The following is a 57,671-nucleotide window of genomic DNA, read 5'->3' on the forward strand; positions in this document are numbered from 1 at the left end:
AATGCAGAGGGTACCGGTCTTGGCTATGAAGACGATAAAATGTTTACGGATTTCTTCGGAATGCTGGCTAAACTGGTTATTGACGGCGCAGTACCTTCACCGGATGTGCTTGCTCAAATCAAAGGAGCGGAAGACAGCCATCTCGTACTCAATCAAGGAATTGGCGTATGGCAATGGTCCAATCAATATGTCGGCCTGCAGCAGGTTGCTAACCGTCCGCTAGCGATCGCTCCAATGGTTGGCCCTAATATGGAAAAAGGTTTGTTCTTGAAGCCAAGTATGTTCTTCTCCGTTTCTGAAAATTCGAAAGCAAAAGAAGAAGCAACTAAATTTATCAGCTTCTTCGTAAATGATATCGAAGCTAATAAGTTGATTTTGGGCGATCGGGGCGTTCCGGTTTCGGCTAAAGTAAAAGAAGCGCTAAAAGCGGTTTCCACTGAAGCTCAAATTCAAGTGTATGACTATGTTGCCTGGGCTGAAGCAAACAGCTCCCCAATGGATCCTGCTGATCCGATCGGCTCTGCTGAAGTGTTCAAATCGTTGACTAGCCTTGCAGAGCAAATGAACTACAACAAAATCAAGCCAGAAGAAGCTGCTAAGAAATTTAGAGACGAAGCTACCTCCATTCTTAAGAAAAACAAGTAATAGAACTTGATCAGATGCGATGGTTGGTCGGCAGATCGGCCGTCGCTCTTTCATAACTGGCATGGAAGTCTTCGTATAGGAGTTGGAAAAGATGAAATCGCTATCACTCAAAAACAACTTGATCGGTTACACGTTTATTAGCCCATTCGTTATCGGGTTTCTAATCTTCACATTGATTCCAGCAGCGGCATCATTATATTTTTCGGTTACGGATTATGATCTTATGTCGACACCATCCTTTATCGGATTAGAAAATTATTCGGCCATGTTTACCGATGACTCCAAGTTCTGGGCATCGCTTAAAGTAACCTTTCTGTACGTATTTATCGGCGTTCCGCTTCGACTAGCCTTTGCATTATTTATCGCAATGATATTAAATACAGCCTCGAAAGCAATCGGGTTCTATCGGACCGTTTACTATCTTCCTTCCATTATTGGCGGAAGCGTTGCAGTATCGATTATGTGGCGCAATCTATATGGTGACGAAGGAGTCATAAACATTTTTCTGAATGCACTCGGTTTAGATAGCGTGAGATGGTTTGCCGAACCGGCAGCTGCGCTCTGGATGCTCATTACGTTGTCGGTATGGCAATTTGGTTCTTCGATGCTAATTTTTCTTGCAGGCCTTAAAAACATTCCGCCAGAATTGTATGAAGCATCGAACGTGGACGGAGCCGGTTCTATTATTCGCTTCTTTAAAATCACATTGCCTATGCTCAGCCCGATCATACTGTTTAATACGATCATGCAGACAATCGGAGCGTTTATGACATTCGTTCCGGCTTACATTATTTCCAAAGGGGAAGGCGGTCCGCTGGACGGCACGCTGCTCTATTCACTTTACTTATTCCGCCAAGCATTCGTCTATTTTGATATGGGTTATGCTTCAGCAATGGCTTGGATCATGCTCATTATTATTGCGATTTTAACGGGAATTTTGTTCGCTACATCCAAAAAATGGGTGCATTACGAGTCGAAAGGCGGCCATTAATGATGACATTAAAAAAACTGAAATGGCCTATCTACCATATCTTTGTCGCCGCACTCGCATTAGTGATGGTTTATCCGGTATTGTGGCTGCTGATGAGCTCGTTCAAGCAAAGCAATCTGATCTTCGCAACGGCGGATTCGCTTATACCTCAGCCGTGGATTTGGGAAAATTACAAAATCGGTTGGATCGGCATTGCAGGTCAATCATTCGGCAATTTTATGATGAACTCGCTCGAAATCGTTATTTTGTCAACGATCGGCGCTGTATTATCATCGGCTTTTATCGCGTTCGGCTTTGCAAGGCTTAACTTCACGGGTAAAACGTTCTGGTTTGGCATTATGATGGTGACGCTCATGCTTCCGCATGACGTCGTGCTGGTACCGCAATATATTTTATTCGCCAAGATCCACTGGCTCAATTCCATCAAGCCAATCGTTATTCCGCAATATTTCGGCATTCCGTTTTTCATCTTTTTGCTCATCCAGTTCATTCGGACGATTCCAAATGAGCTGGACGAAGCAGCGACGATCGACGGCTGCGGAAAGTTCCGTTTGTTTTTCCGGATTATTTTGCCGCTGGTTGTACCGGCGCTAGCCACCGCTTCTATTTTCTCCTTCTACTGGCGCTGGGAGGATTTGCTCGGTCCGGTCCTTTACTTGAACCGTCCCAGCTTGTACCCCGTATCGATGGGACTCAAGATGTTCCTCGACAGCGATACGGTCTCAAACTGGGGAGCGATGTTCGCGATGTCGATCGTCAGCTTGGTACCGGTGCTCGCTATATTTTTCGCCTTTCAGAAGTACATCGTTGAAGGGATTAGTACAAGCGGATTAAAGTAGAAAATGAATGAATCAGGGGAGAGGAAGATGGAAATGCCGCAGCTTCAATTTGACGAGAATCATATTCGTGACGTTATCGATCGTGTAGTAGACCGTACATTTAGAATGGACTTTAGTTGGGATTGGCCGGGAGGAGTCGCTTTTTACGGAGTGGCGGAAGCCTATGAAGCAACGGGAAACGAACGCTACATCAGGCTGCTGCAGGGATGGGTTGACGAGAAGCTGGAAGACGGACTGCCTAAGCTATCCGTTAACGGCGTGTCGATCGGACATGCGCTGATCTCCCTTTATAAGGCAACCGACGATCAAAAGTATTTGGATGTCGCCATTCAAATGGCTGAGTACTTAAAACATGACGCGGTTCGCTTCGCTGACGGAATTTTTCAGCATACCGTAAATTCGGAAACGTATAATTTCCCTGAGCAGGCATGGGTAGATACGATGATGATGGCCGGTTATTTCCTCGTGCGGATGGGACATTTGCAAGGCCGCGCCGATTATTTGGAGGATGGCTTAAAGCAGTATCACGGCCACGAGCATTTTCTGCAGGATCCTGTTACGAATTTGTATTACCATGGCTGGGATCATATCGCGCAAAACCATATGTCCTCCATCTTCTGGGCACGCGGCAACTCATGGGCTGCGCTTACGATGGCTAAAGCTTTGCCTCATATTGCCGTTCAGCATCCGTCGTTTATGATCATTGAAGGCTCAATGCGGGATCAGCTAAGCACGCTCGTTCGCTTGCAAGCCGACAATGGATTATGGCACACCGTATTAAACGACAATACGTCCTACCACGAAACTTCGGGATCGGCGGGGATAGCGACGGGCTTGTTCGCTTTTGGTTCGTTGTACAACAAATATATTCAACGGTCGATCGAAGGCATTTTAAGTCAAATTACCGAGGATGGCTCAGTGCTGAACGTATCCGCCGGAACGGCTGTCATGAATGACTTGGAAGGCTATCGCGACGTGGCGCATAAACGCGTGCAGGGATGGGGGCAAGGCCTTGCTCTAGCGTTTCTGGCAGAGCTGCTCCATTCCAAAAAACGTGTATTTTAATAAATCGGCAGATTGTTAAAATGCCCGAAAATATGGTAAAGTAGCACTAATAAATATGAAATCAGGAAAGCATCCTGATGCCGTTTGCAACGATACAAACGGCGTCGGGATGCTTTTTTTGTTTAAGTTTAGGAGGGGAAAGCATGGAAAGCTCAGATAGGCCGTTCGCGTATTACCCGAATGGAACGGTGCTCGGCGGACGTTACCGTATCGTTGGCATATTAGGGCGAGGCGGTATGGGGGTTGTGTATGCCGCCGATGATTTGAAGCTTGCGGGCAAGCTCAGAGCGGTTAAGGTGATTGCGCCAATGCCGGGAGGAGGCGGCGGCAGGTATGCTGGTGAAGCGAATATGATGATGAAGATCAGCCATCAGCATTTGCCTGTCATCGTCGATTATTTTCCTCCGCATGAGCAGGGCTGTGAAGTGCTCGTCATGGAATATATAGACGGCCACACCATTGCTGAGCTATTTCGCTCAAGCTGCGCGGGGCTGACGTTTATGCAAATCGTCCATATCGGTTTACAGCTTTGCTCCGCGCTCAGCCATTTGCATAGTCATTTGCCGCCCATTATCCATCGTGACCTGAAGCCGACGAATGTCATGATCGACAGCAAATGGCATGTCAAGCTGATCGATTTCAGTATTTCGCGGCAATTTAAAGCAGGACAGCAGCAGGATACCGCTCAGCTGGGAACGGTTGGCTTTGCAGCGCCGGAGCAGGAGGGGACAGGGCAAAGCGATGAAAGGACTGATATTTATGGGCTTGGTGCTCTCCTCTATTATATGGCTAGCGGCGGGATCATTTATAAGCGGACAGGCGGAAGCAGAGGCGGGCATGAGCCGTTCACACATTTGCAGAACGATATTTCAAATGGCTTCAAAGTTGTTCTGAGCCGATTGCTGCAGTCAGATCCGCAATTGCGATATCGGTCCATGCTTGAGGTAGAGGAGGCCATTAAGCCATTTTTAACGCCTCTATTACCCGATGATCCTTTGTTTGCGAATACCATAATAAATATGCGGCGTCCGGAGACCCGTCGAATACTGATTTGCGTTCTGTCTTTAGCTCCGGGAGCAGGAGCAACCTTTCTATCGCTTACGCTTGCAGCTATGCTAGGGCAGCAGGGCATTTCCGTTACGGCAGCCGAATATGAACATGCCAGACCGGAATGGCATGTTTGGTTATCGGGACGTAAGTGTTTAAGGAAGGACGGATGGGAGGAAAGGATAGCGCTGGACAGACGTTACGCTCATTATAAACAAGAAGAGCGGTCTGTGAATTGGTTTTCGCTTCTATCCGGTACAAATTCCGAGTCAACGCATGATGAGCAGCGATTTGAACAAATGCTTCGGCATGCAGGAGGCTTGGTCAACCTGATCGATTTATCCGCGAACTGGCATGAGCCGGATGCTCACCAGCTTCTGAAGCAAGCACGACTCGTATTTGTTGTTGGTGATCCCTCCGTCGCCAAATGGCAAGCGGATGAATTAAGACAGCTTAACTCCCTAAGGCAAGAGCTGCAAGCGTCGGGCGGGAAATTGAAATTTATCGCGAATAAGGATCTTTCTTTTCGAGGCAGAAACGAATGGTTATCCCTTTTCCCGGAGCGGCCGCATGCTATTGTGCCAAGACTGCCGGAGGAGACCATGCTGACGCTGCAATGGAATGGCCGATGGGCTGCGGATGACGCCCGTCTAAGAAAGCGGCTGGATCAGGCGCTGCTGCCTATTTTTAAGCTCCTTTACAAGGAAATAAACACAGATTGACCGTTTTTGTGGTACAATGATACGGGCAAATCGAGTAATTTGCAGTCTTTGATTAAGTTGTATACATGAATGGAGATAAAAACAAATGAGTTTGTTAACAGTTGAGCAATTATCACATACGTTTGGCGATCGCGTACTGTTTAGAAATGTATCTTTCCGTTTGCTGGAGGGGGAGCATGTCGGGCTGGTTGGCGCGAACGGTACAGGGAAATCCACGCTTATGAATATTTTGACAGGAAAACTGTTGAAGGATGACGGCAAGGTGGAATGGACGCCCCGCGTTCGTTATGGTTACTTGGACCAGCATACGAAGCTAGAACCAGGCAAAACAATCCGAGACGTTTTGAAGGATGCGTTTTTGCCATTGCTTGAATTAGAAGAGGAGCTTAACCTTATAGCTGCGCAAATGGGTGATGCCGATGCGGATACACTGGATCAGCTCTTAGTCCGTATGGGCGAAATTCAAGAGGAGCTTGAGATCGGCGATTTTTATTTAATCGATGTGAAGGTCGATGAGATGGCAAATGGTTTAGGACTTAATGCAATCGGTCTTGACCGCGACGTAACGGCGCTTAGCGGAGGACAACGGACGAAGGTTCTGCTCGCCAAGCTGCTGCTTGAGAAGCCGGGCGTCCTATTGCTCGATGAGCCTACGAACTATTTGGATGAAGAGCATATTAACTGGCTGACTAACTATTTGAAAAATTACCCGCATTCCTTTGTTCTTATTTCACATGAAACGGGCTTTATGAACCAGGTCGTCAACGTTATTTATCATCTTGAATTTACGAAGATGACACGTTACTCGGCTAATTATGAGAAGTTTCTTGAGATGTCTGAGCTGAACAAAGCGCAGCATATCGACGCCTACGAGAAGCAAAAGGATTACATTAAAAAACAAGAGGATTTCATCCAGCGCAATAAAGCGCGTGCTTCGACTTCCGGCCGTGCAAAGAGCCGCGAGAAGCAGCTTGACCGCATCGACCGCATCGACAAGCCAGAGGAGGCAGCAAAGCCGACCTTTAATTTTAAAGAATCCAGAACGAGCGGCAAGACCGTATTTGAAGCAGACGGCATGGTTATCGGATACAATAAGCCGCTTCTGCCTAAGATGGATATGGTGATCGAGCGCGGCGATAAGATTGCTATCGTTGGCTGCAACGGCGTTGGTAAATCAACGCTCCTCAAGTCGATTCTTGGTGTTATTCCTCCGCTTGCAGGCAAGACCTATCTTGGTGATTATTTATCTTCTGCTTATTTCGAGCAGGAAGCTAAGGCTCCAACGATGACTCCGCTGGAGGACGTATGGAATGAGTTTTCCTTTATGAACCAGCATGAGGTTCGGGCTGCGCTTGCCCGCTGCGGCTTGAAGAACGAGCATATTACACGTGCGCTGAATCAGCTTAGCGGTGGAGAGCAGGCGAAGGTTCGTCTCTGCAAGCTGATGATGCGCGAGAGCAACTGGATTTTGTTCGATGAACCGACGAACCACTTAGACATCGTCGCCAAAGCGGAATTGAAACGAGCGCTTCAAGCCTACAAGGGTACAGTCGTTCTCGTCTCTCACGAACCTGATTTTTATGAGGATTGGGTAACAAAAACGTGGGATGTAGAAGCTTGGTCGATGCAAACCCAGAGGTGATGGATAAATGAATCGGCGAGGCTTTAGCTTTGCAGCATTGTGGGAAGTGTTCTGGACCGCATGCAAGCTTGGACTGACCTCATTCGGAGGACCTATCGCTCATATCGGCTATTTTCGTGATGAATATGTCGTACGGAGACAGTGGCTTAATGAGCGGGCATTTGCTGATTTGGTAGCGTTATGCCAATTTCTTCCAGGACCTGCCAGCAGCCAGCTTGGTATGGCGATCGGGGCGGGCCGTGCAGGAATAATCGGCGCGATTGCGGCGTGGATTGGTTTCACGCTGCCGTCTGCCATTCTCATGATCGCTTTTGCCTATGGCGCGGACGTCATATTACTGGGCGATGCTGGTTGGCTTCAAGGCTTAAAGCTTGCTGCCGTAGCGATTGTAGCTCAAGCGGTATGGAGCATGTCGAGAACATTAGCGCCGGACCGCTTGAGAGGAACGCTAGCGCTTGGTGCAGCGGGGATGGCCATTTTGCTGCCCGGCATGTGGGGGCAGCTATTGCCTCTTTTGTTATGCGCAGGGATCGGATTCGTACTGCTTAAGCCGCAAGAGGAAACAGCTGTCAACGGGAAGGATCAGAATGCGCCGCGGACGACAGGCCGCGTAGCCGCTGTATGCATGCTTGTCCTATTTTTTCTGCTCCTGTTCCTGCTGCCGCTCTTAAGCCGCTGGACCGGATCAGCTTTATTATCCTTTATCGATGGTTTTTTCCGCGCCGGCTCACTCGTATTCGGAGGAGGGCATGTCGTACTTCCGATGCTGGAAGATGCATTTCTTGGAACTGGAGTAAACCAGCTAACGAATGATCAATTTATGTCGGGCTATGGTGCGGTACAAGCGGTGCCGGGCCCATTGTTTACATTCGCAGCCTATATCGGCGCCGCGATTCAGGATGGGCGCATGCGTATTGTCTATGCGGGCATAGCACTGGCCGCTATTTTTCTGCCATCGTTTCTATTATTAATTGGCGCATTGCCGTATTGGGAATCCCTGAAGAAAAATAGAGCTGCGCAGGCTGCTCTTAAAGGAGTGAATGCCGGCATCGTCGGTATCCTTCTAGCGGCCTTATATGATCCTATATTTGTAGATACGGTTAAGACATCCATTCAATTTGTGTTTGTAATAGTGCTATTTATTTTTTTGCAACTATGGAAACGTCCACCCTGGCAAGCTGTCTTACTCGCGGCAATCGCCGGTCTACTTTTTTTGTAGATCGGCTTGCTTGCATTTGTGAAACGTCTTCATTATGATAAATTTATTCGTTCTCGCGTAAAGAACGTCGCTATTCCCTTAAGGTAAGGGAATATTTACAACTGGAAGCAGGTGAACCTCTAAGATGAAAGAACGTATCCTTGTCGTAGAAGATGAAGCGGGCATTTCCCGAATTTTGCAGCTTGAGCTGGAGCATGAGGGCTATACGGTAGGAACGGCCGCCAACGGCCGCACCGGTTATGAAATGGCTTCGACAGGAGATTGGGAGCTAGTCCTGCTCGACGTCATGCTGCCTGAGATGAGCGGCATTGAAGTGCTGAGATTGCTGCGCCAAGCGGGCAATCCGGTGCCGATTATATTATTGACTGCCCGCGATACCGTGCCGGATAAGGTTAGCGGCTTCGAGCATGGCGCCAATGATTATATTACGAAGCCTTTTGCGATGGAAGAGCTGCTTGCCCGCGTGCGAAACATATTGCGCATATTCCAGCAGTATCCGCGTGAAGCGGAAGGCTCTGACATGATAAAAGTAGGCGATCTGACGATTGAGCTGCGCACGCGCAAAGTCTACCGGAAAGATATTTTAATCGAGCTGACGCCGCGTGAATTTGAGCTGCTTGTTTATCTCGTAGAAAACAAAAATGATGAAAAATCGCGCGAAGATATATTATCAGAAGTTTGGGGCTATGATTTTATCGGCGAAACGAACCTGGTTGATGTTTATATCCGCTATTTGCGCCAGAAGCTCGACAAGGGCTACCGCCACAAGCTCATTCATACCGTACGCGGAGTAGGCTATATGATAAAGGAGCCGGATGCATGACACTGCGCAAACGGTTTACACTTTTTACTATTTTTTGGTTAATTTTTATTTTGATCCTGTTCAATATATTCGTTTACTTTTATGTGATCAAAATTACAACGGAAAGCGAAGAAGAGGTTATTGCGAATAAGGTGAATCTCATGCTGGAGAATCCCCGAATTCAGAGCGGGCGAGGGTTGAATTATCCGGAGCTGCTCAATGAGTATGACAACTTAAACGAAATGATTCGCATTATAGCGCCTAATAACAGAGTCGTTAATATTTCGGGCTCGAACGAGCTGCTTCAGGAGCTGCCGGCTACCTTCGAGGCACATCATCACACCGGGATGATTACGAAGGGCGGAGAGCGTATTATATTTATGCGCGTGCCGCTTTATGACGGGAATCGCGTCATCGCGATGCTTGAGGTTAACCGGATATTGGACGAGCTGGACGACTACTTGAAAGTGCTGGTCGCCGCGCTTAGCGTGACGAGCGGAGGCGCCATTTTGTTCGCTATATTCGGTACGTATTGGTTTACTTCCAGACTTACGGCCCCTATTCAGCAGATGGTTAATACGATGCGGGAAATCGATCGGAGCGGCAAGCTCAGACAAATCGAGCTGAACAGCCGCGAAGAATCCGCAGAGCTGTTACAGCTCGTTCGTGCTTTTAATCAAATGATTGAGCGGCTTGACCGCACGTTTGCCAAGCAGAAGCAGTTCGTAGCGGATGCTTCGCATGAGCTAAAAACGCCGCTTACGGTCATCAGCAGCTATGCCGGGATGCTGAAACGATGGGGACGCGATGACGAGAGCTTGCGCAATGAAGCAATCGAGGCTATCGATAAGGAAGCCAACCGTTTGCAAAATTTAACGAAATCGATGCTCATGCTTGCCGAGGCCGAGCAAGAGGATTGGCTGCGTCAGGAGCTGTTCGATGTCGTCCAAGTCGTCGATGAGCTTGCAACGATGCTTCAAACAACCTTCGGGCGTCCGATTCGAGTGAAAGCGATGTCCAAGGTCGTTCGCATGGTCGGCGACAAAGATAAAATCAGGCAGCTTTTGGTCATTTTGCTGGACAATGCGATTAAATATTCGAAAGAGCCGATTGATGTGACGATTTCTCTCGCAAGACATATCGTCAAAATCGATGTCAAAGATAAAGGCATGGGCATACCGGAAAATGAAATTCCGCATCTGTTCGAGCGCTTCTACCGTGTAGATGGCGCTAGAAGCCGTACAACCGGCGGCGTAGGCCTCGGCTTGTCTATAGCCAAACGAATCGTTGATTTGCATGAGGGAAAGGTCGATGTATTTAGCTTGCCTGATTTAGGCACGACGATCACCCTGCAGTTCAAGCAGCGGAAATAATAACGGTTAGTATTGGAGGCTTTGGCAAATGAAGTTTCGTACGGCAGCAGTACAATATAAGCTTGCTGATATTAGCTCGTTTGAGCAATTCGCCGAGCAAGTGACGCATTATGTGCGAAATGCACAAGAATACGGGGTGCAATTTATTTTGTTTCCCGAATTCATGACAACGCAATTAATGTCGATTGGCGACGGGCAGGGCGAAGCGCTTCCTATTGAGCGGCTGCCCGATTTTACAGAGGACTACTTGCAATTATTCCGCTCGCTGGCAGAAGAGTATGCTGTATACATTGTCGGAGGAACCCATGTCATTAAGGATACGGATGGCAAACTTCGCAATGCCGCGCATCTCTTTCACCCTGATGGCAAAATTGACGTTCAGCACAAAATCCATCTTACGCCTTCCGAGGCAGAGGGCTGGAACATGTCGCCAGGTGAGTCTATTGAGGTGTTCGATACCGCATTCGGAACGATTGCGATGCTGACCTGCTACGATATCGAATTTCCGGAGATCGTACGGATGGCCCGCGCGAAAGGGGCAGACGTTATTTTCTGCCCTTCCTGCACGGATGACCGGCACGGCTTCTATCGCGTTAGATATTGCTGTCATGCCAGAGCCGTTGAAAATCAAGTGTACGTCGTGACAACAGGAACGGTAGGCTCGCTGCGTAAAGTGGATCTTATGCGCTCGAACTTTGGTCAGGCAGCCATCATTGCTCCGAATGATATTCCTTTTCCGCCGGCAGGCATTTTGAGCGAGGGGATCATTAACGATGATATGCTCGTAGTTGCCGATCTTGATTTGGCGCTGCTGGAGGATGTGAGAGTGAAGGGCTCGGTAACGACCTGGCGCGATCGCCGCACTGATTTGTATCCGGATTGGAAATAAACTTTGATTTCGAGGCTTTGATTGATGTACAGCGGGTAAGCTTTCACCCGCCGTTCCCAGAGGAGCTTTGGTGGAATACGGATCAGCTGACCGAGCATGTTTCACGTTTTCCGGAAGGAGCCCTGTGCGCGGAAGCGGACGGCCGCATCATTGGCTCGATGACCGGACTTCTAGTCGATATGAATGATTACGGTCATTCGCATAACTGGGAAACCATTACCGGCGGCGGTTATATTCGCAATCATAATGTTAATGGAGATACACTTTACGTTGTAGATATTTGCGTTATTCCGGAATATCGCAAGTCCGGCATTGGCAAGTTGCTTATGCAGACGATGTATGAAACGGTTGTGCAGCTGGGCCTCCGTAATTTGCTTGGCGGAGGGCGAATGCCTGGCTATGGCGCGCATGCGCATGAGATTACGCCGGAGGCTTATTTGGATAAGGTGCTGCAAGGGGAATGGAAAGATCCCGTCATTACATTTTTGCTTAGGTGCGGCCGAATGCCCATAGGTGTTGCCCATCATTATTTAGAAGACGAGCAGTCGAATAACTGCGCAGCTATCATGGAGTGGCATCCGTTCAAATAAAGGAGACAAGCACTTATGCTCATTTATCATCGTATTACTTCGATTGATGACCGTTATTTTGGTCCGTTACATAAGCTTCTTCAAACGATATTCCCGCCGGAAGAAGTGCTTGCTGCCGAATTTTTAGAGGGCTATTATTTAGCGCTGCCGAATAAGCCGGCGGAATGGATCCGCATGATGGAGAAGATTCGCGCATCGGAGACATTGGAGCTGCTGCCGCTATGACAAGACTTACCTTTAGAGGAACCGGCGATTCCATGAGCGTGCCTCGCATATATTGCGACTGCGGCGTATGCACGGAAGCGAGGGATACGGGCGTCAATCGGCGTTTAAGATCATCCGTGCAAATCGAGGATCAGGATGCAGGAATGATTTGGATCGATTGCGGGACGGATTTCGCAAAGCAATTAGAAGCCGCATCTCTGCGAACAGTAGATACGCTGCTGATTACTCACGCGCATTTCGATCATATCGGCGGATTGGTAGAATGGGCGGATGCTTGCCGTTGGCTGAATACGAAAGGCCAAGCTTTTGCTCCGTCGGAAGTGATTCAAGCGATTTTAGACCGTTTTCCATGGCTTAGCCATCATATTCATTTTCAATCATTCGATCAGCCAATTACGCTCGGCAAATGGCTTGCTTCCAGCTGGCGCGTCAATCATGGTAAAAACGGCTATGCATACGCATTTCGCTTCGAGCATATAGAAACGGGCTATAAATGGGTATATTGCTCGGATTCCATTAATTTGACGGAGCAGCAGCAGCAGCCGCTGGCAAACCTTGACCTGCTTGTGCTCGGAACCAGCTTTTATCATGAACCGTTTCCATATGAAACACGTTCCGTCTATGATGTGCTTGAAGCGATCGAGCTGGTTAAGAAATGGGGACCAAAGCAGACCATTCTCACGCATATGTCGCATGATATTGATCTTAGAAAAGATTATAAGCTGCCGGAGCAGCTTGCATTTGCCTATACTGGCATGTCGGTAAGTATTTAAGCAAAATCGGTATTTTGAATAATGCTTGACAATTCGCTTGTCTTTTTTGTACATTATTGAGGTAACCTTTAAATTATCCAAAACAAGGCTAAAAGGGGAAATTTTAATGTTTGCTGGTGTCCTTAACTCATAAATTGGATATGGTCAGATAAACGATGGTCTTGCGGCCATGCCCGGTGCCAATGCGCCGCGCAGCAAGGCTTTATTTCGTGATCTGACGCCAAGAGTTCTGGACATGAGGATTTCCGCCTGAAGCTATTCGACAGCGGCCCAATCACCGTGCTCTCGCAGCACGGTTTTTTTATATCCGTTTTCATGTTAACGATTGTCGTTAATGATGGAACCGGTATTGGAGCATGCGTCGATCAAGACAGGAATGGAACGCGCCCGCGTTCTGTTCCTGTCTTTTTTATACCCAAAATCGGAGGAGGCTATAAAGATGAATGAAGCATCGTGGAGAAGATTGGAGTTTGACAAAGTAAAGGCTGGTGTTGTGAGCTTTACCGTATCGCCTGCCGGCCGGTTACTAGCCGAACGGCTCGAGCCCAGCACGAAGTATCGTCAAGTTGAAGCATGGCTGCAGGAAACGGCGGAGGCTGCGGAACTTCTGGGGAGCGGAGCAAGCATCCCGTTATCCGCAATGGAGGGAATCGATCCGTTTCTGGCGCTGCTCGGTAAAGGGAGAATTTATAACGAGCAGGAGCTTGAACAATTGTCTGTATGGCTAATGTCTGTCATCCAAATGAAAAAGTATATGAACGGCAAGCGCCATATTGCGCCGACGATCGCGGCTTATGCTGACTCGATGTACGATTGTCCTGCGCTTAGGGAAGAGCTGAACCGCTGTATCAGGTATGGGCTGATTACGGATCAGGCAAGCGCCGATCTTGCCTATATTCGCAGACATATTTACGCATGTGAAGATAAAATACAAAAAAAAATGGAGCAAGCGCTGAACAAATACCGATCGTCTCTGCAGGAGCCGGTTATCAGCAAGCGGCGTGACCGATTTGTTATCGCCGTGAAACGGGAGCTGCGCAAGCAGGTGCCTGGTACCGTATGGGATGAATCCGCAAGCGGGCAGACCCTGTTCGTTGAGCCCGCCGATGCAGCCGAACTTCAGGTAGAGCTGCAGCAATGGAAGGGCGCGGAGGAGCGGGAGCGCACCGTTATATTGGCCCGATTGTCCGAGCTTGCGGAATCGTTTTCCACTCCGCTGAATCGAAACGTAGAGGCGATGGCCTCGTTCGATTTCATTACCGCACGCGCGAAGCTGTCTCGTTCTTATAACGGTAACAGAATCAAGTTGTCGGAGCAGCCGGTCATTCGTCTTGAAGGCGCTCGTCATCCTTTATTGGGGCAAAACAGCGTACCGCTGCATGTTGAGCTTGGCTATGGCTGGAAACAGCTTATCATTACGGGTCCGAATACCGGGGGCAAAACAGTGACTTTGAAAATCATTGGCTTATTTGTTCTCATGGTGCAATCGGGACTTCTCGTGCCAGCCGAGAAGGGCAGCGAGATCGGCGTGTTCCAGCATGTAATCGCGGATGTTGGGGACGGCCAGAGTCTGGAACAGTCGCTCAGTACTTTCTCCTCTCATATAACGGTGCTCAAGCAAATGCTTCAATCAGCTGGCCCTAGAGCACTGCTTCTGCTTGATGAGCTGGCAGCAGGCACCGATCCTACAGAAGGCATCGCGCTTTCAATCGCGTTATTAGAGCAGCTGCTAAAGCGAGGGGCATTGGCGGCGGCTACGACACACTATAATGAGATCAAAGCTTTCGCCGCCCGCACAGCAGGCTGCCAAAACGGAAGAATGGCGTTTGACGCGGTAACTTTAAAGCCTCTATATCGTCTAGAGATGGGGGAAGCGGGAGATAGTCATGCATTTGCAATCGCAAGGCGCTTTGGCTTGCCGGAAGAGGTCATGCAGCGTGCGGAGCAGCTGTTAGAGCGGAAGAAAGATTATACTTCAAAGGAATTCGTAATGGAGCTTCAAGCCAATCGAATTAATGGCCAGGAGCTGTCATTAACATTGAATTCAGATCAAGGGCCAGGTACTGTCGAAGCCTCTAAAACTGAGGAAGTAGTGAAAGCGGTCAAAACAGCAGCTAAGCCGTTTGAAAAAGGCGATGCCGTATGGATTTATCCGCTCGAGAGAATGGGTGTCGTGTACCGCCCTGCGGATGAACGAGGAAACGTTATTGTCCAGGTGCAGGGCCGGAAGCTTACCTTCAACCACAAGCGGATCAAGCTATATATTGCCAAAACGAAGCTATATCCGGATGAGCAGTATGATTTGGATATCGTATTTGAATCGAAGGAAAACAGAAAAGCCCGCAAGCTGATGAATCGCAAGCATGTGGAAGGTTTGACGATCGTTACGCCGGAGAAAGATATTTATTAGCTAATGCATGTATAGCTCCTTATAAAAACGCTAGAAACAGCTGAGGTTCGATTTCCCCGGCTGTTTCTGCTGTCAATGCGTGGCGGACTAATCGCGGCTTTGAATGACCAGCAATAAGCCCTCACGTATTTCAATCTTTCCGGTAGGGGAGAGCAACACATTGCTAATTCCGAGCGACTGGCCAATCGTTAAGTCCCCATCGTTAAGCGGATATTGGAACCCGGTCAGCGTAATGCCTTCAACTCGCATCGAGAGCGGAAGCAATGAAACATTGGGGTAGCCTTGCTGTTCAATGATTAATTGGTCTGCCACAAGCGAAATTTTGTTATGAGCATCAACGATCGTCGCGCTTACCTGCTGCTTGGCCGCAAGCGCGAGCAGGTGAACATTCGCGAGCGAATGGTCAAACCTGGTTCCTAGAGCGCCGAGAATCACTAATTCACGAGGCTGCATATCAAGTGCAAGCCGCACGGCCATTTCAGTATCTGTGTAGTTTTTGTCGATAGGGTCGCAGGAGATCGTTTGACCGCTGCTTTTACGAATGACAAGCAGCTCATCCTCGGTCACCGAGTCGAAGTCGCCGATTGCAATATCCGGATGCAGTCCCTGCGAGATAAGAAATATGGCGCCGCTATCTGCTCCAATGAGCAAATCATCGGCATTAATATGTGCTAAAGCCCAAGCGCCAAGCTGGCCGCCCGTGCAAATAACGATGCGAGGCTGCATAACGTACTATCCTTTCTCATTAAGGGGAGTCTGTTTCAAACATTTCAAGTATAAAGCTTAGTGTTCTATAAAAACTAGAGGTATCCGAATAACATTCTTTACCGTTTAAAAAAACCGCGAAATTTGTCGTTGCGAAACGACATGCTCCCAGCTAAAATGGTGAAGGAAGCACCGGCGAAAAGTGTCGGCTCATGGACGGGAAGCGAGGAGTTATAGCAGTGAGTATGGATATTTTTGGGATTTTCAGTATTATCGGCACGATAGCCTTCGCAGTCAGCGGAGCGATTGTTGCCATGGAAGAAGAGTACGATATATTAGGCGTATTCGTGCTTGGCTTGGTTACGGCCTTCGGCGGGGGGGTCGTGCGCAATCTCTTGATCGGCATGCCGGTAACGTCGCTCTGGAACCAGGGCTACCTGCTGAAAATTGCGCTGATCGCGATGACGATCGCCTTTTTGCTGCCGGTCGTCTGGATTCAGCGCTGGCGGCGGAGCGAAGCTTTTTTTGATGCGATCGGCTTATCCGCCTTTGCCATTCAGGGGGCGCTTTATGCGACGCAAATGAAGCATCCGCTCAGTGCTGTCCTCGTTGCAGCCATGCTGACGGGAATTGGCGGCGGAATTATCCGCGACGTGCTGGCTGGACGCAAGCCTCTTGTGCTCAAGGATGAAATTTATGCGGTATGGGCGATGCTTGCGGGACTTGTTATCGGGCTCGGCTGGATTAAATCGACCTTGGAGCTGTTGTTTTTATTCATCGTCATCATCAGCTTCCGGATGCTGTCTGTTTATTTCAAATGGAAGCTGCCGCGCCGCTCTCTACAAATCGATACGGCTCATGAACAGCAGAAAAGAGGTAACTAATGAAAGCTCGTATTTTGTTCGTTTGTCTTGGTAACATCTGCCGGTCCCCGATGGCAGAAGCGGTTATGCGCCATCAAGTTGAGCTAGTGCATTTGTCAGAGAGCATCGAGGTTGATTCTGCAGGAACAGGCGACTGGCATTTGGGCCATCCGCCGCATGAGGGCACCCGGAAGCAATTGGATCAGCACCTTATTTCATATCAAGGAATGAAGGCCCGATTAGTGACTACGGGTGACTTCGAGACTTTCGATTATATTGTTTGCATGGATACGAACAATTTGCGTGATGTACGCAAGCTGCTGAGCAAGGCGGAGGGAGAAGGGGAGCGAACGCGGCTTTTCACCTTTATGGAGCTTCTGCCGGACAAAGGAATGGCCGATGTGCCTGATCCTTATTATGACGGCAATTTCTCCTTCGTCTATGAGCTGGTGGAAAGCGGCTGCAAGGAGCTGCTGAAGCGGGTTCGGGCTGATTTGAAACTGGTTTAAACAAGCAAATAAAAGTGAAGAAGCTGTCCAAGGTCCTCGCGGAGCCAGCTGGACAGCTTCTTTTTTTATGTTATTCAACCTCGATAAAATAGGCGAGCGCTTGACCGAGCTCCTTCTGCCAAAAGCCCCACTGATGCTTGCCATCCTTCTCTTCATAGAAGATGTCTGCTTGCTTTAGCGCAAGTAGCGCCCTCGCATTGCGGTTCAAAGCGACGAAATCGAATACGCCGCGATCGGTTTCATAGGCGTCCTCCTGCAGGCCGACTATCATGTAAATCGACAACCAGCTAAGGTCGCCGGCTTTAGAAATCATATTTTGCGAGACGCCATAAAAAGCACCGGATAAGGACATTACGCGAGTAAAGAGATGGGGGTAGGACAGCGCCAAATGCAGAGAAACCGATCCGCCAAGTGAATCGCCTGCCAGTAACCGGTGTTCAGGCTCTTGTCTCACGGCATAACGCTCCTCAACGAACGGAATCAGCTCTTCTGCAAAAAAACGAATATATGCATGATGTCGAATGCCGTCTGGCGCATATTCCTCCGTGCGCAGCTTTTTGTCCACATCGACCCCTACGATAATGAAGGGCTCGAGTCCCTCATCCAAAATCAGACGGGTAGCGGTAGTCGCAATCCGGCCGAAATTGAAAAAGTCCTCGCCATCCTGGCAATATACGACTGGATAACTAAGCACTTCATTGTAGCCGGGCGGCAAAAAGATCCGCAAATTGCGCGTTTGCTCCGGCAAATAGCGGCTTGGCACCGATTCTTTCACAATCGTTCTCTTTAAATATCGCTCATCTGTCATTTCTTTCTCTCCTAACGGATTGGTTTATTGAATGGAATGGTTCTGATGTGGGTAAACAATAGAAAGGTAATCATGGAAATCGCATCTATTTCTGTTCTGTTGTATTATGCTGTTATACTAAAAAAATAACGCTGTAGCATATACAATTTCTTAATAGAATGATGAGAATCAGCGAAAAAACAACGGTTTTTTTGTTTTTTGCTTTGACCATTTTAGTTAAACAGGTTTATAATAATTCTATAACAGAGGTAAACGATTTTCAAATATTTCGATTGAGGTGAGCGTTCAAAATGAGCAAATTGCCATACGAAGTTCAAACGGAACCGGTAACTCCGCTATCTGTCTTGTCACTCGACGGGGAAGTTGTTAATCCGGAATTAGTGCCTGCATTGTCCGATGATCAATTAAAAGAAGTTATGTACCGCATGGTATTTACCCGTACGTGGGATGAGCGCGCTGTTAACCTTGGACGTCAAGGCAGACTTGGCTTCTACGCTCCGGTTTCCGGTCAAGAAGCATCGATGGTCGGCAGTGAATACGCTTTGAATAAAGATGATTTCATTTGCCCGGGATACCGTGATATGCCGCAGCTGGTATGGCACGGCTTGCCGCTGTATCAAGCTTTCCTATATTCGCGCGGTCACCAGCATGGTGGACAAATTCCGCAGGATGTACATGTGCTTATGCCGCAAATTATTATCGGCGCACAAATTTTGCACGCAACGGGCGTTGCAATGGCATTTAAGAAAAAGAACGAAAAGCGCGTAGCTATTACGTATACAGGCGACGGCGGTTCGTCTGAAGGCGATTTCTACGAAGGCATGAACTTCGCAGGCGCTTTCAAGCTGCCGGTCATCTATGTCGTTCAAAATAACGGCTACGCGATTACGACACCTTACGCTAAGCAAACGGCTGCTCTTTCTGTTGCGCACAAAGCTGTAGCTGCCGGTATTAAAGGCATTCAAGTAGACGGAATGGACGTGCTTGCGGTTATTAAAGCGGTTCAAGAAGCTGCAGAACGCGGACGCAATGGGGAAGGCGCTACATTAATTGAAATGATTACTTATCGTTACCGTCCGCACTCCTTGGCTGACGATACGACAAAATACCGTACTAAAGATGAGGAAGCGGAATGGGCTCCTAGAGATCCGCTCGTTCGTTTCGGAAAATATTTAGAGAAAAAAGGTTTGTGGTCGGAAGAAGATACAAACCGCGTGAAAGAAGAAGCAAAAGCGACAGTAAACGAGCACATCAAAAAAGCCGAAGCAGTTGAGAAAATGACGGTTGCAGGCTTAATCGATTCGATGTTTGAAACGATACCGCAACATCTGGAAGAGCAAAAGGCCGATTTTCAATAGTAGAGGAGGATCAGACGATCATGGCTCAAATGAATATGTTGGAAGCAATTCGCGATGCGATACGCATCGAACTTAAACGCGATTCAAACGTTGTCATCTTCGGTGAGGACGTAGGTAAGGTCGGCGGAGTATTCCGTGTAACAGAAGGCTTGCAGGAAGAGTTTGGTGAAGATCGCGTGTTCGATACGCCTCTTGCCGAATCGGCGCTTGCAGGTATGGCAGTAGGGATGGGCTTGCAGGGCTTCCGTCCAATCGCTGAAATTCAATTCGTAGGCTTTATTTATGAAGCGCTTGACCAAATGTTTGTCCAAGCTGCGCGTATGCGCTACCGCTCCGGCGGTCGTTACAACTCGCCAATCGTATTCCGTACGCCGTTTGGCGGCGGCGTTAAAGCGGCTGAGCTGCATACGGATTCCCTTGAAGGCCTTGCTATTCAAACGCCGGGTATCAAAGTAATCATTCCTTCAAATCCATACGACGCAAAAGGCTTGATGATTTCCGCAATCCGCGACAATGATCCTGTGTTTTTCATGGAGCATTTGAATCTGTACCGTGCGTTCAAGGCTGAAGTGCCGGAAGGCGAATATACGGTTGAGATCGGCAAAGCGAACGTTGTGCGTGAAGGCAGCGACGTTACCATCATTACTTACGGTCTTATGGTTCATACAGCTGTTAAGGCAGCGGAAGAGCTGGAAAAAACAGGCGTGAAAGCAGAGGTTATCGATCTTCGTACGCTGCTTCCGCTTGATATTGATACAATTGTTGCTTCGATCCAAAAAACGAACCGTGCGATTGTCGTTCAAGAAGCTCAAAAAACTTCCGGCGTTGCAGCGGAAGTAATTGCTCAAATCAATGAAAAAGCAATCCTGCATCTAGAAGCGCCAGTACTTCGTGTTGCTGGACCGGATACCGTATATCCATTTGCACTAGTTGAGGATGCGTGGCTTCCTTCGGTAGCACGTATCTCTGCAGCCGTTCAAAAAGTACTGAATTTTTAAAGGAGGTTACAAGCGGTGGCTAAATTCGAATATCGTTTCCCGGAGCTCGGCGAAGGCTTGCACGAAGGCGAGATTATTAAAGTGCATATCAAAGCCGGCGACACGGTTACAGATGATGATATTATTATGGAAGTTCAAAACGACAAAGCGATCGTGGAAGTACCTTGCCCGGTAAACGGTAAAGTGCTTGAAGTGCTCGTAAAAGACGGCCAAGTGTGTCACGTTGGCGAGATTGTTGCGTTGATCGACGCGGAAGGCGATTTGCCTGAGCAAGCAGCACCTGCTGCTGAAGCGCCTAAAGCTGAGGCGCCAGCGGCAGCGGCACCAGTAGCTGAAGCGCCTGCAGCGCAAGCGGCAGCACCAGTACCAGCGGCAGCTCCAAAAGCAGCTGGCGGTCCTGTGCTTGCAACGCCAAGCGTTCGCAAATTCGCACGTGAGAAAGGCGTAGACCTTACTCAAGTTGGCGGTACTGGCAAAAACGGACGCATCACTCTTGATGACGTTAATGGCTTTGGCGGCGCGCCTGCAGCTGCTGCTGCGGATACAGCTGCTCCTGCAGTTGAGCAACTAAGCAATGCGGCAGTCGAGTCAAAAGGGGCTGGCGAAGCGAAACCTGCGCAGACAGTTTCCGGATCACCATACCGTCCTGAAGAGCGCGTGCCTTTCAAAGGCATTCGCAAAATTATCGCAAATGCAATGTCGAAATCGGTGTACACAGCTCCGCACGTTACCATTATGGATGAGGTTGACGTAACTGAGCTTGTAGCACTCCGTACCAAATATAAGCCTTATGCCGAGAAAAAAGGCTCCAAGCTTACGTACTTGCCATTCATCGTCAAAGCTCTTGTGGCAGCTTGCCGTGAGTTCCCGATCATGAACGCTACGCTGGACGAGGCAAGCCAAGAAATCGTTCTGCGCAAATACTACAATATCGGTATCGCTACAGACACAGATAACGGTCTAATCGTTCCTGTTATCGAAGATGCTGATCGTAAAAATCTGTTTAAAATTGCGGATTCGATACGCGATCTAGCTGTCCGCGGACGCGACGGCAAGTTGGCTGCGAACGAACTGAAAGGCAGTACCATTTCTATTTCAAACATTGGTTCTGCTGGCGGAATGTTCTTCACTCCGGTGATCAATTTCCCTGAGGTTGCGATTCTTGGAACTGGCAGAATTACGGAGAAAGCGATCGTTCGTAACGGCGAAATCGTTGCAGCTCCTGTAATGGCACTTTCACTCAGCTTCGATCACCGCCTCATCGACGGTGCAACGGCTCAAAACTTTATGAATTACATCAAAACACTTCTGGGTCAACCGGAACTGTTCATAATGGAGGTATAAGAAATGGTCGTAGGTGATGCTTCCCTTGATATTGACACGTTGATAATTGGTGCTGGTCCAGGCGGATACGTAGCAGCGATCCGTGCTGCTCAGCTTGGTCAAAACGTACTTATCGTGGATAAAGAATATGTAGGCGGTGTATGCTTGAATGTGGGCTGTATTCCGTCGAAGGCGCTTATTTCAGCGTCGCATCAATATGAATCAATCAGCCACGCTTCCGCTTTCGGTATCGAAGTAGGCGAAGCTAAGGTTGACTTCAGCAAAGTACAAGCGTTCAAAAACGGTATCGTCAAAAAATTGACGGGCGGCGTCGCTTCTCTATTGAAAGCAAACAAAGTCCAATATTTCCAAGGCGAAGTCATGTTCATTAACGAAAACGAAGCGCGTGTATTCAACGATCAAGAAGCGCCTCGCTACCGTTTCAAAAACTGCATTATCGCTACAGGTTCACGTCCGATTGAACTGAAAGCATTCCCTTACGGCGGCCGCATCGTTTCGTCTACAGGCGCATTGTCCCTGCCAGAAATTCCGAAAAGCCTTGTCGTTATCGGCGGCGGCTACATCGGTATCGAGCTTGGTCAAATGTATTCGAAATTTGGCACAAAAGTAACGGTAATTGAAGGCTCCGACGCTATTTTGCCGGGCTTTGACAAAGATATGTCATCTATCGTTGCTAAGAAACTGAAAAGCACGAACGTTGATATCATTACCGGCGCACAAGCAAAAGGCGCTGAGCAAACAGATAAAGAAGTTACGGTAACTTACACCGTTGGTGATAAAGAAGAAAAAGTAACGGCTGATTACTTGCTCGTAACGGTTGGACGTCGTCCAAATACGGATGGTGAGCTTGGTCTCGACCTAATCAACGTGAAGGTGTCCGATCGCGGTCTAGTTGAGGTTGATGAGCAATGCCGTACGAACATTCCGCATATTTATGCCATTGGCGATATCATCGCTGGACCTGCGCTTGCGCACAAAGCGATGTACGAGGGCCGTGTTGCTGCTGAGGCTATCTCGGGTCACTCAAGCGTTATTGACTATAAATGTGTACCGGCAGTATGCTTCTCTGATCCAGAATGCGCAAGCGTTGGCTACAGCGAGAAGGAAGCGAAGGACAAAGGCCATAACGTGAAGGTTGGCAAATTCCCGTTCGCAATCAATGGACGCGCAATGTCGCTAAACGCAAACGAAGGCTTTGTTAAGCTTGTGTCCGACGCAGAATCCGGTCTTGTACTCGGAGCACAAATTATCGGTCTTGAAGCTTCCAATATGATTGCCGAGCTTGCTCTTGCAATCGAAATGGGCGCTACGCTAGAGGATATCGCGCTTACGATTCACGCGCATCCTACACTTGGCGAGATCGTGCTTGATGCAGCCGAGGTTGCGCTAGGCCACCCGATTCACACTTTTATCAAATAAATCGCACTAATGATGTCGTTTCGCGATACTAGAGGTCACGCGGCTTTTCAGCCGACGGGGCCTCTTTGCGCATTAAGAGCTACCATTCAATAATAAAGGGGCATATGCTAACATGGAGGAAACAGCTAAGCCGGCGAGCGAATCGAGAACAATCATGACGCAGCTTATTTTCCCGCTGGATACGAACCATCATGATACGATGTTTGGCGGCAAGCTGATGGAGTATATGGATAAAGTGGCCGCAATTTCAGCAATGCGGCATGCCCGCATGCAGGCTGTTACTGCATCGACGGACAGTCTTGATTTTTTGGCGCCAATTCAGATCGGGGAAGTCATTGAGGTTGAAGCATTCGTGACGTGGACGAACCGCAGCTCCATGGAAATTTACGTGTCCGTGAATTCGGAAAATTTGTACAGCGGCGTCCGCAAGACGACCGTCACCGCTTTTTTTACATTCGTTGCGCAGGATGATAACGGCAAGCCTGCTGCAGTACCGGCTGTCATACCTGAAACGGAAGAGGAGAAAGAGCTCCACGCATCGGCTCCCGAACGGCATATACTCAGATCGAAACGAAAACAGGACAGACAACGCGGTTAGTTAATGATATAATTAATTGTTATTTTTCTGATTTTTGTTTCATGATTGGGGGCGACATCCATATGAGTAGCAGCGAGCAAACCTATTTGCAACTGTTGAAATACGTTTTGGAGAACGGCACGAAGAAAGAGGACCGTACCGGTACGGGAACGATCTCTGCTTTTGGTTATCAAATGCGTTTCGATCTAAGCGCCGGTTTTCCTTTGCTGACGACTAAGCGCGTGCCGTTTCGTTTAATAGCAAGTGAGCTCATTTGGTTTATTCAAGGAGATACGAACATTCGTTACCTTCTTCAGCACAAAAATAACATTTGGAATGAATGGGCTTTCAAAAGATGGATCGAGAGCTCGTCCTACAATGGTCCTGACATGACGAACTTCGGCCTTCGAGTACAAACAGATCCTGATTTTGCGGAAGCCTATGAGGAGCAAATGGAGCTCTTTAAGCAGCGTATTTTATCGGATGATCAGTTTGCTGCCGCATTCGGAGAGCTCGGCAACGTTTATGGCAAGCAATGGCGTGAATGGAAGACGTCCCAAGGCGAAACCATTGATCAGCTTAAGGATGTCATAGAGACGATCAAGAAAAACCCGGATTCGAGAAGGCTGATTGTAACGGCGTGGAATCCGGAGGATGTGCCTAGCAATATGGCGCTGCCGCCTTGTCATACGATGTTCCAATTTTATGTAACAAACGGCAAGCTATCGTGCCAGCTTTATCAGCGCAGCGCCGATATTTTTCTGGGCATCCCCTTTAATATTGCGAGCTATGCGCTGTTAACACATATGATTGCTCATGAGTGCGGGCTTGAGGCAGGGGATTTCATCCATACGCTCGGCGATGCGCATATTTATACGAATCATGTGGAGCAAATTAACATTCAGCTTGGCCGGGAGCCGAAGGCGCTGCCTAAGTTGAAGCTAAACGCTGACAAGAAGTCGATCTTCGACTTTACGGTGGAAGATCTGACGATTGAGAATTACGAGCCGCATCCGACTATAAAAGCACCGGTTGCCGTTTAGCGGTTTATGCTTATCGAAAGAAGGTGCAGACGACTATGTCTATTACGTTAATTGCGGCGATGGACCGTAACCGTACGATTGGAATCGGCAACAAGATGCCATGGCGCCTGCCGGCGGAAATGGCTTATTTCAAGAAGATGACGCTAGGAAAAACGGTCCTGATGGGCCGCAAGACGTTCGAGTCCATACGTAAGCCGCTTATCGATCGCCGAAATATTGTATTGACGCGTCAGCATGATTTTCAGCCCGAAGGCTGTGAAGTCGTGCATTCGCTTGAGGAAGCGCTTGAACGATGCAAAGACGATGAGCTGATGGTAATGGGCGGCGCAGATATTTATGCACAGCTTCTTCCTTTCGCAGATACGATATTGCTTACGGATGTAGATGCGGCCATTGAAGGCGGCGATGCGTTTTTCCCAGCGCTCTCCGATTCGGAATGGCAGCTCGTGGAAAGTGAAAGCAGAGATCGGGATGAAAAAAATAGTTACGCTTTTACGTTTCAAACGTTCAAACGGCGTTCTGTTTAGCTTTTTACGCTAGAAACGAACATTTGACGAACGATATGTCATAAAGTGCAAATGATTGTGCGGATAATCCATTAACGATATAAGTACTTGAATGCTAGGATGTTGTAAAATAGAAATCGAGCGCTTTTGACAAAATATTCGTTTTTGAGAAAGTTTGTTATTGAATATTTGATGGATTCCCGATATAGTTTGAAAGAGAATCGAAACACAGGTTAACGGGAAATATGGATGGAGGAAATGCGATCATGTCTACACCTACTGGTTTTATGGAATATCAACGCGAACTGCCGGCCGATCGCGACCCGCTGGAGCGCATTAAAGACTGGCAAGAATTTCATAAGCATTTTTCGGATGAGCAGTTAAAGACGCAGGGAGCTCGCTGCATGGACTGTGGTACGCCATATTGCCATACAGGGATCGAGCTGGCAGGCTCTGTTTCGGGCTGTCCGGTTAACAATCTGATTCCCGAGTGGAATAACTTGATCTACCGCGGGTTGTGGCGCGAAGCGCTTGACCGTCTGCATAAAACGAATAACTTCCCTGAATTTACAGGCCGCGTTTGTCCTGCGCCTTGTGAGGGATCTTGTACCGTTGGTTTGATCGGCGATGCGGTTACGATTAAAACAATCGAACAAGCGATCATTGATCGCGGGTTTGAAGAAGGCTGGGTTGTTCCTCAGCCACCGAAAGTGCGTACAGGCAAACGTGTTGCCGTAGTAGGCTCTGGGCCTGCCGGCATGGCAACGGCTGCTCAATTGAACAAAGCAGGGCATACCGTAACGGTGTACGAGCGTGCAGACCGCATTGGCGGCTTGCTCACTTATGGCATTCCTACGATGAAGCTTGAGAAGCATGTTGTTCAGCGCCGCGTTGATTTGATGGCTGCTGAGGGCGTTGAATTTGTAACGAATACAGAAATCGGCAAAGATATTACCGCTAATGAGCTTGTTGAAAACTTTGACGCAGTCGTTCTTTGCGGCGGTGCGACAAGAGCGCGTGACGTAGAAATGGAAGGCCGCGATTTGAACGGCGTTCACATGGCTATGGATTACCTGAACGGCACAATTAAGAGCTATCTGGATTCCAACCTGGAGGACGGTAACTACATCTCCGCGAAAGACAAGGACGTTATCGTCATTGGCGGCGGCGATACTGGAACGGACTGCGTAGCTACTGCACTTCGTCATGGCTGTAAATCAGTTACACAATTCGGTACGCATGCGAAGGCGCCGCTTGTGCGCGACAGCGTAAACAATCCTTGGCCGCAATTCCCGAATGTGTATACACTTGATTATGCGCAAGAAGAAGCGAAAGCTTTGTTTGGTGAAGACCCAAGAGCGTTCTCCGTTCTGACGAAGAAATTTGTCGGCGACGGCAACGGAAACCTGAAGGAGCTTCACACGGTTCAAATTGAGCGTACGGTTGATGAAACGGGACGTAAAATTTATAAAGAAATTCCAGGAACAGAAAAAATTTGGCCTGCAGATTTAGTGTTCATCGCGGTTGGCTTTGAAGGTCCTGAATCGACGGTAATCGAGCAGCTTGGTCTTGCACAAGACCGCCGCACGAACGTGAAAGCAACTTACGGAAAATATACGACAAATATTGACAAAGTATTTGCTGCTGGTGATATGCGCCGCGGTCAAAGCTTAGTCGTTTGGGCAATCAACGAAGGACGCGAAGCTGCGCGTGAAGTAGATAAGTATTTGATGGGCTCGTCGATGCTGCCTTAATGTTCGGACAAGAATGAGGAACGTAAGCAAAGCATAATATACGCGAAGAGAAGCGCCCTCGGGCGCTTTTCTTGCTGAGAATAGCGTTATTGGTTCATAGCAGAAGGAGGTATCGCATGATTAAATATGGATTAGACCGAATAACAGAGCTTACCTTTCGTTCATTTAGGCCTGCTATTGAGCTGAGGGATGAGCAGTGGGTAGATATCATACTGCGTTTTGAGCTTGCTCCGGAGTCGGAAATGCCTGATGATCTGATTGATTTGACGGCACTCGTCATTTGTACAGTGGACGGAACGATCGCGCAAATCGTACCGCATGATGAAGGCTGCGATTGCGAGTATCAGTTTACGGCGGGCGAAAAGGAACAAATTACTGCTTTTATCATGCAGCCGCACATTCACTCGGAAATTCAAAAACTAAGCTCACCATCTTAAGGAAAGTTGTGGTAAAATCGGTTTGAGATGACGCGAAGGGGCGATTCGTCATGCCAACCGAAGAAGCATACGTTCTGTCGCCGACAGACGTTCGGAACATCCGAAGCTACGTTCAGCACAAATACGCTGCGATGCCGCAAGAGAAGCGGGCGGAGATCGTAGCGGATGCGGTCAAGCGGCTCATACATAAGCAGCTGCCGAATTTCGAGGACAGCGTCAAGCAGCATGTAACGGAGACGTTGATTAGAACGGCCGTTTTGGACCGCCTTGGACCGGTTAGAGCCGAAGATATATTTCAGGCCTGTTTGGCGCTCGACCGATCTGATCCCTGCATATACGAGCCGTTCCATTTGTGGGTGGAGGAGCAATTGTATGTGAGCTGTGAGAAGCCTGTTATGCGGCGATTAATGGACGAGCTGTCAGTGACCGGGGAACAAACGGACATCGTACCGGACGAGGTTAAGAGCGGCCTTTTAACGCGTCTGAGGGGATTTCTTGTCGCAGAGGGCGTCGAGCAGCGAAATGAAGCGCCAGCTGCGGGTACTGCTGAGGTCATTACTTTCCCTGTACCTGTATCAAAGTGGTGGACTGCATTATCGTATAGATTAAGCTCAAGAACCATTATGTACAGTGCGCTATGTACGCTGTTAATTGCTTCTTCCTTATTGTATGGCTGGTCCATGAGCAAGCCTTTGCTCCATAAGCTTCAGCCGCCGGTCGTCATGAAGCCCGTACAACCGGTTGCCGTTCCATCAGACGGGCTGCCCGCTGAGCTCCGTTATCAAGAAATTGATCAAGTTCGGATGGTTGAATATTTGCAGTCGAAATCATCTATTTTAGCTGAGCAGCCTTATTTTGACGCCATCGTATCCGCCGCGCAAGCATTCAATATTCACCCTGCCGTCTTGTTCGCCATTACCGGTCAAGAGCAGGGCTTTGTACCGAAGACGAATAAGCAGTACAAGCGAATCGCGAACAATCCGTTTAATGTTTTTCATAGCTGGCAGGACTTTAATACGAATATTGGACAATCCGCTGAGATCGCGGCCCGGACAGTATATAATTTAAGCAAACAAAGACCGGCAGATATGGACCCGTTCCAATGGATTAACCGGAAGTATGCGGAGGATCCAAAATGGTCGGACGGCGTACGTTCCATTTTTGCTACGATCATTGCATATTTGGATAGCCCGGCTTCCAGTCAATAGCTGGCTTACAATAATTAAATAACGGCTCGGCTGATCATGCCGCAAAGCCTTTAAACAATGAACCCAACTTGGGACAAACGTCCCGTTGGGTTTTATTTTTTAAAGTGGTTTCCATTCTCTGACAGGGTGAGAAGGATTCCATTTTTAACGAGAAGTTTGTAAAATGTTTGTGAGGCACTGCCTTTCAGGGCGAGCTATTGCCATGTTGGTTGGCGTTAGCTGTATGCTTGCGAAATGCTTAATGAAGGAGCGATAATCTTTTGAAAACACTAATCATTGCGGAAAAACCCGATATGGGACGAAATATAGCAGCCGCAATCGATCCCAAAGCAAAAAATCACCGTTCCTACATAGAAGGCGAACAATATATAATTACGTGGGCAATCGGGCATTTGATCGGGCTTGCGGAGCCGGATGCTTATGACGATCGATATAAGAAATGGAATATTAACGATCTTCCGATCATTCCGGCGCAATTCAAGCTCGTGCCGAATAAAAGAACGATTGATCAGCTGAAAGTAATCGGCGACCTGGCAAAGCGCAGCAATCTTCTCGTAAACTCCTGCGATGCGGGGCGGGAGGGTCAATATATTTTCTCGCTTATTCAGCGGCATCTAAAGCTTAGCCAGCCTGTAAAGCGGCTGTGGATTTCGGACCTTACGCCGGAGACGATTCGCAAGGGCTTCGCGGAGCTGAAGGAGGGGGCCGAATACGAGAATTTGACGCGTGCCGCTACTGCTAGAAGCGAGGCGGATTGGCTTATTGGGATGAACGGGTCACGCGCATTTACGACGAAGCACAATGTGCTGCTATCTGTAGGTAGAGTACAGACACCTGTCCTCGCGCTCATTTATGATCGCCAGAAGCAGATCGAGGCGTTCTCGTCCTTGAAGTTTTTTGAACTTGAGGGGCACTTCACCCAAAATGAGCTGACGTACCTAGGAATGTGGCAGGGCGAGAGAATGACCGATCAAGCTAAGGTTGAAGCGCTCGCAGCCAAGGTTAAAGGAAAGCAGGGAAGGATTGCTTCCTACGAGGTTAAGGATACGAAGGAATATCCGTTCAAGCTGTACGATCTTACGCTTCTGCAACGGGAAGCGAACGGCAAGTATGCTTTTTCAGCGAAAAAAACGTTAGATACGGCACAAGCGCTTTATGAGAAGCATAAGGTGATCTCTTATCCGAGAACGAATTCGAACTATGTCACCGAGCAGAACATACCGGAGATGCACAAAACGTTGAATGCGCTGCAGGGATCGGTGTACGATGAACTCGTAAAGGGAGCAAACCGAAGTCTTGTCCATAAGGGGAACAAGTCTATTTGCAACCCTGCGAAGGTAGAGGATCATCATGCTATTTTGCCTACGAATCGTAAAGCTAGCGGCCTAAGTGTAGACGAGCAAAAGCTTTATGATTTGATCGTTAGGCGATTTCTGTCCCAGTTTTATCCAGCAGCTGAATATAAGGTGCACACGGTCATGACCGAGGTGGAGAACGAAATGTTCAAGACAAATGTTAAGGAGCTGCTAAGCTTAGGCTGGAAGGTCATCTATGCGGATCAGAAGAAAGAGAAAGCGAAGTCGACGTCTAAGAGCAAAGATAAGGAAGATGCCGAGGAAGAAGAGATCGAGGTTAACGAGCCTTTCTCGATTTTGGCAGAAGAAGCTGTTATTTGCGCAGATGCGGTTGTGAAAGAGAAGGATACACAGCCTCCAAAGCATTATACGGAAGGAACGCTGCTGAAGGCAATGGAAAGCGCGGGCAAACAAATTGAGGACGAGGACGTTCGCGATGCGATGAAGGACTCGGGTCTCGGAACGCCTGCCACGCGGGCAGCAACGATAGAGCGTTTGAAAAACGTTGGTTATATCGATATGCAAGGGAAAAAAATACAAGTAACGCAAAAAGGACGAACCGCCATCGAGCTGATCCGCGGAGCGGGAATCGATCTTCTTACCTCTCCGGAAATGACCGGACTATGGGAAAGGCGCCTGAATGAAATATCAAGAGGAACGGCTTCTGACGGACAATTTATGGAAAATGTGAAAAAGTTCGCGACAATGATTGTCGACAAGGTTCGCGTTCAGTCGCGCGCGGCTAAAACGTCTTTTGAAAGCGAAGCGCCGGCAAGATCAGCGGGTAAGGCGGCAGCCGCGCCTCGCAGTCGGGCAACGAAAGCGAACGCTGCGGGAACAACGAAGAAAAGCGCTGCTGCGGCTGCGGCTGCTTCAAGCGGCCCAACGATCATTACGACCTGTCCGCGTGCGGGCTGCGGAGGCTCGATTTTTATGGGACGCAAAGGCTACGGCTGTTCTCATTATAAGGAAGGCTGTAAGTTCGTCATTTGGAAGCAAAGCTTCGGACGGAGTCTGACTGATTCGCAGGTTAAAGCGCTTGTCGAGAAGGGGAAGACGGCTAAGCTGAAGCTTGAATTAGAAGATGGTACGCCTGGAGAAGGCAAAATTGTAATTAAAAATGTAGATACAGGGGAGTTGGCGATCGAGCAGTAGAAGACAAGCTTGAGCCAACACGAATAGACCCGAATCCGTCTCATTCTCCATGAGACAGATTCGGGTCTATTTTGTTTCGTATTTGAATTAGCGGTTAACGTAACCGTGAATCGCGTCGGGTACGTCCTTGAGGTGATCTAAGGTTAAGAAGGCGCCTTTCGGTTCGACTTCAATCTGAACGACATTATATTCCCATTCAGTCACAGCGCGCATATGAATGGCATGAATACCAGCCGTTAACGCGGGCACAACATCTGTGCGAATGGAGTTGCCTACCATCCATGTACTGCTGCGATCGAATTGCCCTGTGGATAAAATACTTTCCAAAGAGTCACTATTTTTCAGTCTGCGAATGTAGATACGGGATTCAAAGTAGCGCTCCAAATTCAATTTCTCAATCTTTCGGCGTTGAATTGGCAGCTCGCCGCCTGTGTACAGGTGAAGCTCATGACCGGATTCCGAAAGCGAGAAGAGTGTTTGCTCCATATTTGGATAAGGCTCGGTATCATGCTCATAGACGCTCAGACCAAGCTTCCATAGAAAGTTTTCTTCATTTGTGGAACGCTTGCGGCCTGTTAAGTGGGAGAAGTGAATATAGGTATCGACAAAGGATTGAGGAAAGTGCTCGCTCTTAAAACCGAACACAGCTACGCCGGCAATGTCGATCTCCATTTGCTTATCCCGGATTGCCTGAACCGTGACCAGGGAAGAGCTGCCGAACCAAGTAGTCATCGCGTCAATAAATTGATCGATTACCAGGTAAAAGTATTTATTACAGTGAATTAAAGTATCATCGAGGTCAAACATAATTTGTTGCTTCATGTAGGTAATCTCCTTTGCGGAACTTGAAACTGTATGATCAATCTACCGCAAATGGAGGGGCTGAGTCAATGTAGGGAGCACAAGTTGATTTTTTTACATAGTTATCCAATAAAATAGGCATAATGGTAATGGAGGTGAATGTGATGGTATTTAATAAGAGCAATAAAACCGATAATCGTCAAAATCATTCTGGCCTTCACGGACAGTCGGGGAAACTGAAAACCAATAAATTCGCTAAGCGACCGTCAAGCTTAAACGGCATTAACAAGCAGCTTCCTTAGTCATAAAGTGAATGGTTGAACAACGGAAAGGAGAGCGTGCCTGGCATTTGCTCTCCTTAAGTTGTATTTATGCATATTTGAGCTGCGAGGCAATTAATTGATTCTTAATGAAAGCGATACGCCTGCGTACATAGAAGTCCCTGCTTGGACCCTTCAAATCTTTGGGAGTGATCACCTCCTCTGCAACGTTATCAATAATGATAAGCCGTCCATCGGCGTAAAACTTAAAGGTTAAGTCGCGTCCAGGACGAGTATTCTCTACATAACGGAAATTTTCGCAGATGTTATTCATGGTGATCAGGCCTCCTTCAATAATTTGAATTCGATGATCGATAGAACGTTTGTTCTTGTTTTTATTATACCAAACATTTGTTCGTATGGAAACTGTTTTTTGTTTAACGTAAACTAGATTCATAGAGGCAGTTGCTGCAAACAGAAGGAGCGCGGAAAATGATCAGAATAAAGAACCTATCCAGACGAATTCCAGGTGGGCCGAAGGTGCTTGACGATATTAGCTTTGAGGCTTATCCAGGTGATTTTATCGCAATAAAAGGCGACAGCGGAAGCGGGAAGTCGACGCTGCTTCGTTGTCTTGCTCTGCAAGAAAAATGGAGCGAGGGCACTTACCAGTTCGATGGCAAGGATATTTTTAAGCTGGGTTTCTCAGGCAGGCTTAAAGTGAGGCAGGAGGTTGCTTACGTAGAAGAAAAGCCGTTTTTGTTTCCTAATAAGACGGGACTCAAAAATGTTATCATCGGTTCTGTTTCACAAACACCGGCTTGGCGCAGATGGACAGGCATGGTTCGCAATGACGATTATATGGGCGCGATGGATATGATCGAGAAGCGTGGACTTATAGATAAAGCGCATCAAAAGGCGAGCACGCTCAGTGGCGGTGAACGGCAGCGTATGGCAATCGCCAGAGCGCTTGTTCACGGCGCCAAAGTTATCGCAGCAGATGAGCCGGTATCGGGACTAGATCCGCATACGGCCGATCAAGTATTGAACGACTTGAAAGCGCTATGCAAGGAGCAGGGAGTTATTGTCATTGCTGTCATGCATCAGGGAGACTGGGCAGAGCGATTTGCCGACCGTATTCTCGGTCTGAAAAAAGGAAAGCTTGTACTTGACGTTAGCGGCAGGAGACTGACCGAACGCGAGAAGGCGCTGCTGTGATTGGCATTGACCTGCGGATCATAGCTGAGGACGAGCTGAATGCGGCTATCAAGCTTGAGCAGAGCTGCTACACGCCGGAAGCGGCGGCAACGCTGAAAGGCTTTCAATATCGATATGAGCATTATCGGCCCTACTTCTGGTCGGCTTGGCTCGGAAATAAATTAGTAGGGATAACGAATGGTATTCGTACGTCGCAGAGCGCATGCGGCGACGAGCTGAAGGGAGCTCAAGCCGATCTGCAAGAGGGGAGCAACTTTTGCGTCCTCACGGTAGCGGTAGATGAGGGATATCGCCTTCAAGGCATTGGAGCGTTACTGCTCCGGAAGCTTATCGCGCAGTGCGAGTCAAGCGGCATCGAAACGATCATATTGATGTGCGAGCAGCATCTTATTCCGTTCTACGAAGCAGAGCAATTCAAGCTGCGAGGCGTATCGGCCTCGACGCATGGCGGCATTAATTGGCATGAAATGAGCCGGAAGCTGCATACAATGGAGCATCTTACCGAATAGGAAGGTGTCTTCTACATGCCATTTCATTCGCCTGTCGTCGTGCAAACTGCAAAAGCTGATTTTCCGAAAGCAGAGCTGTCGCTGCCTCATGTAAGCGGAGGCAGAAGCGAAGCCGCGGATATGAAAATAAACCATATCATTCATCAAACGGTACAGCAGCAGGTTCATAATCAAGGTCCCCTCGACGACCCGAGGGCGCAGATGATAGGCTACTTCGAGCAAAAGACAAATGAAAAGGATTATCTCAGCTTGTCGTTGTTTAATTATGCCTATACCGGCGGAGCACATGGTTTAACGCTGCAGAAATCGCTGACTTTCAAGCAATCGACCGGTCAAACTTACACGCTGGCCCAGCTGTTTAAACCGGGTTCGGATTATGCGGGACGGATAAGCGCTATCGTCAGCGCTCAAATCAAGGCAAGAAAGATTGATACGCTGGAGCCTTTTAAGGCTATTCGGCCCGATCAGGATTATTATGTGGCGGACCGGTCACTTGTCATTTATTTTCAACTCTACGAATTGGCTGCGTATGTGTATGGTTTTTTATATTTTCCGATATCCGTTTATGAGCTGCAGGATATTATTAACGAGGATGGTCCTTTAGGGCCTATGCTCGTTAACGACTAGTACCCGTTTAAAGCTTGATTGAACAGCGGTTTTTGCAAGCTGATTAAGCAACATACCGCCCCGCAGCTTCGCATCTAATGATAGATGCGAAGCTATTTTTTGTTCAAGTACAACCGATTTTCCTCTTGCATGACGTTCGAATTCGATTCATACAGTTACATATAGAGGTGATCGGATGATCCAAGCTATTGCCGGAGTAATAATATTGGCTGCGTTATGCGCTGCAATGCCTGCTTCTGCAGGATAAGCATGATCTGGCGCCTCTCGTAAAATCTTCAAAAATGATCCCGGGAAATAGAGATGCGCAAATACAGGAAATATTCGGACTATTCAAAAATATTTCCCGGGGAAACGCAATAAGCTACACAAAAGAAAGCTTTTCGACATGTAACGGGAGCGGTTGTTGAAAACGTGTCGAAAGCGATTTCAATATATTAATTACATTAAATATTAATGTGGTTATATCTCTTTGCCAACTTCTCCCTCCCAAGATTATAATAGTCAAATAACAGAATCGCTTAGGAGGAACATGAAAAAATGAAGCATGATCTAGATACGGCTTGCCTCGTTTCACTTAATATTGGCGAGCCGGTAACTATCGCTCATGGCATCAAGGAAGTTTTATCCGGCATATTCAAACAGTCTTCTCAGCTGTCTCATTTGCTAACGATTACCGGGCTGCAAGGCGACGGGCAAGGCGATACGGTTCATCACGGCGGACCGGACAAGGCGGTTTGCGTATATTTCGAGAAGCGGTACGCCTACTGGAATGAGCAGCAAGGCAAAACGTTTGAGTATGGAGCCTTCGGTGAAAATTTCACGTTGTCGAATTGGACAGAGGACGATTTATGCATAGGCGATATTGTTCAAGCTGGTGAAGTCATCCTTCAAGTGAGTCAGCCTAGGCAGCCATGCTATAAGCTTGGATTAAGGCATAAACAGCCGGAATTGCCTGAGCATGTTCAACGTATGGGATATACAGGGTTTTATTTCCGGGTGCTTCAAGAGGGCAGAATAGAGGCTGGTACGGCTTTCACAGTTACGCATAGGCATCCCGCCCGTAAGACGATTACAGAGGCTAACCGCCTAATGTATAAGGATAAAGAAGACTTAAAGGGCATCCGTGAGCTGCTTGACGTACAGGAGCTTGCGGCAAGCTGGCAGGAACAGCTGGGAAATCGGCTGAACCGGCTGCTGAAGGAAGATCAAGGAGGATAACGGCTTGAACGACACCATAGATTTTACATCCTATCTGAATGAATATGAGTTCCATTATCCTTGCGTGGTTGAGCACCGCGAAAGCGGTATGAACAATACGACCCGAATGATTTCTTCGGGCAAAGAACGGTTTGTTCTGCGTATATATAATAATCACCAGGATGCGGATATTGTAAGGCTGGAGCATGAAGTACTGGAAGAATTGAAGAAGCAGACGCTCTCGTTTCAGGTGCCTACCCCGATACGCAATAAACGGGGAGATACGGTCAGCATCGCGCAGGATGGCTCATTATCCTCATTATTTCATTATATTGAAGGCGACAGACCATCCGTTTCGAATCCGGCTCATGTGTATGCGCTTGGACGTACGGCAGCAGAGCTTTCCCGAGCATTAGGCAGCATCCGGCCTGCTCGGAAGCCATTGTATAGTCCATATTACTTATTGGAAGATACGTATGCATCAATGGATGGAACAGCATTTCTGACGATGGCTGAGCGCTCTGTTGCGCTTGCGGCAAGAAGACCTTGCTTCGAAGCCCTTCAGGAGGAACGCCTGAAGCTTGAAGAAGAGTGCAAGCAGCTCGCCCTTCTGCCTAAGCAATGGATCCATGGCGATCTGGTTTTTAATAATACGGTCGCACAGAATGAAGCGATTATCGGCGTGCTTGATTTTGAATTCACGACGGTTGACGTAAGAGCAATGGAGCTTGCTGTAATCGTCGTCGATTTGATCAAGCAAGACGATACAGTCTTTCAAGATAAGATAAATCATCTGCTTCAAGGGTATCAGGATTCGTATCCTTTATCTGTTCAGGAGCTGAAGAAATTACCGTCATTAATGAAATTGCGGCTGCTTGATGTAGCGCTGCATTTTGCGGTCCGCTTAAGAGAGCAGTTAGACAGCGAGGATGTGCTTTGCAAAATTATCGATCAATCGGCTTTTGGCTGCAAATGGATTAATGAGCATTGGGGAGGATGATAACGGATGAGCTTAGCTAAAGCGCTTGGATATGATGAAGGAGAAAAGCTTCTTATTATAAACGCGGACGATTACGGGTTATGTCATTCGGTTAATTGCGGTATCCAGCAGCTTCTTCTTGATAATACGGTTAGCTCGGCCACCTTAATGATGCCCTGCGGATGGGCAAGGGAAGCGGCGCTCTGGAGCGCGAGGCATCCAGAGGTCGATGTCGGCGTACATTTTACCTTTACGAGTGAATGGGATCTTTATCGCTGGGGACCGGTCAATCGCAAAGGGAGTACGGCCTCGCTTGTTACGAATGAAAATTATTTTCCGAAGGACAGCAAAACCTTTGAGCAGCAAGCTGATCCAGAGCAGGTAAAAGAGGAATTGATCGCACAAATCGAAATGGCATTGGCAATGGGAATGAAACTATCGCATGCCGATAATCATATGGGCAGCCTGTACGGATTAGCGACGGGACGTCATTTTCTGCCTATTGTGTTTGATGTATGCGCCACCTACGGACTGCCGTTCCGTTTGCCTCGTTATTTGCTGCAGGAGAACGGGCAGGTAGCGCCGCCTGAGCTTGCCGATCAAGCCAAGCTGCTTGCACAGCTTGCCGATTCGAAGGGTGTTGTCATTCTTGATTACTTAGTGGGACTTCCGTTCCAATTGCAGGATGGCGAGACTTTCAATTCTCTAAAAACGAATATGCAGCAGCTAATGAAAAGTTTGCATCCCGGTGTAACCGAGCTCATTATCCATCCTTCTCTCGTTACAGATGAGCTGAATGCCTTTCACGGTCAGCCTGTCAAGCGCGGCCTTGAGCTGGAGCTGTTCCGCGATGCAGAAGTCAGGCAGACGCTGCAGGAGGAAGGTATTCGCATGATCCGCTGGCGGGAGCTGCAAAAGCTTCAGCGCGATCGTACCGGCTTTACAACATAACTGAGGAGCTGACCAATGCCTTTTGAAGCCATAAAGCAATTAGCAGAGCAGGTAAAAGCAAACATTGGACGTGTAATCGTCGGGAAAGAGGAAGTCATCGATTTATTGCTGATCGGACTAATCACTTCAGGGCATGTGCTTCTGGAGGATGTTCCAGGTACGGGTAAGACATTGCTGGCAAAATCGCTCGCGAGATCATTGTCTTTAACGTTTAAACGCATTCAATTTACGCCGGACCTGCTTCCGTCGGACTTGAGCGGCATTCATTTCTATAATCAAAAAATAAGCGAGTTCGAATTTCGAGCGGGCCCTTTATTTACGAATTTGCTGCTGGCTGATGAAATCAACCGCGCGACGCCGCGCACGCAATCTAGTTTGCTCGAATGCATGGAGGAGCGGCAAATAAGCATTGACGGGGAAACTAAGCTTTTGGAGCGTCCCTTTATGGTTATTGCAACACAAAATCCGGTAGAGCACCAAGGCACGTTCCCTCTACCCGAGGCGCAGCTTGACCGGTTTCTGTTTAAAATCAAAATGGGCTATCCGACGACTGAGGAGGGCTTACAGCTCTTAAAACGATTCAAAGACCATGACCCTCTCTCCAAGCTGGAGCCCGTTGCTGGAAGCGAAGTCATTCAGAAGGCGCAGCAAAGTTATACAGCAGTAAAGGCGACGGACGATGTGCTTCACTATTTGCTGCTAATCGTTGAGCAGACACGTAAGCGGGATGAGGTTTCGGTCGGGGTTAGCCCGCGCGGCAGTCAAGCGCTCCTGCGTGCTTCGCAGGCTCATGCCATATTGCGCGGGCGCGATTTCGTTACGCCGGATGATGTGAAGGCAATGGCTAAGCCCGTCCTTTCCCATCGCTTGGCGATTCGGGGCATGCAGCGTACGGCTAAACAGGCGGATTCCATAATTGATGATATTATTCGTGTGACGGCCGTGCCTACGGAAGCCGCCATTCCTGTAAGTTAGGCGGCCAGCCGATGATCTTATTCTGGTTTATCGTTGCGGCGGTCGGAATTTTGTATTTACAGGGCCAGGTATTTCAACGATTCGTGCTGCGGCACATCAAATACGAGCGACGCTTTAAAGCAAAGGCTTGCTATAGCGGCGAACAAGTAGAACTGATCGAGGAGATAGCTAATGCCAAGTGGCTGCCGGTTCCATGGCTTCGCGTGGAGTCGCAGCTGCCTGCGCATCTGCACTTTCAGCAGCTTGATAATTTCTCCGTCAGCAGCGGACAGCTTTATCAAAACCATAAGAGCTTCTTCAGCCTATCACCCTATACCAAAATTACGCGAACGCACCGTATCACATGCGCAAAGCGCGGCTGGTATAAGCTTCACACCGTTACGCTGACCGGCGGGGATTTGCTTGGGCTATCCCATGCATCTGAGCAAATTGCGCTCCTAGGGGAGCTTCTTGTTTACCCCAAGCCCGCTTTGGTGCCCATCCATGAGCTGCCGTACCATAGCTGGCAGGGCGATCAACCGGTTCGCCGCTGGATTGTCAGTGATCCATTCATCCTTGCAGGCGTTCGAAGCTATCAAGCCGGCGACACGTTTAAGCAGATCAATTGGAAAGCAACAGCAAAGACGGGAACACTTCAAGTACATCAGTATGATTTTACGGCGGATCGCAGGCTGATGATTTATTTGAATGTAGATGATGCAGAGGGCATGTGGCGTAACGTGAACGAAATCACGATTATTGAACGCGGCATCGAGTGGGCGGCAGGTGCGGCTGAGGCCGTCATTCAGCAAGGCATGGAGGTAGGATTCGCGACAAATATGCCAATAGCGGGCAATAGCATCAAGGAAAGCGCTCACATTGAACCGCGGGCCGGACATGAGCATTTGATTGGGATTTTCGAAATAATGGCAAAGCTTGAGATTGAACGAACGGAGCTATTTCATCTCATGCTTGAGAGAGAAGCCTTGAGCGGCTACAGCGAGCGGGATGTTCTTATCATTACCTCATATTGGAATGATGCGCTTGAGCTGCAAGCTGAGCAGCTTCGTTATAACGGCAATGCCGTAGCGGTTTGGCTGTTGACGGATAAGGCGCTGGCAGCGGATCATGACGGACAAGCTTCTTCTGAAGACAGCAGAGACGAGGTGATCGCATGAGTGATGCTATAAAGCGAGCCTTTTCCATGAAGGCCTTTGGGCAAGGCGTCATTGAACTATTTTTTTATTTGCCTATCTTCATGATTGTAGCTGTGTACGTACTGCCGGCCTCGGACATTTGGGTATGGATAGCCACGTTACCTTTTTGTTATTGGGCTGCATCGCTTATAACCGGTACATTAAACAAGCTGCGTTACGGTGTTAGACTGCTGTTAGCAATAGGAATTGGGGCCGTACACAGTGCATTAGTCATTGTCGCAGGGGCAGGAGAGGCAAAATTTGTTCCATTCGTTTTATGCGGCTTCGCGGCTGCTATCATCGCAATGAGAGGCATGTCTGCGCAATTAAGCGGATGGGCAGTCTCGTTTCCAAATTCACGATTGTTAATCGGCGTGATCATCTACTTGATTATGCAGCCGATGAAGCTGATTTTGTTCAAAAGGCTAATTGATTATGACGGAGTGCTGATCATCTGCGGAATTGCCTCCGTTATTTTATTTTTCTTTTTTGCCAATGAACGGCATTTGAACAATGAGACGATAGATACGGGAAAAACATCGGCTACTTTAGCCTTTAAACGACAAAATCGGCTAATGATGATCCTAATCGTCAGCTTGATCAGCATACTTGCATTGTTCCGGCAAATTCAACAGGCGATTGAACGCTTCTTTCATTCCAGCCTCGACCGGATCATGAGCTGGCTAAACCAGCCAGAGACGCAAGCGCCCGTGGGTGAAAAGCCTATAAACAATCCCCAGCCCGAGATGCTGCCGGTTGAAGAGATGAAGCCGCCCTCCGACTGGATGCTGCTCCTGGAGAAAATGTTGAAAATAATCGGGATGGTGCTCATCATCCTCTTCGTATGCATCATATTGTTTGTTCTTTTCAAAAAGTTGTATCAATGGGCGAGACTGATCGCGGCTAAGCTTCTGGAGCGGGGCGCGGATAGCAGAAGCAGCGCAGCCGGCTTTACGGATAAGGTTGAGACTTTAATGACATTAACGAATTGGCGGGAGCAAATGGGAAATAAGCTGAAAAAGCTGCTGCCTAAGAAACGTTCATTTTCCAAAGAATGGAGCGGGCTTGCCTCGAATGCGGACAAAATCAGATTTTTGTATTCGCGTTTGCTGTTTGCGGAAGCCGAGCAGGGCTATACGGTTAAAGCTCATTTGACGCCGCGTGAAACGTCAGACGATATGGCGAAATGGAAGGAAGGCAAGCATGAGCAAGTGCGCATGCACCATTTTATTGCTGTATATGAGGAGGTACGGTACGGCGATAAGCTGCCTGATGATCAGCAGGTTGCCGCTTTCAAACAACAGCTCGACAAGGAACAGAAATAGTGCCGCATCGCACAAAAAGACATAACGGCTTAGGTAGCCGCTATGTCTTTTTTGCTTAAAATATGCTCTGCTATTTTCCGTCCATGATATCGGCCGGATTCAATGAAAATTTCATTCGCTTCATGCCGGGAAGCAACGACGCCAGCAAGATATATACCTTGTACGTTCGTTTCCATCGTATCTTCCTGGAAGGTGGGATAGCCTTCCTCCTCCATCGAAACCCCGCTTGAAGTAAGGAAATTGCGGTCAGGATGGAAGCCGGTAAGCGCCAGGACGAAATCATTCGGAAGACGAGTTTCGCCTTCGGGGCCGCGAACGGTTATGTCGTTGTTTGCGATAGCAATAACAGTAGATTGGAAGAGCATGCGGATCGAGCCTTTTGCCACCTTACTCTGGAAACCTGGCTTGACCCATGGCTTAATGCTGGCGGAGTAATCCTGGCCGCGATATACGACCGTTACTTCCGCTCCCACTCGCTCTAACTCCAGCGCCGCGTCGATCGCCGAGTTGCTGCCTCCAATAATGGCGACCTTCATGCCGACATAAGGATGTGATTCGCGGAAAAAATGGCTGACCTTGTTAAGCTGCTCGCCCGGAATGCCAAGTTCGTTCGGATGATCAAAGTAGCCCGTTGCAATGACGACATATCGGCTCTTGTAGAGGCTTTTTTGCCCAAAACGGTCCTCGCCGTGCAGGATGAATGCGCCATTCTCAGACGTTATGCTCGTTATTGCTTCATAAGCTTGAACGCGGATCTGATGACGCTGGGCAGCTGTCCGGTAATAATTCAAGGCTTCGAGCCGAGATGGCTTATCATTGGCGGTCGTAAATGGGATATCACCTATTTCCAGCAATTCCGGCGTGCTGAAAAAATGCATATAGGTCGGATATTGCGAGATGGAATGAACGATATTTCGTTTCTCTATGACAAGTGGATGAAGGCCGATTCGCTCCAGCTCGATTGCTGCAGCCAAGCCGCAGGGGCCTGCTCCGATAATGATCGCTTCTTCTATTTGCATGCGTAGTATCCTCCTAAAAAATATGACGTATAGCTGCTTCTCGTCTATCGCTTAACGCTCATTTTACTGCGAGGCGCACATATTGTGCAAATTGGTTTTTTGACTCTCTTGTACAGGCAAGGGAATATTGTATAATAATGTGGAACCGTTTTTACCAAGTAAATCAAGTTATATGAAGCTAGCTTTTTTTACACAAAATGATTGGAGGAGATCACATGCGGCGGCGTTTTGTAATTGAAGCAGTATTGGTGGCAACGTATGGGCATCTTCTTGTACCGAGCCGTCCAATAGATTATGTCGTGCCTTATTCATCCATAGCCGAGCTGTACGAAATGAGAGACGGTGCCGATCCCCTGATGGACGATCCTGATGATGATGGGCACGTGAAAAACAAAATAAACGAGCTGATCGCTTTTTTTGAGGACTCGCTCAACCGTAAAAAGATTGAAAAGGCGATGCAGGTGCCGTGGAGAGAAAGCTCGCCATTGCTCCTAAATGACTTGATTCAATTTACTGTCGTGCATGCTGTCGACAACGCGCATTATGGCGAAATGTTTGACCCGATAGAAACGGAGCTGCTCCTTACAGGCTTGAAGCTGAAATTGCCATTGCTTTCGGATCAGTTTGAGTTTCAAGATAAGCTAATAGAGGCAGAGGTGCCGGTACAAATTTATGATATTGAGGATTTTGAATTCGCGGTTGAGGAAGGCATTTCCTCGAGCGAGCTGGATCTGCCGCATGAGTCAGACAGGTTTTAAACAAATATTTCAAATGACCCCTTGCGCAAAGACGGATACAGATGTTAAGATTTGGATGGGTTAGGAAATAATGAACAATCGGAAAACGAAAAGGGGGGCTCTAGGATGTTGAACAATTGGATTGAAATAAATGTTGGCGGCGCACAGTCTAACATGAATTTCCATAAATCTAATCAAACATGCCGACCGGCCTGCCTTCGTGCACTGGTGTCAACGTAGCTTTTTTTCGCCGTTGCCCGCCATCATACGAAGATCTCAAGCCAAATTTGGCTTGAGGTCTTTTTTTGTTTCCAACAGGGGAAGGGGTTGTCTTATGAGAACGCTTTTACGATTAATGATTTATGTAAGACCAAGCGCTAAATGGGTTTTTACAGCCGTTACGATCATGCTTTTGGCGACGATATTCGATTTGGTCGCACCTTGGATTTTAGGACAAATATTTGACGAAGGAATTGGAAAACGCGATATGTCCGTCGTGCTCGGACTAACGCTAACTCTTGTAGGCATTCAGGCGCTAAAGAGCGCAGGGATGTTCGTGCAGGGCTATTCGCAAGAGCTTGTCGGGCAAAATGTTGTGTTCAAGCTTCGGAAGGAGCTTTACGAGCATTTGCAGCGCTTGTCGTTCTCGTATTACGATCGCGCGCAGACCGGCCAATTGATGTCAAGAATGACTGGCGATATTGAAGCGGTAAAAAACTTTGTTGGGTTTGGAGCTATGAATTTAATTGCCGGCATGCTTACCTTTCTTGGTACGACCATCTTTATGATGATGATGCAGTGGAAGGTGACCGTGATCTGCTTAATTACGATCCCGTTTATCTTATTTGTATTATTTCGCTTTAATCATAAGGTTGGGCCCGCTTGGTCGAACATTCGCGAGCAAATGGGGCGGTTGACGACGACGCTGCAAGAAAATATTTCAGGAATCCGCGTCGTCAAATCGTTTGCGACCGAAACGGTCGAGCAGCGGAAATTCGCAGAGCGCAATGAACAAAACTTCGAGACCAATATGGAACGCGCGAAGCTCGAGGCAAAAGCCTTTCCGTTAATGGGCTTCTACGGTGGTCTTACCTTCGTCATGATGATCTGGATCGGGGCGGTCTTCGTCGTGCGCGGCGACATGTCGATCGGCACTTTTATGGCCTTCCAATGGTACACTTGGGGCATTATTTGGCCGCTTAACATGCTTGGCTGGCAAATTAATATATTACAGCAAGCGATTAAGGCAGCTCCGCGCGTTTTCGAAGTGCTCGATACGCCGATTGACATCGAAAATCCCGTTCAGGGAATAGGAACTGCCAATATAAGCGGTAATGTGGTTTTCGACCGCGTAACCTTTCATTTTGCCGATCAGGATGCAGCAAAAGATAAACCAATATTGGACGGTGTTTCCTTTCAGGTGAAGCAAGGCGAGGTCATCGGCGTGCTTGGAGCTACCGGCTCAGGCAAGAGCAGTCTCATTGGATTGCTTTCGCGCTTTTATGATGTTTCAGGCGGACGTCTTCTCATCGATGGCGTGGATGTGCGGGATTATGACCTTGACGGTTTGCGCAGGAGCATCGGCATTGTGCCGCAGGAAACCTTCCTGTTCTCGGCGTCGATTCGTGATAATATCGCGTATGGGCATCCGGATGCAACGCAGGAGCAAATTGAGAATGCAGCACGCAAATCACAAATTCATTCATTCATAGAAAGTATGCCAAGCGGCTACGATACCCGCATCGGCGAGCGTGGAGTTGGCTTATCTGGCGGTCAACGTCAGCGTGTGGCCCTTGCGAGGGCCATCTTAATGGATCCTCCGATCCTCGTGCTCGATGAAGCAACGGCAAGCGTAGACACGGCGACAGAGTCAGCGATTCACGAAGCGCTGCTCGAAGTCATGAAGGGACGGACGACGTTCATTATCGCGCAGCGTTTATCCTCCATACAGCACGCAGACCGCATTATTGTGCTTGAGAACGGTCGATTGACCGAGCAGGGGACGCACAAGGAATTGAATGAAAGCAATGGCTTCTTCCGTCAATTATTCGATAGGCAGAAGCAAATTGCTCATCAATAGAAAAGTGGTGATACCATGAGTCAGGTTGAGTGGGATAGGGATGAAGAGGTGGAAGAGAAGCCGTTTAATGGCCAATATATGCGGCGAATGCTTCTGTATCTTGTCCCTTATCGTAAATTAATGATATGGGTCGTTATCATCGTACTTATAAACATGCTGCTGAGCTTGTCAGAGCCGATCATTCTCGCTTATTTGATCGACAAAGGGATAGGGGAGAAGGATTTTTCCGTTATCTATGTGCTTGGTGCCGTACTGCTTGGCATTAAGCTAGCGGGCTGGTTATTCAGCTGGATGCATACGAAATGGATCAATTTTACCGGTCAACGTATTTTGTTTGATTTGCGTCAGCAATTGTTCACTCATTTGCAGTCCTTGTCATTTCGTTTTTTTGACGGACGTCCGGCAGGCAAGATCATGTCCAGAATTACGAACGATACAAATGCGATTGGCGAGCTGATCAACGGCGGATTAATAACGATGGTCATGGAAGTTACGCATCTTCTCGGTATCGTCGTTATTTTAGTCTGGATGGATTGGCAGCTCGCGCTGCTGTCCTTTATCATGATGCCTTTGCTTTATTTCATCGTTGCAAAGCTGCGTCCGAAAATCGAGGGCTCATGGTCGCGTTCACGGTCGACGATGTCATCCATTAACGGTAATTTGAACGAGACAATACAAGGGATACGCGTCATTCAAGCCTTTTCTCGGCAACGGACGAACAATGAGAGATTTAATAGTATCAATACTCGAAACAAGCAGGCGTTTATGCGTGCGATTACGCTGGAATCCACCGTATATCCGCTGGTTGAACTGATCGGGATGCTTGGAACCTGTATCGTCGTATGGTTTGGTGCGGTGCGTGTTATGGAAGGTGCGATCACGCTCGGCTTTATTATGGCGTTCATTAATTATCTTTGGCGCTTCTGGGGACCGCTTAGCGCGCTGTCCAAGGTATATAGTCAGCTGCTGTCTGCAATGGCCTCCGCAAGCGTATTTTTGAAGTGCTGGATACCGATCAGGAAGTAAAAAACAGCAGCGAAGCCCGCGAGCTGCCGCAGGTTCGCGGAGAGGTTGCCTTCGAGAATGTTTCCTTCCGGTATGAGGAAGATAAGCCTGACGTGCTGCATGATGTAACCTTCCACGTAAAGCCGGGACAGAAGGTCGCATTAGTTGGGCCAACCGGGGCAGGGAAAAGTACAATCGTCAATTTATTGATGCGTTTCTATGACGCATCGGGTGGGACCGTCCGCATTGATGGAATCGATGTAAAAGAGGTTACGCTTGCATCATTGCGCAAGCAGATGGGGATCGTGCTGCAGGATTCATTTATTTTTGCTGGAACACTTGAACAGAACATGCGATACGGCAATGAGAACGCTTCAGACGAGCAGCTTCGCAGTGCAGGGGCAAGCGTCAGATTGGACCGTGTCGTCGCCAAGCTCCCGGATGGCTACCAGACGGAGCTGGAGGAGCGGGGTTCTAAACTCTCAGTAGGCCAGAGGCAATTGCTCGCTTTCGGACGCGTGCTTCTATCCGATCCTAGAATACTAATCCTGGACGAGGCAACTTCAAGTGTCGATACGGAGACCGAACAGCATATTCAAGAGGCTTTGCAGACGCTTCTGGCGGGCAGAACGGCATTTATTATTGCGCATCGCTTATCGACGATTAAAGACGCAGACTTAATTCTAGTCGTTGAGAATGGCCGGATCGCTGAGCAGGGCTCGCATGCGGCGTTAATGAAGCAAGGCGGTATTTATGCCAATCTCGTCATGACACAACTTTCCATGCAGGAATCGGTTATCTTACAAACGAGCTCTTAAGCGGCGGAAACAAAAGAAAAGAGGGCGGGTCTAGCAAGCGCACAGAAAGCGCTAGCTCGGCTCGTCCTCTTTTTTCAATCGATCGATTGCCTGGGCCATCGTCTTATCGGTCAAATGAGCATAAATTTGCGTCGTTTCGGGTGAAGCATGTCCCAGCTGCTCCTGCGTCTTGTAAATATCATTTCGTAAGTAGTAGTCCGTGGCGAAGCTATGCCTTAATTTATGAACAGATAAATATGGTTTGCCGAAGCGCTTCGCATATTTGATGACCATTTCCTGAATCGCTCGCTTCGTCATGCGTGAGCCTTCACTCTTCCCGTTGGCAACGGCAAGAAATAAAGCCTTTTCACGCTTTGGGGCCTTGTAGCGCACTTCGCGCAGCGTCAGATAAGCTTGTAAATCCTCAACCGCCTCCGAGCGGAAATAAACGGGCGTCTTGAACGTATCATCATTTTTGCCTTTGCGGTACACATAAGAAAGCTTTTTCTTAAGATCGATATCGTCGACATTCAAATTCACAAGCTCTGAAACCCGCAGCCCCGAATGTAAAATAAAGCTTATGATGCATGCATCTCGCGTCATATTTAAATCATAGGCATAGAGCGCTTGCTTATTCGAGGCTATATCGGTCCCATAATGCTGCTTAATATAGTCCATGAACTCCGATATTTCTTCTTCTTGAAGCAGCTTGCCCTCCAGCTTTGCTGCTGTATCCTTTGGCTTGTGCGTACGTTTGATCGCAACCTTCGCCATCACATTCCGCTTCAGAAGCGGATAAAATTCCTCATCCTCGGCAATCTGGCTCAAATAATGGAACAATGACCGCAGGGAGGAGAGTTTGCGCGAAATTGTCGTTTTGCTGTTTCGCTCCTCCTTGTACGTCGATAAATACATGCGGAAACCGTCTATGCTGTCCATATGCAGCTTTTCTAGCTCCAATAGCGCTACATCTCTAATATTAGTCGCATCTGACAGCCCTTCCGCCATCAGCCAGTTCAGAAACGTTTCATAATCTCTCATGTACTCGACGAGTGAAGAGGGAGATAAGTCCGGAAGCTTATAATTAATAAATTTTTCGATATACCAGGGCATGGTGGGGAGTTTCTTGTCGAGCTCCTCGCGATCCTTCTGCTTCAAAATATTGATAAGCAATCATCTCCTATGATTAATGACATTATTATTTAACGACATAAAAAGAACATAATTATAATTATGTAAACTTATTTGGTTTTGAAATTGAAAGTAATAGCTATATTGTAACAAGTCAAGTAGAAGGGGACAACGGGATAGGGAAATGTAGGCAAAAAAACAAGCCTCTTAAAAAGAGACTTGTCTTTGAAACGAAAATTATACGTTTATAGCTGTGAAACGACGATTTGTTAATTGCGGGTTCTGATCTCGTCGAGCAGCACGGATGCATAGTCTTCCATGCTGATTTTACTCTCATGCTTGTCGTTCAGAAGGTGACTATAATAGTTACAAATGAAACATTTTGTACGACTTTCTGTTTCAGATTTTTGCGATGTTGTAAATTAGTAAATGTATGTAATTTCTAGATATGAGTTACATTTGTAAAGTGACTGTGCTAAACTCTAACAAACTAGTCGACAAGTTACCAAACTTATTCCATTTTGCGAAAGAATCGTGCACGCGCAAAAGAAAAGGGAGGTTCATTTCTTACAATGAACATGAAATTCATACAACATAGTATGGCGATTATTATTGTATTTATGGCGGCATTTGGCATTCCGTTACAAGCCGCGCACGCTGCTTCGCCGGCAACGCTTAAGGTCGGAAGCACAGGGCCCGATGTTCCGGATTTACAGTTCCGTTTAAAAACGCTCGGTTATTTTAACACGGATGTGACAACCTACTTTGGTACGAAAACGCTGGAATCGCTAAGGCGCTTCCAGAAAGAATACGGCATAGCGGCTGATGGCGTCGCAGGTACCCAGACATGGGAAACGCTGAAGAAGGTTTCGGTAAACAAATCGGAGCTTGATATGCTCGCCAGAATCATTTTTGCGGAAGCGCGTGGTGAATCATATAAAGGTCAGGTCGCGGTAGGGGCAGTGGTTATGAACCGGTTGGCTTCTCCAAGCTTTCCGGATACGATAAAAGGGGTCATCGAGCAGCCGCTGGCTTTCACAGCTGTTGCTGACGGACAATATAAGCTTACTCCCGATAAAACGGCCTACCAAGCAGCGCAGGATGCTGTGAGAGGCTATGATCCGACGGGCGGGGCGCTTTATTATTTTAATCCTGATACGGCAACTTCCGAATGGATTTGGACACGCCAGCAAACCGTTAAGATCGGCCGCCATATTTTCGCAGTCTAACAGAAAAGCGATTTTTATCGACAAGTATTCGTTGCTTGCGGTAGAAATCGTTTTTTTTATTGTTGAAGTTCCGTTTTCAAAGTCGTAACTAATCATGTTACAATAACAAATAAAGTATCATACTTTTTATAAAATTAAACGGAGGTGCCTGCAATGAAAGTGGAAATTTGGTCGGATTACGGTTGTCCGTTCTGTTATATAGGCAAAAAGAAGTTTGAGCTAGCGCTTGAGCGCTTCGCGCATAAGGAACAAATCGAAACGGTATTTCGCAGCTTTGAGCTGGACCCGTCTGCGGATCCTAATTCCAACGTAAGCACTTATCACATGCTTGCAGCGAAATACGGAATGAGCTTGGAGAAAGCGAAAGAAACAACGGTAAATGTGGCGGAGCAAGCGGCTGCCGTTGGATTAACCTTTAATTTTGACGATACGGTTACCACCAATACGTTTGACGCGCATCGCGTTGTTCACTTAGCGGCACAGCACGGCAAGGATAAGGCGGTATCCGAGCGATTGTTCAAGGCACATTTCACGGATGGAGAAAATATCGGAAATCGCGAGCGGCTGGCCGCGCTCGCCGCAGAAGCAGGTCTAGATGCTGCTGCAGTAACCGAAATGCTGGAGACGGACCTATTCGCAGACGCGGTGCGCGGAGAAGAAGCGGAAGGCAGTCAGATTGGCATACGCGGCGTTCCATTCTATGTCGTTGATCGCACATATGCCATATCGGGCGCGCAATCCCCGGAAGTATTTTTGGATACGCTGAACAAGGCGTGGTCAGAGAAGCATCCTGATCTTATTCAAGTAAATGAAGGGGATTCGGATGCGCTTTGCATGGATGGCTATTGCATTCCGGATTCGAAAAAGTCCTAATAAACGATGAAGGGGGCGGTCTGCTCATGGATGATTCAACGGTCAAGAGCAGCTGCCAAATCGAGCGGATAGGCGAGATCCTCAGGCTGGATGAGCAGGATGCTGTTATTTTGATCAACGGGAAAACGATTAAAGTTCCGATCGCAAAGGTCGCCGGAGAAGTTTCTCACGGCGACCGTGTCTTCTGGACAGGCAATAGCTGGAGACGTAAGCCGGATTCATGAACATTAATTTTAATCATAAGAACTTATTTGTCTGGAATGCGATCACGTCTTATAATAGATAATGGTATGAAAGTCAGATGCTTAAAAATGAGCGCTGGCATGCAAATGTTTAGGGGGAATTAATTGTGACAGTTGAACAGCAACGTCTGCTCGTTTTCACTGGATCTTATGCGGAAGCGGATGAGAGCGGCGTTAACGTGTATACATTCGATGAAGAGTCGGGCACATTAACGTTGACAGATGAATTTTCCGGGCTTAAAAATCCGACGTTTCTTAATGTAGACGCGGATCGCAAGCTCTTGTACGCCATTTCCGAAACCGTTAATGAAACAGGACAGAAGGTTGGCGAAGCAGCCGCTTTTTCGATTGACGCAGCTAAAGGCTCGGTTCGTATCATGAACCGTAAAATAACGGTTGATTCGACGATCTGCCACATTCAGCGTGATGCTGAAAGCCGGTTTTTGATGGTGACCAGCTATCATGGGGGAATGATTGGTCTATTTAGCATTACCGAAGAAGGCGCCATTGGAAATAAGCTTGATGTGCAGCAGCATGTTGGCAGCAGTCAGCATCCCGAACGTCAGGATCGCCCGCACCCGCATTCCACTTTCTACAGCGCTGACGGCCGATATTTGCTTGTGCCGGATTTGGGTCTTGACCGCATCGTTACTTACGAGCTTGATGCAGCAGGCGGGAAGCTCGTTCATCATGGCGAGGTTGCGCTGCATCCGGGAGCAGGGCCGCGTCACTTGTCGTTTCATCCGAGTGGAAGGTTTGTCTACGTTATTAATGAGGTGGATTCGACGATTACTTCGTTTACATACGATAATGAGACTGGCCAGTTAACGACCAAGGAAACGATAAGCACGCTGCCGGCCGATTTCAAGGATGAAAATTCTTGTGCCGAAATTAAGGTATCAGCAGACGGCAGCTATTTGTACGGGTCGAACCGTGGCCATGACAGCATTGTCGTATTCGCCATTGATGAGCAATCCGGTCTGCTATCGCTCGTTCAGCATATATCTGTAGAAGGCGGTCATCCACGTCATTTTGCATTGACGCCAAACGGCCGTTATTTGCTTGCTGCAAACCGGGATACGAACAATATCGTAACGTTTAAGGTTGATCAAGCAAGCGGGAAATTGGTGTTCACAGGCAATAGCGTTACCGTATCCAAACCTGTTTGTGTAGTTCCTGTTTATTTAACGACATGAATAATTAATGCCATTAGTACAGAGATGAAAAGGGGAATACAAGAGCGTGGCTATCAGTGAAGATGAAAAACCGAAATTAAAGGCAACAAAAATTTTCAAATGTAAAAACCCGGAATGCAAAGCGTGGGTAAGGGACGAGTTTGCCGCTACCGAGCAAACCTGCCCGATCTGTAAAGGTCCGATGCTCAGAAGCATGCGCCATCTACCTGCCGTACAGAACAAGCCGAAGCCTCAGCCCCGAAAACCGAAATCCGACTACTAAAACAGAAAATCCCAATCCGTTCGTATGAACGAGATTGGGATTTTTTCTTTTTGTACTATGGTTATGTGGAGCTAACCAGGAGCCATATATGATACGATAGACATACCAAATGATGACAGGACGGTATCGCAGTATGCTGTATTATTTCTTAGCTCTGTTTTCGGCAGCCGTTATTGTAATGTTAAACAACCGCACGAATGAATCGAATCGCTGGTCGGCTTATTTCTTATGCAGCGCGTCGATCGGAGGGCTTTCTGATTTATTCATGCGTAATGAGCTTTTGGTAATGGCCGAAATCTTACAATTTCTCAACTATACGATAACGCCATATGGAGTTTTTGTTTTCAGCCTCATCTACTCAGGAGCCATGAACTCTAAGCAATCGAAAAAGAAGGCTAAATTGTTTTTGGCGATTCCAATCGTATTGATGGCCGGAATTGTTTTGATTACCTCAAACAAGCAATGGTTCTTCAGCCTGCTGCTCGTTTGGAGTACACCTTATTATCTGATTTCCTGCTATTTATTAACCGCCTCGTTTTGGAAAGAGCAGGATGTGCGGTTGAAGAGAAGCCGGTTCATTACGACGATCATTATTGTGCCGACGCTGCTCGCCGTTCTTTTTTTCATTTATGTAGCAAAGGTTGTTTCTCCTGACTTTGAATTTTTTAATTATATATCAGTTTTTATCATTTACTCACTTGCGATTGCGCTGCTTTGCACGTTCATATATGGCGTCCTTGGCGTGAAGCTCCGCTTCGAGCATGATCCGCTGGAGGGCACGATGCGGGCCGTCAGTTCGGGAGCCATGATGCTTAATCATACGATTAAGAATGAGATAGGTAAGATCGCAATCAGCACCGAAAACTTAAAGAACATGCTTCCCGAATCTAATCAGCAATCAACGCAGCAAATGCAGATCATCATGAATGCTTCCAATCATATGCTGGAGATGATGAACCGCATTCACAGCCAATTGAAGGATTTTACGCTAAAGGAAGCGCCCGTTCAACTTGACCGGCTTATTGAACAATGCCTCATGCAGCATGAGGGGTTGTTGAAAAAACAAGGTATTTCTGTAACTGCGGTGTATGAGCTCCGTCCCATCGTCATATGTGATGCTGTTCATATTAGCGAAGCACTAGGTAACGTACTGATGAATGCTAGTGAAGCGATGCCAGTAGGAGGCAATATCACGGTTAGGCTGGAGGCGCGCAAGCGTGGTATCGAGCTGTCCGTTAAAGATAACGGAGTAGGAATCCAAGCGGATAGACTGGGACAAGTGTTCGAACCGTTCTATAGCAGCGGGAAGACAGGACGAAATTTCGGTCTGGGATTGTCCTATGTTTATAACGTCATACATAAGAGCGGGGCGAAGGTCGAGCTTGATAGCCGGGAAGGTCTCGGAACGCGCGTAGCCTTTGTTTGGCCGAGGAAAAAGATTTTATAACGATTGATTGTGGAGGAAAATGCCGTGAGCCATATAAAAGTGTTTATTGTGGAGGATGACGCGGATTGGATTAAAGCCCTTACCTCGTTTCTTAATCGGGAACCGGACCTGCTTGTCGTCGGCGCTGCCACGAATTCGAGTGAAGCGATCAGCATGGCGCAGACCATCGCTATCGATGTGGTTCTTATGGATATCCAGCTAGATGGCAGCAAGCTTGATGGCATCCATACAGCAATGATGATGCAGGAGTATTCGGCTGTAAAAATAATTATGTTAACGTCGATAAATGATGAGCAATCGATGACGCAGGCTTTTACAGCAGGCGCCGTGCAATACTTAGAGAAGCTGCGATTCCAGGAGCTGCCGCAAACGATTCGAGCAGCTTATCATCATTCCGCTCCAATGGAGGCTTTACTAAAGGAGCTGACACGCCTGAAGCGCGAGGAGCAGCTTAAGGAATTAACGGTCGCTGAACGCGAAGTGTTCGAGCTGATCGAAGCGGGTTATTCGCAATCGCAAATCGAGCAAAAGCTGTTCAAAGCAGAAAGTACGCTTAAAAATCAAGTGAACAAAATGCTGAAAAAGTTAGGCGTACGCAGTAGTAAAGAAGCGGTTGAAAAGGTTAGAAGAAGAGGGCTTTTCCAGCGGGATAAACAGGAGTAGCACAGGGGGCAATAGGCTGAATGGCAAGGGGTACTACATTACGTAGTACCCCTTTTCATGTCGTTCTACGAAAGATGGAACTGCCTGAAGGGCGGTACTTGCGCTTAAAATGAGTAGGAGAGGAAGCGATCGAGAATGAGAATGGATGGAACGAAATTAAATAAGGATGAACCTGCCGTGCTGCTCATTGATGGACAATGTTTACTCTGTAATAGAATCACTCATTTTGTAGCGAAAAGAGACAAAGCGCGAGCCTTTCAGTTCGCGATGCTGCAATCTCCAATCGGGCAACAGCTGCTAATTAAAGAGAATTTTCCTTTAGATGATATCGATACATTCGTAATGGTACAGGGGGAGCAGTACTATACGAAATCAGATGCAGCGCTGCGTGTTTTTCGCAAGCTCGATGGATGGTGGCGGATATTGTATTTGTTTATCGTTGTACCGCCGGCTTGGAGAAATCTCGTTTATGATATCATTGCCCGAAATCGATATCGTATGTTTGGGAGGACAGACGTTTGCTTATTGCCGACGCCTGAGCTGATGGGAAGATTTATGGAGTATGGTGCTCAGGCTGTAAACACGGAGGAGATCACGGTTGAAAAATAAACCGATCTATGTTGAGCTGGATATCGGTGCTTCAATCGAGGAGCTGTGGGAGCATACGCAATCGCCTCAGCTGCATAAACAATGGGATCTTCGTTTTTCAGAAATACAATATTTACCGAAGTTGAATGAGTCAGAAGGACAAAAATTTTTATATGAAACGAGAATAGGATTTGGGTTGAAAATATCAGGCACGGGTGAAACGGGCAATACTTTTGATCATCACAAAGCGGAACGTTTATCTACCTTATCCTTCGCCTCAGAGCAGCCGATCTCCTTAATTCGTCATGGCGGCGGTTACTGGAGATATAAGGACAACGGAGATAAGCTTACGTTTATTACCTTGTATGATTATAAAACTCGTTATGGGTTCGCAGGACGCATGCTGGATCAATTTGTGTTCCGACCTCTGTTCGGATACGCCACCGCATGGAGCTTTGATCGGTTGCGCATTTGGCTGGAGGATCGTATTCCGCCTTCCGTCATTGCCGAGCGAGCATTCATTCATTATTTGAGCGTAATTTTCGTTATGCTGCTTTGGTGCTATGAGGGACTTGTACCGAAGCTTCTTTTTCCGGAAGCAGGAGAGCTGCATATGTTGAAGCAAATAGGCTGGTTTGAAGGGATGGAGCTGCAAACGGTTCAGCTGATAGGCGCCCTGGAAATTGGTTTTGGAGTGATATCTGCATTCCTGCACAGGAAAAAGTGGATTCTAATGGTTCAACTTTTCGCGCTTCTTGCATTAACCGCTCCAGCGATTCTATTTACACCAGAACTGCTCAGGTCGCCTTTTAATCCGATTACGCTTGCTTTACCGATGATTGGTTTATGTTTGACTGCCAATTGGAGCAGACGTCATTTACCACAGGCAAGCCGCTGCAAACGCAAGTACAAACCGTCTCATACGGCTAGGGGGAGTTCTTGATGAAATCGATCTATGAGCAAGCGCTGGGTGCGGACTTCCAGAAGCTGCATCCTCGGATTCAGCAGCGTTTTGGCTTAAGCAGCCATGACAGGGCAGCATCGATAGGCCACGGCGTGATGCAGCGGATTTGGTATAACAAGCTCGTAGCGTTGCCGTTATTTATCGGTACGTTCCGCCACATTATGTTTCCTCAGGGTGGCAAGAACATTCCGTTTTCGATTGAAAACTTTGCGTATATTGATCGTTTTGGACGCGAGACGGTAACTTGGGTTCGTAAATTCAATTTTCCCCGCAGGTTAAGACATTTTGATGCAACGATGGTGTATAGCGGAGAGAGGGAGCTTATCGTTGACTATTTAGGCAATAAACAGCATTTGGCGGTAGATTTACAATTCTCCGTTACAGAAAACGGTGGTATTCGGGTGCGCTCAGGAGAGCAGCGGTTTTACGAGGGAGTGCTTCATTTCCGATTTCCAAGGCTGCTTACCGGCATCGCCGAGGTAAACGAGTGGTATGATGATCATGAAGGCTGCTACAAAATTACAGTAGACGTCCGCAATCCGATTATCGGACGGATTTTTCGTTACGAGGGCTCCTTTCAAGCCCATTTCATTCAGGCGCCGCCTGAAGCAATACCGGTCGGGATTCGTCCATTGCGCGACGAGAAACGGGAATAAACGGCTGCTGCCGTTTTTTCCTTTTTTGTCACAAGCTAGTTCTGCGTTGTATAATAGATTAGCAATCGAAAAGCAAAATTCAGGATTTCGTCACTTAGGCAGCTGAGCAATGGAGAACGGGGTAAAAGACAAATGAAAAAATTCAAAAAGTTTTATATAGAAACGACGAGCATATGCAATTTATCATGCAGCTTCTGTCCTCCTACGCTGCGTGCGAAAGGGTTTATTGAAGTGGAGGATTTCAAAAAAACACTAGATCAAATTAAACCGCACACCGATTATATCTACTTTCACGTGAAGGGTGAGCCGATGCTTCATCCTAAGATGGATGAGCTGCTCGATATTAGCCATGAGAAGGGCTTCAAAGTAAATATTACGTCTAATGGTACGCTTATAACGAAAAATAAACATAAGCTGTTAAACAAACCGGCGCTGCGCCAAATCAATTTTTCGCTCCATAGCTTTGACGGCCATGCGGGTTCGACCAATAAGGAAGGTTATCTGGCGGAAATATTGTCGTTCGTGAAGGAAGCGGTTGCCAGCAGCAATATCATTATTTCGTTTCGCTTATGGAACCTGGACATGGATAATGAAAAAAATCAGCAGAAGAACAAAAATCGCGAGCTGCTCGGCATGATCGAGAAGGCGTTTAATCTCGACTATAAAATTGAGGAAAAGTTCATTCCGGGGTCAGGCGTAAAAATCGCGGAGCGCATTTACTTAAACCAAGATCCGGAGTTCAAATGGCCGGATTTGAAGGAGCCCGAGTATAATGGCAAAGGCTTCTGTCATGCGCTGCGCAATCAAGCAGGCATTTTGATTGACGGTACGGTCATCCCGTGCTGCTTGGATGGCGAAGGCGTCATTAATCTGGGGAACATCCATCAAACTCATTTCTCGGAAATTATCGAAAATGAGCGGGCTACGCAGCTATACGACGGCTTCTCCAGACGGGAAGCGGTCGAGGAGTTGTGCCGGAAATGCGGCTACCGCCAGCGCTTCGGTTGACGCTAAGCGACAGTGACCATCAACTATGATTTGAGTGGTCGCCGTATGCTTCAATTCGATTCAACTTATAAACGGAGTCAAAAAATAAACCGTCTCACTCTAAAGTGAAACGGTTTATTTTTTGATCATGAATGATTTCCTTAAATAACGTTATCACTAGAGTCAGAGCAACCGTTGAATCATTTTTAAAATAAAAGCCGTTTATCCTTTTATTTTTGCCGATCGTTTATTGGAAAATCAGTTATTTTTAGTGCTCCCGTAGCTTGTCGATTTTAATCCTTTTCTATACACTGAGGACAGATTAGGAGAGCATCCATTTGTTGGCTTAGGTCACTTTATGGTATGATTTGTAACAAGCTGTTCTTTATCTTCATTCTATTATACAGAGAGATAGGAGAGTTAACCAAACATGGACTTTTTTACGATTTTAAAAGCGATTATTTTGGGATTGGTGGAAGGCGTGACGGAGTTTGCGCCCGTATCTTC

At 47.7% G+C, this 57,671-nt stretch carries 58 protein-coding genes and 1 pseudogene (2 of these 59 cut by a window edge); 53 read left to right on the plus strand and 6 right to left on the minus strand.

Features of this window, described 5'->3' with window-relative positions:
* From ASG81_RS27240 to ASG81_RS27305, 14 genes and pseudogenes are all read left to right on the plus strand, one after another.
* A protein-coding gene (locus ASG81_RS27240; protein WP_056642106.1) for an ABC transporter substrate-binding protein crosses the window boundary here: on the plus strand, window positions 1–645 show its 3' portion. It extends 693 nt beyond the left edge of the window; 645 of the gene's 1,338 nt are visible here — the last part of the coding sequence; its start codon lies beyond the left edge, outside the window; it ends in the stop codon at window positions 643–645.
* A gap of 91 nt (window positions 646–736) precedes the next feature.
* Complete coding sequence (locus ASG81_RS27245; protein WP_056642109.1) at window positions 737–1,636, plus strand: carbohydrate ABC transporter permease; 900 nt, start codon at window positions 737–739, stop codon at window positions 1,634–1,636.
* Window positions 1,637–1,638: 2 nt separating this feature from the next.
* Window positions 1,639–2,475, plus strand: a complete 837-nt coding sequence (locus tag ASG81_RS27250) for a carbohydrate ABC transporter permease (protein ID WP_056642511.1) — start codon at window positions 1,639–1,641, stop codon at window positions 2,473–2,475.
* 33 nt (window positions 2,476–2,508) lie between these two features.
* Window positions 2,509–3,540: a glycoside hydrolase family 88/105 protein gene (locus ASG81_RS27255; protein ID WP_056642514.1), complete on the plus strand. Its 1,032-nt coding sequence runs from the start codon at window positions 2,509–2,511 to the stop codon at window positions 3,538–3,540.
* 143 nt (window positions 3,541–3,683) lie between these two features.
* Window positions 3,684–5,309, plus strand: coding sequence for a serine/threonine-protein kinase (locus tag ASG81_RS27260; RefSeq protein ID WP_056642112.1), 1,626 nt, complete (start codon window positions 3,684–3,686; stop codon window positions 5,307–5,309).
* 85 nt (window positions 5,310–5,394) lie between these two features.
* Window positions 5,395–6,951 (plus strand): ABC-F family ATP-binding cassette domain-containing protein, encoded by a 1,557-nt coding sequence (locus tag ASG81_RS27265; RefSeq protein WP_056642115.1) that lies wholly within the window; start codon window positions 5,395–5,397, stop codon window positions 6,949–6,951.
* A 7-nt stretch (window positions 6,952–6,958) separates the two neighbouring features.
* The gene (gene chrA / locus ASG81_RS27270) at window positions 6,959–8,170 is read left to right on the plus strand and encodes a chromate efflux transporter (protein WP_056642117.1); all 1,212 of its coding nucleotides are present in this window, start codon (window positions 6,959–6,961) and stop codon (window positions 8,168–8,170) included.
* A 124-nt stretch (window positions 8,171–8,294) separates the two neighbouring features.
* A complete protein-coding gene (locus ASG81_RS27275; RefSeq protein WP_056642119.1) occupies window positions 8,295–8,993 on the plus strand; it encodes a response regulator transcription factor in 699 nt (232 codons plus the stop codon).
* Window positions 8,990–10,345, plus strand: a complete 1,356-nt coding sequence (locus ASG81_RS27280) for a HAMP domain-containing sensor histidine kinase (RefSeq protein ID WP_056642123.1) — start codon at window positions 8,990–8,992, stop codon at window positions 10,343–10,345. The genes ASG81_RS27275 and ASG81_RS27280 overlap by 4 nt, the downstream gene beginning before the upstream one ends.
* Before the next feature lie 28 nt (window positions 10,346–10,373).
* Window positions 10,374–11,234: a carbon-nitrogen hydrolase family protein gene (locus ASG81_RS27285; RefSeq protein WP_056642125.1), complete on the plus strand. Its 861-nt coding sequence runs from the start codon at window positions 10,374–10,376 to the stop codon at window positions 11,232–11,234.
* Between the two features lie 5 nt (window positions 11,235–11,239).
* A pseudogene (locus ASG81_RS27290) lies at window positions 11,240–11,824 on the plus strand (GNAT family N-acetyltransferase); the annotation flags it as partial.
* 15 nt (window positions 11,825–11,839) lie between these two features.
* Window positions 11,840–12,049 (plus strand): hypothetical protein, encoded by a 210-nt coding sequence (locus tag ASG81_RS27295; RefSeq protein WP_056642132.1) that lies wholly within the window; start codon window positions 11,840–11,842, stop codon window positions 12,047–12,049.
* Complete coding sequence (locus tag ASG81_RS27300) at window positions 12,046–12,822, plus strand: MBL fold metallo-hydrolase (RefSeq protein ID WP_056642135.1); 777 nt, start codon at window positions 12,046–12,048, stop codon at window positions 12,820–12,822. Before ASG81_RS27295 ends, ASG81_RS27300 begins: the two co-directional genes overlap by 4 nt.
* Before the next feature lie 439 nt (window positions 12,823–13,261).
* Window positions 13,262–15,232, plus strand: a complete 1,971-nt coding sequence (locus ASG81_RS27305; RefSeq protein ID WP_056642138.1) for an endonuclease MutS2 — start codon at window positions 13,262–13,264, stop codon at window positions 15,230–15,232.
* A gap of 87 nt (window positions 15,233–15,319) precedes the next feature.
* Here ASG81_RS27305 and ASG81_RS27310 read toward each other — a convergent pair whose 3' ends face one another.
* Window positions 15,320–15,958: a thiamine diphosphokinase gene (locus ASG81_RS27310; protein ID WP_056642141.1), complete on the minus strand. Its 639-nt coding sequence runs from the start codon at window positions 15,956–15,958 to the stop codon at window positions 15,320–15,322.
* 224 nt (window positions 15,959–16,182) lie between these two features.
* Between ASG81_RS27310 and ASG81_RS27315 the strand changes: the two genes are divergently transcribed.
* The gene (locus tag ASG81_RS27315; RefSeq protein ID WP_056642144.1) at window positions 16,183–16,821 is read left to right on the plus strand and encodes a trimeric intracellular cation channel family protein; all 639 of its coding nucleotides are present in this window, start codon (window positions 16,183–16,185) and stop codon (window positions 16,819–16,821) included.
* On the plus strand, window positions 16,821–17,309 hold the full coding sequence (locus ASG81_RS27320; protein WP_056642147.1) for a low molecular weight protein-tyrosine-phosphatase: 489 nt from the start codon (window positions 16,821–16,823) through the stop codon (window positions 17,307–17,309). Before ASG81_RS27315 ends, ASG81_RS27320 begins: the two co-directional genes overlap by 1 nt.
* 70 nt (window positions 17,310–17,379) lie before the next feature.
* Here the strand turns inward: ASG81_RS27320 and ASG81_RS27325 are convergent, their stop codons facing one another.
* Window positions 17,380–18,117 carry an alpha/beta hydrolase gene (locus tag ASG81_RS27325; protein WP_056642150.1) on the minus strand — a complete coding sequence of 246 codons (738 nt, stop codon included), beginning with the start codon at window positions 18,115–18,117 and terminating at the stop codon, window positions 17,380–17,382.
* A gap of 290 nt (window positions 18,118–18,407) precedes the next feature.
* Here ASG81_RS27325 and pdhA point away from each other — a divergent pair, with 290 nt between their 5' ends.
* The 11 genes from pdhA (at window position 18,408) to ASG81_RS27380 (ending at window position 31,271) form a co-directional block, all read left to right on the plus strand.
* Window positions 18,408–19,475: a pyruvate dehydrogenase (acetyl-transferring) E1 component subunit alpha gene (gene pdhA, locus ASG81_RS27330; protein ID WP_056642153.1), complete on the plus strand. Its 1,068-nt coding sequence runs from the start codon at window positions 18,408–18,410 to the stop codon at window positions 19,473–19,475.
* Between the two features lie 20 nt (window positions 19,476–19,495).
* On the plus strand, window positions 19,496–20,473 hold the full coding sequence (locus ASG81_RS27335; RefSeq protein WP_056642157.1) for an alpha-ketoacid dehydrogenase subunit beta: 978 nt from the start codon (window positions 19,496–19,498) through the stop codon (window positions 20,471–20,473).
* 15 nt (window positions 20,474–20,488) lie between these two features.
* Window positions 20,489–21,817, plus strand: a complete 1,329-nt coding sequence (locus tag ASG81_RS27340) for a dihydrolipoamide acetyltransferase family protein (protein WP_056642160.1) — start codon at window positions 20,489–20,491, stop codon at window positions 21,815–21,817.
* Window positions 21,818–21,820: 3 nt separating this feature from the next.
* Window positions 21,821–23,236, plus strand: a complete 1,416-nt coding sequence (gene lpdA, locus ASG81_RS27345; RefSeq protein WP_056642162.1) for a dihydrolipoyl dehydrogenase — start codon at window positions 21,821–21,823, stop codon at window positions 23,234–23,236.
* 112 nt (window positions 23,237–23,348) lie between these two features.
* Window positions 23,349–23,834 carry an acyl-CoA thioesterase gene (locus ASG81_RS27350; protein ID WP_056642165.1) on the plus strand — a complete coding sequence of 162 codons (486 nt, stop codon included), beginning with the start codon at window positions 23,349–23,351 and terminating at the stop codon, window positions 23,832–23,834.
* Between the two features lie 62 nt (window positions 23,835–23,896).
* Window positions 23,897–24,856, plus strand: coding sequence for a thymidylate synthase (locus ASG81_RS27355; protein ID WP_056642168.1), 960 nt, complete (start codon window positions 23,897–23,899; stop codon window positions 24,854–24,856).
* 35 nt (window positions 24,857–24,891) lie between these two features.
* On the plus strand, window positions 24,892–25,383 hold the full coding sequence (locus ASG81_RS27360) for a dihydrofolate reductase (RefSeq protein ID WP_056642171.1): 492 nt from the start codon (window positions 24,892–24,894) through the stop codon (window positions 25,381–25,383).
* 245 nt (window positions 25,384–25,628) lie between these two features.
* On the plus strand, window positions 25,629–27,116 hold the full coding sequence (locus tag ASG81_RS27365) for a glutamate synthase subunit beta (RefSeq protein ID WP_056642174.1): 1,488 nt from the start codon (window positions 25,629–25,631) through the stop codon (window positions 27,114–27,116).
* Window positions 27,117–27,232: 116 nt separating this feature from the next.
* Window positions 27,233–27,553, plus strand: coding sequence for a hypothetical protein (locus ASG81_RS27370; RefSeq protein WP_056642178.1), 321 nt, complete (start codon window positions 27,233–27,235; stop codon window positions 27,551–27,553).
* Window positions 27,554–27,603: 50 nt separating this feature from the next.
* Window positions 27,604–28,761: a glucosaminidase domain-containing protein gene (locus tag ASG81_RS27375; protein WP_056642181.1), complete on the plus strand. Its 1,158-nt coding sequence runs from the start codon at window positions 27,604–27,606 to the stop codon at window positions 28,759–28,761.
* 260 nt (window positions 28,762–29,021) lie between these two features.
* Window positions 29,022–31,271 (plus strand): type IA DNA topoisomerase, encoded by a 2,250-nt coding sequence (locus ASG81_RS27380; RefSeq protein ID WP_056642183.1) that lies wholly within the window; start codon window positions 29,022–29,024, stop codon window positions 31,269–31,271.
* Between the two features lie 87 nt (window positions 31,272–31,358).
* Here ASG81_RS27380 and ASG81_RS27385 read toward each other — a convergent pair whose 3' ends face one another.
* The gene (locus ASG81_RS27385) at window positions 31,359–32,093 is read right to left on the minus strand and encodes an HAD family hydrolase (protein WP_056642185.1); all 735 of its coding nucleotides are present in this window, start codon (window positions 32,091–32,093) and stop codon (window positions 31,359–31,361) included.
* Between the two features lie 143 nt (window positions 32,094–32,236).
* Between ASG81_RS27385 and ASG81_RS33310 the strand changes: the two genes are divergently transcribed.
* Window positions 32,237–32,374, plus strand: coding sequence for a hypothetical protein (locus ASG81_RS33310; RefSeq protein WP_235549052.1), 138 nt, complete (start codon window positions 32,237–32,239; stop codon window positions 32,372–32,374).
* A gap of 67 nt (window positions 32,375–32,441) precedes the next feature.
* On the opposite strand, the gene ASG81_RS27390 is transcribed toward ASG81_RS33310, so the two are convergent.
* Complete coding sequence (locus tag ASG81_RS27390) at window positions 32,442–32,666, minus strand: hypothetical protein (protein WP_056642188.1); 225 nt, start codon at window positions 32,664–32,666, stop codon at window positions 32,442–32,444.
* Between the two features lie 158 nt (window positions 32,667–32,824).
* Between ASG81_RS27390 and ASG81_RS27395 the strand changes: the two genes are divergently transcribed.
* The 9 genes from ASG81_RS27395 to ASG81_RS27435 all read left to right on the plus strand — a co-directional run bounded on the left by ASG81_RS27395 (window position 32,825) and on the right by ASG81_RS27435 (window position 41,288).
* On the plus strand, window positions 32,825–33,550 hold the full coding sequence (locus tag ASG81_RS27395) for a phosphonate ABC transporter ATP-binding protein (protein ID WP_056642191.1): 726 nt from the start codon (window positions 32,825–32,827) through the stop codon (window positions 33,548–33,550).
* Window positions 33,547–34,059 (plus strand): GNAT family N-acetyltransferase, encoded by a 513-nt coding sequence (locus ASG81_RS27400; RefSeq protein WP_056642195.1) that lies wholly within the window; start codon window positions 33,547–33,549, stop codon window positions 34,057–34,059. The genes ASG81_RS27395 and ASG81_RS27400 overlap by 4 nt, the downstream gene beginning before the upstream one ends.
* A 15-nt stretch (window positions 34,060–34,074) precedes the next feature.
* Window positions 34,075–34,686, plus strand: coding sequence for a DUF3298 and DUF4163 domain-containing protein (locus tag ASG81_RS27405; protein ID WP_056642198.1), 612 nt, complete (start codon window positions 34,075–34,077; stop codon window positions 34,684–34,686).
* Between the two features lie 537 nt (window positions 34,687–35,223).
* Window positions 35,224–35,904, plus strand: a complete 681-nt coding sequence (locus ASG81_RS27410; protein WP_056642200.1) for an MOSC domain-containing protein — start codon at window positions 35,224–35,226, stop codon at window positions 35,902–35,904.
* 4 nt (window positions 35,905–35,908) lie between these two features.
* Window positions 35,909–36,883, plus strand: coding sequence for a phosphotransferase (locus ASG81_RS27415; protein ID WP_056642202.1), 975 nt, complete (start codon window positions 35,909–35,911; stop codon window positions 36,881–36,883).
* 6 nt (window positions 36,884–36,889) lie between these two features.
* Window positions 36,890–37,813: a polysaccharide deacetylase family protein gene (locus ASG81_RS27420; RefSeq protein ID WP_056642204.1), complete on the plus strand. Its 924-nt coding sequence runs from the start codon at window positions 36,890–36,892 to the stop codon at window positions 37,811–37,813.
* Between the two features lie 15 nt (window positions 37,814–37,828).
* Complete coding sequence (locus ASG81_RS27425) at window positions 37,829–38,788, plus strand: AAA family ATPase (RefSeq protein ID WP_056642207.1); 960 nt, start codon at window positions 37,829–37,831, stop codon at window positions 38,786–38,788.
* An 11-nt stretch (window positions 38,789–38,799) separates the two neighbouring features.
* Window positions 38,800–39,945 carry a DUF58 domain-containing protein gene (locus ASG81_RS27430; protein ID WP_056642212.1) on the plus strand — a complete coding sequence of 382 codons (1,146 nt, stop codon included), beginning with the start codon at window positions 38,800–38,802 and terminating at the stop codon, window positions 39,943–39,945.
* Window positions 39,942–41,288 (plus strand): DUF4129 domain-containing protein, encoded by a 1,347-nt coding sequence (locus ASG81_RS27435; protein ID WP_056642216.1) that lies wholly within the window; start codon window positions 39,942–39,944, stop codon window positions 41,286–41,288. Before ASG81_RS27430 ends, ASG81_RS27435 begins: the two co-directional genes overlap by 4 nt.
* A 29-nt stretch (window positions 41,289–41,317) precedes the next feature.
* On the opposite strand, the gene ASG81_RS27440 is transcribed toward ASG81_RS27435, so the two are convergent.
* The gene (locus ASG81_RS27440) at window positions 41,318–42,307 is read right to left on the minus strand and encodes a YpdA family putative bacillithiol disulfide reductase (protein WP_200961629.1); all 990 of its coding nucleotides are present in this window, start codon (window positions 42,305–42,307) and stop codon (window positions 41,318–41,320) included.
* 215 nt (window positions 42,308–42,522) lie between these two features.
* Here ASG81_RS27440 and ASG81_RS27445 point away from each other — a divergent pair, with 215 nt between their 5' ends.
* From ASG81_RS27445 to ASG81_RS33320, 4 genes are all read left to right on the plus strand, one after another.
* Window positions 42,523–43,065 carry a hypothetical protein gene (locus tag ASG81_RS27445; RefSeq protein ID WP_056642220.1) on the plus strand — a complete coding sequence of 181 codons (543 nt, stop codon included), beginning with the start codon at window positions 42,523–42,525 and terminating at the stop codon, window positions 43,063–43,065.
* A gap of 313 nt (window positions 43,066–43,378) precedes the next feature.
* Entirely contained in the window at window positions 43,379–45,124 is a 1,746-nt protein-coding gene (locus ASG81_RS27450) for an ABC transporter ATP-binding protein (RefSeq protein WP_056642226.1), read from the plus strand.
* 15 nt (window positions 45,125–45,139) lie between these two features.
* Window positions 45,140–46,150 carry an ABC transporter ATP-binding protein gene (locus ASG81_RS33315; RefSeq protein ID WP_235549053.1) on the plus strand — a complete coding sequence of 337 codons (1,011 nt, stop codon included), beginning with the start codon at window positions 45,140–45,142 and terminating at the stop codon, window positions 46,148–46,150.
* On the plus strand, window positions 46,126–46,947 hold the full coding sequence (locus ASG81_RS33320; protein WP_235549054.1) for an ABC transporter ATP-binding protein: 822 nt from the start codon (window positions 46,126–46,128) through the stop codon (window positions 46,945–46,947). The genes ASG81_RS33315 and ASG81_RS33320 overlap by 25 nt, the downstream gene beginning before the upstream one ends.
* Window positions 46,948–46,998: 51 nt before the next feature.
* Here ASG81_RS33320 and xerS read toward each other — a convergent pair whose 3' ends face one another.
* Window positions 46,999–48,093 carry a tyrosine recombinase XerS gene (gene xerS / locus ASG81_RS27460; RefSeq protein WP_056642520.1) on the minus strand — a complete coding sequence of 365 codons (1,095 nt, stop codon included), beginning with the start codon at window positions 48,091–48,093 and terminating at the stop codon, window positions 46,999–47,001.
* A 542-nt stretch (window positions 48,094–48,635) separates the two neighbouring features.
* Between xerS and sleB the strand changes: the two genes are divergently transcribed.
* The 12 genes from sleB to ASG81_RS27520 form a co-directional block, all read left to right on the plus strand.
* A complete protein-coding gene (gene sleB / locus ASG81_RS27465) occupies window positions 48,636–49,286 on the plus strand; it encodes a spore cortex-lytic enzyme (protein WP_056642524.1) in 651 nt (216 codons plus the stop codon).
* Between the two features lie 153 nt (window positions 49,287–49,439).
* Window positions 49,440–50,159 carry a DsbA family oxidoreductase gene (locus ASG81_RS27470; RefSeq protein ID WP_056642230.1) on the plus strand — a complete coding sequence of 240 codons (720 nt, stop codon included), beginning with the start codon at window positions 49,440–49,442 and terminating at the stop codon, window positions 50,157–50,159.
* Window positions 50,160–50,185: 26 nt separating this feature from the next.
* On the plus strand, window positions 50,186–50,383 hold the full coding sequence (locus tag ASG81_RS27475) for a hypothetical protein (RefSeq protein WP_056642232.1): 198 nt from the start codon (window positions 50,186–50,188) through the stop codon (window positions 50,381–50,383).
* A 125-nt stretch (window positions 50,384–50,508) separates the two neighbouring features.
* Complete coding sequence (locus ASG81_RS27480) at window positions 50,509–51,597, plus strand: lactonase family protein (RefSeq protein ID WP_056642235.1); 1,089 nt, start codon at window positions 50,509–50,511, stop codon at window positions 51,595–51,597.
* Window positions 51,598–51,643: 46 nt separating this feature from the next.
* Entirely contained in the window at window positions 51,644–51,859 is a 216-nt protein-coding gene (locus ASG81_RS27485; protein ID WP_056642238.1) for a cold-inducible protein YdjO-related protein, read from the plus strand.
* Window positions 51,860–51,992: 133 nt separating this feature from the next.
* On the plus strand, window positions 51,993–53,306 hold the full coding sequence (locus ASG81_RS27490) for a sensor histidine kinase (RefSeq protein WP_056642242.1): 1,314 nt from the start codon (window positions 51,993–51,995) through the stop codon (window positions 53,304–53,306).
* A gap of 24 nt (window positions 53,307–53,330) precedes the next feature.
* The gene (locus ASG81_RS27495) at window positions 53,331–53,969 is read left to right on the plus strand and encodes a response regulator transcription factor (RefSeq protein WP_056642246.1); all 639 of its coding nucleotides are present in this window, start codon (window positions 53,331–53,333) and stop codon (window positions 53,967–53,969) included.
* 135 nt (window positions 53,970–54,104) lie between these two features.
* Window positions 54,105–54,578, plus strand: coding sequence for a thiol-disulfide oxidoreductase DCC family protein (locus ASG81_RS27500; RefSeq protein WP_056642249.1), 474 nt, complete (start codon window positions 54,105–54,107; stop codon window positions 54,576–54,578).
* Window positions 54,568–55,500, plus strand: coding sequence for a DoxX-like family protein (locus ASG81_RS27505; protein WP_056642252.1), 933 nt, complete (start codon window positions 54,568–54,570; stop codon window positions 55,498–55,500). The genes ASG81_RS27500 and ASG81_RS27505 overlap by 11 nt, the downstream gene beginning before the upstream one ends.
* Entirely contained in the window at window positions 55,500–56,177 is a 678-nt protein-coding gene (locus ASG81_RS27510) for a DUF4166 domain-containing protein (RefSeq protein WP_056642255.1), read from the plus strand. The genes ASG81_RS27505 and ASG81_RS27510 overlap by 1 nt, the downstream gene beginning before the upstream one ends.
* A gap of 132 nt (window positions 56,178–56,309) precedes the next feature.
* A complete protein-coding gene (locus ASG81_RS27515; protein ID WP_056642258.1) occupies window positions 56,310–57,185 on the plus strand; it encodes a radical SAM/SPASM domain-containing protein in 876 nt (291 codons plus the stop codon).
* Window positions 57,186–57,594: 409 nt separating this feature from the next.
* Window positions 57,595–57,671, plus strand: partial view of an undecaprenyl-diphosphate phosphatase gene (locus ASG81_RS27520; protein WP_056642261.1) — the start only. The gene runs 766 nt beyond the window's last position; the window shows 77 of its 843 coding nt (coding positions 1–77); it begins with the start codon at window positions 57,595–57,597; the stop codon falls past the right edge of the window.

It is taken from the genome of Paenibacillus sp. Soil522 (genome assembly GCF_001428245.1).
Classification (GTDB): Bacteria; Bacillota; Bacilli; order Paenibacillales; family Paenibacillaceae; genus Pristimantibacillus.

Excerpts from the sequence above, each read along its gene's own strand:
- ASG81_RS27420 (WP_056642204.1), top strand. The coding sequence starts at position 36,890 with ATGAGCTTAGCTAAAGCGCTTGGATATGATGAAGGAGAAAAGCTTCTT.
- ASG81_RS27375 (WP_056642181.1), top strand. The coding sequence starts at position 27,604 with ATGCCAACCGAAGAAGCATACGTTCTGTCGCCGACAGACGTTCGGAAC.
- ASG81_RS27310 (WP_056642141.1), bottom strand. The coding sequence starts at position 15,958 with ATGCAGCCTCGCATCGTTATTTGCACGGGCGGCCAGCTTGGCGCTTGG.
- ASG81_RS27390 (WP_056642188.1), bottom strand. The coding sequence starts at position 32,666 with ATGAATAACATCTGCGAAAATTTCCGTTATGTAGAGAATACTCGTCCT.
- ASG81_RS27425 (WP_056642207.1), top strand. The coding sequence starts at position 37,829 with ATGCCTTTTGAAGCCATAAAGCAATTAGCAGAGCAGGTAAAAGCAAAC.
- ASG81_RS27430 (WP_056642212.1), top strand. The coding sequence starts at position 38,800 with ATGATCTTATTCTGGTTTATCGTTGCGGCGGTCGGAATTTTGTATTTA.
- ASG81_RS27350 (WP_056642165.1), top strand. The coding sequence starts at position 23,349 with ATGGAGGAAACAGCTAAGCCGGCGAGCGAATCGAGAACAATCATGACG.
- sleB (WP_056642524.1), top strand. The coding sequence starts at position 48,636 with ATGAAATTCATACAACATAGTATGGCGATTATTATTGTATTTATGGCG.
- ASG81_RS27250 (WP_056642511.1), top strand. The coding sequence starts at position 1,639 with ATGACATTAAAAAAACTGAAATGGCCTATCTACCATATCTTTGTCGCC.
- ASG81_RS27385 (WP_056642185.1), bottom strand. The coding sequence starts at position 32,093 with ATGAAGCAACAAATTATGTTTGACCTCGATGATACTTTAATTCACTGT.
- ASG81_RS27260 (WP_056642112.1), top strand. The coding sequence starts at position 3,684 with ATGGAAAGCTCAGATAGGCCGTTCGCGTATTACCCGAATGGAACGGTG.
- ASG81_RS27245 (WP_056642109.1), top strand. The coding sequence starts at position 737 with ATGAAATCGCTATCACTCAAAAACAACTTGATCGGTTACACGTTTATT.
- ASG81_RS33315 (WP_235549053.1), top strand. The coding sequence starts at position 45,140 with ATGAGTCAGGTTGAGTGGGATAGGGATGAAGAGGTGGAAGAGAAGCCG.
- lpdA (WP_056642162.1), top strand. The coding sequence starts at position 21,821 with ATGGTCGTAGGTGATGCTTCCCTTGATATTGACACGTTGATAATTGGT.
- ASG81_RS27355 (WP_056642168.1), top strand. The coding sequence starts at position 23,897 with ATGAGTAGCAGCGAGCAAACCTATTTGCAACTGTTGAAATACGTTTTG.
- ASG81_RS27300 (WP_056642135.1), top strand. The coding sequence starts at position 12,046 with ATGACAAGACTTACCTTTAGAGGAACCGGCGATTCCATGAGCGTGCCT.
- ASG81_RS27365 (WP_056642174.1), top strand. The coding sequence starts at position 25,629 with ATGTCTACACCTACTGGTTTTATGGAATATCAACGCGAACTGCCGGCC.
- ASG81_RS27285 (WP_056642125.1), top strand. The coding sequence starts at position 10,374 with ATGAAGTTTCGTACGGCAGCAGTACAATATAAGCTTGCTGATATTAGC.
- ASG81_RS27475 (WP_056642232.1), top strand. The coding sequence starts at position 50,186 with ATGGATGATTCAACGGTCAAGAGCAGCTGCCAAATCGAGCGGATAGGC.
- ASG81_RS27325 (WP_056642150.1), bottom strand. The coding sequence starts at position 18,117 with ATGACAGATGAGCGATATTTAAAGAGAACGATTGTGAAAGAATCGGTG.
- ASG81_RS27450 (WP_056642226.1), top strand. The coding sequence starts at position 43,379 with ATGAGAACGCTTTTACGATTAATGATTTATGTAAGACCAAGCGCTAAA.
- ASG81_RS27320 (WP_056642147.1), top strand. The coding sequence starts at position 16,821 with ATGAAAGCTCGTATTTTGTTCGTTTGTCTTGGTAACATCTGCCGGTCC.
- ASG81_RS27470 (WP_056642230.1), top strand. The coding sequence starts at position 49,440 with ATGAAAGTGGAAATTTGGTCGGATTACGGTTGTCCGTTCTGTTATATA.
- ASG81_RS27295 (WP_056642132.1), top strand. The coding sequence starts at position 11,840 with ATGCTCATTTATCATCGTATTACTTCGATTGATGACCGTTATTTTGGT.
- ASG81_RS27405 (WP_056642198.1), top strand. The coding sequence starts at position 34,075 with ATGCCATTTCATTCGCCTGTCGTCGTGCAAACTGCAAAAGCTGATTTT.
- ASG81_RS33310 (WP_235549052.1), top strand. The coding sequence starts at position 32,237 with ATGGTATTTAATAAGAGCAATAAAACCGATAATCGTCAAAATCATTCT.
- ASG81_RS27280 (WP_056642123.1), top strand. The coding sequence starts at position 8,990 with ATGACACTGCGCAAACGGTTTACACTTTTTACTATTTTTTGGTTAATT.
- ASG81_RS27440 (WP_200961629.1), bottom strand. The coding sequence starts at position 42,307 with ATGCAAATAGAAGAAGCGATCATTATCGGAGCAGGCCCCTGCGGCTTG.
- ASG81_RS27370 (WP_056642178.1), top strand. The coding sequence starts at position 27,233 with ATGATTAAATATGGATTAGACCGAATAACAGAGCTTACCTTTCGTTCA.
- ASG81_RS27360 (WP_056642171.1), top strand. The coding sequence starts at position 24,892 with ATGTCTATTACGTTAATTGCGGCGATGGACCGTAACCGTACGATTGGA.
- ASG81_RS27410 (WP_056642200.1), top strand. The coding sequence starts at position 35,224 with ATGAAGCATGATCTAGATACGGCTTGCCTCGTTTCACTTAATATTGGC.
- chrA (WP_056642117.1), top strand. The coding sequence starts at position 6,959 with ATGAATCGGCGAGGCTTTAGCTTTGCAGCATTGTGGGAAGTGTTCTGG.
- ASG81_RS27265 (WP_056642115.1), top strand. The coding sequence starts at position 5,395 with ATGAGTTTGTTAACAGTTGAGCAATTATCACATACGTTTGGCGATCGC.
- ASG81_RS27395 (WP_056642191.1), top strand. The coding sequence starts at position 32,825 with ATGATCAGAATAAAGAACCTATCCAGACGAATTCCAGGTGGGCCGAAG.
- ASG81_RS27305 (WP_056642138.1), top strand. The coding sequence starts at position 13,262 with ATGAATGAAGCATCGTGGAGAAGATTGGAGTTTGACAAAGTAAAGGCT.
- ASG81_RS27435 (WP_056642216.1), top strand. The coding sequence starts at position 39,942 with ATGAGTGATGCTATAAAGCGAGCCTTTTCCATGAAGGCCTTTGGGCAA.
- ASG81_RS27515 (WP_056642258.1), top strand. The coding sequence starts at position 56,310 with ATGAAAAAATTCAAAAAGTTTTATATAGAAACGACGAGCATATGCAAT.
- ASG81_RS27315 (WP_056642144.1), top strand. The coding sequence starts at position 16,183 with ATGGATATTTTTGGGATTTTCAGTATTATCGGCACGATAGCCTTCGCA.
- ASG81_RS27490 (WP_056642242.1), top strand. The coding sequence starts at position 51,993 with ATGCTGTATTATTTCTTAGCTCTGTTTTCGGCAGCCGTTATTGTAATG.
- ASG81_RS27445 (WP_056642220.1), top strand. The coding sequence starts at position 42,523 with ATGCGGCGGCGTTTTGTAATTGAAGCAGTATTGGTGGCAACGTATGGG.
- ASG81_RS27500 (WP_056642249.1), top strand. The coding sequence starts at position 54,105 with ATGAGAATGGATGGAACGAAATTAAATAAGGATGAACCTGCCGTGCTG.
- ASG81_RS27255 (WP_056642514.1), top strand. The coding sequence starts at position 2,509 with ATGCCGCAGCTTCAATTTGACGAGAATCATATTCGTGACGTTATCGAT.
- ASG81_RS27335 (WP_056642157.1), top strand. The coding sequence starts at position 19,496 with ATGGCTCAAATGAATATGTTGGAAGCAATTCGCGATGCGATACGCATC.
- pdhA (WP_056642153.1), top strand. The coding sequence starts at position 18,408 with ATGAGCAAATTGCCATACGAAGTTCAAACGGAACCGGTAACTCCGCTA.
- ASG81_RS27510 (WP_056642255.1), top strand. The coding sequence starts at position 55,500 with ATGAAATCGATCTATGAGCAAGCGCTGGGTGCGGACTTCCAGAAGCTG.
- ASG81_RS27275 (WP_056642119.1), top strand. The coding sequence starts at position 8,295 with ATGAAAGAACGTATCCTTGTCGTAGAAGATGAAGCGGGCATTTCCCGA.